Origin of the sequence: uncultured Sphingomonas sp., from assembly GCF_936927845.1 — a bacterium.
In the GTDB taxonomy this organism is placed as follows: Bacteria; Pseudomonadota; Alphaproteobacteria; order Sphingomonadales; family Sphingomonadaceae; genus Sphingomonas.
The window spans coordinates 221,902-269,662 of record NZ_CAKZHV010000060.1 but is presented as its reverse complement, the minus strand read 5'-3'; the positions used below and the strand labels follow the sequence as shown (position 1 = coordinate 269,662).

Annotated in this window: 65 protein-coding genes (1 of these 65 cut by a window edge); 29 read left to right on the top strand and 36 right to left on the bottom strand. The window is 66.7% G+C overall.

Translation table 11 applies throughout. From position 1 onward, the window contains the following. A partial coding sequence (locus Q0579_RS13270) for a transposase domain-containing protein (RefSeq protein WP_298813188.1) occupies window positions 1-160 on the top strand: 160 nt, incomplete at its 5' end. A gap of 77 nt (window positions 161-237) precedes the next feature. Here Q0579_RS13270 and Q0579_RS13265 read toward each other — a convergent pair. After that, window positions 238-582: a glycine zipper 2TM domain-containing protein gene (locus tag Q0579_RS13265; RefSeq protein WP_298813147.1), complete on the bottom strand. Its 345-nt coding sequence runs from the start codon at window positions 580-582 to the stop codon at window positions 238-240. A gap of 173 nt (window positions 583-755) precedes the next feature. On the opposite strand from Q0579_RS13265, the gene Q0579_RS13260 reads away from it, so the two are divergent. Further along, window positions 756-1,718, top strand: a complete 963-nt coding sequence (locus Q0579_RS13260; RefSeq protein ID WP_298813145.1) for an esterase-like activity of phytase family protein — start codon at window positions 756-758, stop codon at window positions 1,716-1,718. Window positions 1,719-1,822: 104 nt separating this feature from the next. On the opposite strand, the gene rpmB is transcribed toward Q0579_RS13260, so the two are convergent. Next, window positions 1,823-2,122 (bottom strand): 50S ribosomal protein L28, encoded by a 300-nt coding sequence (gene rpmB, locus Q0579_RS13255; protein WP_093005311.1) that lies wholly within the window; start codon window positions 2,120-2,122, stop codon window positions 1,823-1,825. Further along, a complete protein-coding gene (locus Q0579_RS13250) occupies window positions 2,101-2,301 on the bottom strand; it encodes a hypothetical protein (RefSeq protein ID WP_298813141.1) in 201 nt (66 codons plus the stop codon). The genes rpmB and Q0579_RS13250 overlap by 22 nt, the downstream gene beginning before the upstream one ends. Between Q0579_RS13250 and Q0579_RS13245 the strand changes: the two genes are divergently transcribed. Both Q0579_RS13245 and Q0579_RS13240 read left to right on the top strand, forming a co-directional pair. Beyond that, complete coding sequence (locus tag Q0579_RS13245) at window positions 2,300-2,536, top strand: hypothetical protein (RefSeq protein WP_298813139.1); 237 nt, start codon at window positions 2,300-2,302, stop codon at window positions 2,534-2,536. The genes Q0579_RS13250 and Q0579_RS13245 overlap by 2 nt on opposite strands. 64 nt (window positions 2,537-2,600) lie before the next feature. After that, window positions 2,601-3,029: a nucleoside deaminase gene (locus Q0579_RS13240; RefSeq protein ID WP_298813186.1), complete on the top strand. Its 429-nt coding sequence runs from the start codon at window positions 2,601-2,603 to the stop codon at window positions 3,027-3,029. Window positions 3,030-3,179: 150 nt separating this feature from the next. On the opposite strand, the gene Q0579_RS13235 is transcribed toward Q0579_RS13240, so the two are convergent. After that, window positions 3,180-3,863: an OmpA family protein gene (locus Q0579_RS13235; RefSeq protein WP_298813137.1), complete on the bottom strand. Its 684-nt coding sequence runs from the start codon at window positions 3,861-3,863 to the stop codon at window positions 3,180-3,182. 210 nt (window positions 3,864-4,073) lie between these two features. Between Q0579_RS13235 and Q0579_RS13230 the strand changes: the two genes are divergently transcribed. The 5 genes from Q0579_RS13230 (at window position 4,074) to gmk (ending at window position 8,566) form a co-directional block, all read left to right on the top strand. Continuing rightward, entirely contained in the window at window positions 4,074-5,369 is a 1,296-nt protein-coding gene (locus tag Q0579_RS13230; protein WP_298813135.1) for a hemolysin family protein, read from the top strand. 31 nt (window positions 5,370-5,400) lie between these two features. Further along, the gene (locus tag Q0579_RS13225) at window positions 5,401-6,507 is read left to right on the top strand and encodes an S-(hydroxymethyl)glutathione dehydrogenase/class III alcohol dehydrogenase (RefSeq protein WP_298813132.1); all 1,107 of its coding nucleotides are present in this window, start codon (window positions 5,401-5,403) and stop codon (window positions 6,505-6,507) included. A gap of 39 nt (window positions 6,508-6,546) precedes the next feature. After that, window positions 6,547-6,951: a VOC family protein gene (locus Q0579_RS13220; RefSeq protein ID WP_298813130.1), complete on the top strand. Its 405-nt coding sequence runs from the start codon at window positions 6,547-6,549 to the stop codon at window positions 6,949-6,951. Continuing rightward, window positions 6,948-7,805, top strand: a complete 858-nt coding sequence (gene fghA, locus Q0579_RS13215; RefSeq protein WP_298813128.1) for an S-formylglutathione hydrolase — start codon at window positions 6,948-6,950, stop codon at window positions 7,803-7,805. The genes Q0579_RS13220 and fghA overlap by 4 nt, the downstream gene beginning before the upstream one ends. 104 nt (window positions 7,806-7,909) lie before the next feature. After that, window positions 7,910-8,566, top strand: coding sequence for a guanylate kinase (gene gmk, locus Q0579_RS13210; RefSeq protein ID WP_298813126.1), 657 nt, complete (start codon window positions 7,910-7,912; stop codon window positions 8,564-8,566). A gap of 10 nt (window positions 8,567-8,576) precedes the next feature. Here the strand turns inward: gmk and Q0579_RS13205 are convergent, their stop codons facing one another. From Q0579_RS13205 to Q0579_RS13195, 3 genes are read right to left on the bottom strand one after another with little or no spacing between them, the layout of a single operon-like run. Continuing rightward, on the bottom strand, window positions 8,577-9,257 hold the full coding sequence (locus Q0579_RS13205; protein ID WP_298813124.1) for an ATP12 family protein: 681 nt from the start codon (window positions 9,255-9,257) through the stop codon (window positions 8,577-8,579). Continuing rightward, entirely contained in the window at window positions 9,254-9,460 is a 207-nt protein-coding gene (locus tag Q0579_RS13200; RefSeq protein ID WP_298813122.1) for a hypothetical protein, read from the bottom strand. Before Q0579_RS13200 ends, Q0579_RS13205 begins: the two co-directional genes overlap by 4 nt. After that, window positions 9,457-10,137: an HAD-IA family hydrolase gene (locus Q0579_RS13195; protein ID WP_298813184.1), complete on the bottom strand. Its 681-nt coding sequence runs from the start codon at window positions 10,135-10,137 to the stop codon at window positions 9,457-9,459. The genes Q0579_RS13200 and Q0579_RS13195 overlap by 4 nt, the downstream gene beginning before the upstream one ends. Window positions 10,138-10,342: 205 nt before the next feature. Between Q0579_RS13195 and Q0579_RS13190 the strand changes: the two genes are divergently transcribed. Continuing rightward, window positions 10,343-10,543 carry a hypothetical protein gene (locus Q0579_RS13190; protein WP_298813120.1) on the top strand — a complete coding sequence of 67 codons (201 nt, stop codon included), beginning with the start codon at window positions 10,343-10,345 and terminating at the stop codon, window positions 10,541-10,543. A gap of 54 nt (window positions 10,544-10,597) precedes the next feature. Here the strand turns inward: Q0579_RS13190 and Q0579_RS13185 are convergent, their stop codons facing one another. From Q0579_RS13185 to Q0579_RS13175, 3 genes are all read right to left on the bottom strand, one after another. Next, the gene (locus Q0579_RS13185) at window positions 10,598-11,698 is read right to left on the bottom strand and encodes an RluA family pseudouridine synthase (protein ID WP_298813118.1); all 1,101 of its coding nucleotides are present in this window, start codon (window positions 11,696-11,698) and stop codon (window positions 10,598-10,600) included. Further along, the gene (gene crcB / locus Q0579_RS13180) at window positions 11,695-12,069 is read right to left on the bottom strand and encodes a fluoride efflux transporter CrcB (protein WP_298813116.1); all 375 of its coding nucleotides are present in this window, start codon (window positions 12,067-12,069) and stop codon (window positions 11,695-11,697) included. Before crcB ends, Q0579_RS13185 begins: the two co-directional genes overlap by 4 nt. Before the next feature lie 128 nt (window positions 12,070-12,197). Next, window positions 12,198-12,989: a hypothetical protein gene (locus Q0579_RS13175; protein ID WP_298813114.1), complete on the bottom strand. Its 792-nt coding sequence runs from the start codon at window positions 12,987-12,989 to the stop codon at window positions 12,198-12,200. Window positions 12,990-13,070: 81 nt separating this feature from the next. Here Q0579_RS13175 and Q0579_RS13170 point away from each other — a divergent pair, with 81 nt between their 5' ends. Further along, window positions 13,071-13,292 carry a hypothetical protein gene (locus Q0579_RS13170; protein ID WP_298813182.1) on the top strand — a complete coding sequence of 74 codons (222 nt, stop codon included), beginning with the start codon at window positions 13,071-13,073 and terminating at the stop codon, window positions 13,290-13,292. A gap of 56 nt (window positions 13,293-13,348) precedes the next feature. Here Q0579_RS13170 and Q0579_RS13165 read toward each other — a convergent pair whose 3' ends face one another. The 3 genes from Q0579_RS13165 to Q0579_RS13155 form a co-directional block, all read right to left on the bottom strand. Then, window positions 13,349-13,909, bottom strand: a complete 561-nt coding sequence (locus Q0579_RS13165) for a glycine zipper 2TM domain-containing protein (RefSeq protein WP_298813112.1) — start codon at window positions 13,907-13,909, stop codon at window positions 13,349-13,351. A gap of 79 nt (window positions 13,910-13,988) precedes the next feature. Then, window positions 13,989-14,420, bottom strand: coding sequence for an OsmC family protein (locus tag Q0579_RS13160; RefSeq protein WP_298813110.1), 432 nt, complete (start codon window positions 14,418-14,420; stop codon window positions 13,989-13,991). A 107-nt stretch (window positions 14,421-14,527) separates the two neighbouring features. Continuing rightward, window positions 14,528-14,833, bottom strand: a complete 306-nt coding sequence (locus tag Q0579_RS13155) for a glycine zipper 2TM domain-containing protein (protein WP_219767998.1) — start codon at window positions 14,831-14,833, stop codon at window positions 14,528-14,530. Window positions 14,834-14,993: 160 nt separating this feature from the next. On the opposite strand from Q0579_RS13155, the gene Q0579_RS13150 reads away from it, so the two are divergent. Further along, the gene (locus Q0579_RS13150; RefSeq protein WP_298813107.1) at window positions 14,994-15,704 is read left to right on the top strand and encodes an NAD-dependent deacylase; all 711 of its coding nucleotides are present in this window, start codon (window positions 14,994-14,996) and stop codon (window positions 15,702-15,704) included. Beyond that, window positions 15,701-16,120: a PaaI family thioesterase gene (locus Q0579_RS13145; protein WP_298813105.1), complete on the top strand. Its 420-nt coding sequence runs from the start codon at window positions 15,701-15,703 to the stop codon at window positions 16,118-16,120. Before Q0579_RS13150 ends, Q0579_RS13145 begins: the two co-directional genes overlap by 4 nt. 1 nt (window position 16,121) lies before the next feature. On the opposite strand, the gene era is transcribed toward Q0579_RS13145, so the two are convergent. The 3 genes from era to dnaK all read right to left on the bottom strand — a co-directional run bounded on the left by era (window position 16,122) and on the right by dnaK (window position 20,176). After that, complete coding sequence (gene era / locus Q0579_RS13140; RefSeq protein WP_298813103.1) at window positions 16,122-17,042, bottom strand: GTPase Era; 921 nt, start codon at window positions 17,040-17,042, stop codon at window positions 16,122-16,124. After that, window positions 17,039-18,157, bottom strand: coding sequence for a molecular chaperone DnaJ (gene dnaJ, locus Q0579_RS13135; protein WP_298813101.1), 1,119 nt, complete (start codon window positions 18,155-18,157; stop codon window positions 17,039-17,041). Before dnaJ ends, era begins: the two co-directional genes overlap by 4 nt. A 111-nt stretch (window positions 18,158-18,268) precedes the next feature. Next, window positions 18,269-20,176 carry a molecular chaperone DnaK gene (dnaK, locus tag Q0579_RS13130; RefSeq protein WP_298813099.1) on the bottom strand — a complete coding sequence of 636 codons (1,908 nt, stop codon included), beginning with the start codon at window positions 20,174-20,176 and terminating at the stop codon, window positions 18,269-18,271. Window positions 20,177-20,340: 164 nt separating this feature from the next. Here dnaK and Q0579_RS13125 point away from each other — a divergent pair, with 164 nt between their 5' ends. From Q0579_RS13125 to Q0579_RS13115, 3 genes are read left to right on the top strand one after another with little or no spacing between them, the layout of a single operon-like run. Continuing rightward, on the top strand, window positions 20,341-20,784 hold the full coding sequence (locus Q0579_RS13125) for a copper chaperone PCu(A)C (RefSeq protein ID WP_298813097.1): 444 nt from the start codon (window positions 20,341-20,343) through the stop codon (window positions 20,782-20,784). After that, entirely contained in the window at window positions 20,784-21,266 is a 483-nt protein-coding gene (locus Q0579_RS13120) for a vgr related protein (protein WP_298813095.1), read from the top strand. Before Q0579_RS13125 ends, Q0579_RS13120 begins: the two co-directional genes overlap by 1 nt. Next, complete coding sequence (locus Q0579_RS13115; RefSeq protein ID WP_298813093.1) at window positions 21,263-21,706, top strand: hotdog fold thioesterase; 444 nt, start codon at window positions 21,263-21,265, stop codon at window positions 21,704-21,706. Before Q0579_RS13120 ends, Q0579_RS13115 begins: the two co-directional genes overlap by 4 nt. A 42-nt stretch (window positions 21,707-21,748) precedes the next feature. Here Q0579_RS13115 and Q0579_RS13110 read toward each other — a convergent pair whose 3' ends face one another. The 4 genes from Q0579_RS13110 to pgi form a co-directional block, all read right to left on the bottom strand. Beyond that, entirely contained in the window at window positions 21,749-22,300 is a 552-nt protein-coding gene (locus Q0579_RS13110; RefSeq protein WP_298813091.1) for a fasciclin domain-containing protein, read from the bottom strand. A gap of 282 nt (window positions 22,301-22,582) precedes the next feature. Then, window positions 22,583-23,932: a glutathione-disulfide reductase gene (gorA, locus tag Q0579_RS13105; protein WP_298813089.1), complete on the bottom strand. Its 1,350-nt coding sequence runs from the start codon at window positions 23,930-23,932 to the stop codon at window positions 22,583-22,585. A gap of 64 nt (window positions 23,933-23,996) precedes the next feature. After that, entirely contained in the window at window positions 23,997-24,377 is a 381-nt protein-coding gene (locus tag Q0579_RS13100) for a DUF4174 domain-containing protein (RefSeq protein ID WP_298813087.1), read from the bottom strand. Further along, on the bottom strand, window positions 24,374-25,885 hold the full coding sequence (pgi, locus tag Q0579_RS13095; RefSeq protein ID WP_298813085.1) for a glucose-6-phosphate isomerase: 1,512 nt from the start codon (window positions 25,883-25,885) through the stop codon (window positions 24,374-24,376). The genes Q0579_RS13100 and pgi overlap by 4 nt, the downstream gene beginning before the upstream one ends. Before the next feature lie 129 nt (window positions 25,886-26,014). Between pgi and lepB the strand changes: the two genes are divergently transcribed. From lepB to Q0579_RS13075, 4 genes are all read left to right on the top strand, one after another. Beyond that, complete coding sequence (gene lepB / locus Q0579_RS13090; protein WP_298813083.1) at window positions 26,015-26,830, top strand: signal peptidase I; 816 nt, start codon at window positions 26,015-26,017, stop codon at window positions 26,828-26,830. Beyond that, complete coding sequence (gene rnc / locus Q0579_RS13085) at window positions 26,779-27,522, top strand: ribonuclease III (RefSeq protein ID WP_298813082.1); 744 nt, start codon at window positions 26,779-26,781, stop codon at window positions 27,520-27,522. The genes lepB and rnc overlap by 52 nt, the downstream gene beginning before the upstream one ends. Before the next feature lie 238 nt (window positions 27,523-27,760). Then, window positions 27,761-28,057 (top strand): EthD family reductase, encoded by a 297-nt coding sequence (locus Q0579_RS13080; RefSeq protein ID WP_298813180.1) that lies wholly within the window; start codon window positions 27,761-27,763, stop codon window positions 28,055-28,057. Beyond that, window positions 28,054-28,947, top strand: coding sequence for an alpha/beta hydrolase (locus Q0579_RS13075; RefSeq protein WP_298813080.1), 894 nt, complete (start codon window positions 28,054-28,056; stop codon window positions 28,945-28,947). Before Q0579_RS13080 ends, Q0579_RS13075 begins: the two co-directional genes overlap by 4 nt. 189 nt (window positions 28,948-29,136) lie before the next feature. On the opposite strand, the gene Q0579_RS13070 is transcribed toward Q0579_RS13075, so the two are convergent. The 4 genes from Q0579_RS13070 to Q0579_RS13055 all read right to left on the bottom strand — a co-directional run bounded on the left by Q0579_RS13070 (window position 29,137) and on the right by Q0579_RS13055 (window position 31,163). Beyond that, entirely contained in the window at window positions 29,137-29,778 is a 642-nt protein-coding gene (locus tag Q0579_RS13070) for an opacity protein (RefSeq protein ID WP_298813078.1), read from the bottom strand. 306 nt (window positions 29,779-30,084) lie between these two features. Further along, window positions 30,085-30,366 (bottom strand): HNH endonuclease signature motif containing protein, encoded by a 282-nt coding sequence (locus Q0579_RS13065; RefSeq protein ID WP_298813178.1) that lies wholly within the window; start codon window positions 30,364-30,366, stop codon window positions 30,085-30,087. A gap of 188 nt (window positions 30,367-30,554) precedes the next feature. Beyond that, window positions 30,555-30,878, bottom strand: coding sequence for a hypothetical protein (locus Q0579_RS13060; RefSeq protein WP_298813076.1), 324 nt, complete (start codon window positions 30,876-30,878; stop codon window positions 30,555-30,557). Between the two features lie 24 nt (window positions 30,879-30,902). Continuing rightward, on the bottom strand, window positions 30,903-31,163 hold the full coding sequence (locus Q0579_RS13055; protein WP_298813075.1) for a hypothetical protein: 261 nt from the start codon (window positions 31,161-31,163) through the stop codon (window positions 30,903-30,905). Between the two features lie 97 nt (window positions 31,164-31,260). Between Q0579_RS13055 and Q0579_RS13050 the strand changes: the two genes are divergently transcribed. Next, entirely contained in the window at window positions 31,261-31,458 is a 198-nt protein-coding gene (locus tag Q0579_RS13050) for a hypothetical protein (RefSeq protein ID WP_298813074.1), read from the top strand. A gap of 638 nt (window positions 31,459-32,096) precedes the next feature. Here Q0579_RS13050 and Q0579_RS13045 read toward each other — a convergent pair. Genes Q0579_RS13045 through Q0579_RS13035 form a run of 3 tightly spaced genes read right to left on the bottom strand, consistent with a single transcriptional unit; the run spans window position 32,097 to window position 33,591 of the window. After that, window positions 32,097-33,146: a ribonucleotide-diphosphate reductase subunit beta gene (locus Q0579_RS13045; protein WP_093005379.1), complete on the bottom strand. Its 1,050-nt coding sequence runs from the start codon at window positions 33,144-33,146 to the stop codon at window positions 32,097-32,099. 5 nt (window positions 33,147-33,151) lie between these two features. Further along, complete coding sequence (locus tag Q0579_RS13040) at window positions 33,152-33,361, bottom strand: hypothetical protein (RefSeq protein WP_298813071.1); 210 nt, start codon at window positions 33,359-33,361, stop codon at window positions 33,152-33,154. Continuing rightward, window positions 33,358-33,591: a hypothetical protein gene (locus Q0579_RS13035; RefSeq protein WP_298813069.1), complete on the bottom strand. Its 234-nt coding sequence runs from the start codon at window positions 33,589-33,591 to the stop codon at window positions 33,358-33,360. Before Q0579_RS13035 ends, Q0579_RS13040 begins: the two co-directional genes overlap by 4 nt. An 89-nt stretch (window positions 33,592-33,680) precedes the next feature. On the opposite strand from Q0579_RS13035, the gene Q0579_RS13030 reads away from it, so the two are divergent. Beyond that, window positions 33,681-33,929 carry a DUF2171 domain-containing protein gene (locus Q0579_RS13030; protein WP_019515814.1) on the top strand — a complete coding sequence of 83 codons (249 nt, stop codon included), beginning with the start codon at window positions 33,681-33,683 and terminating at the stop codon, window positions 33,927-33,929. A gap of 696 nt (window positions 33,930-34,625) precedes the next feature. On the opposite strand, the gene Q0579_RS13025 is transcribed toward Q0579_RS13030, so the two are convergent. From Q0579_RS13025 to lipB, 3 genes are all read right to left on the bottom strand, one after another. Next, the gene (locus Q0579_RS13025) at window positions 34,626-35,309 is read right to left on the bottom strand and encodes a hypothetical protein (RefSeq protein ID WP_298813066.1); all 684 of its coding nucleotides are present in this window, start codon (window positions 35,307-35,309) and stop codon (window positions 34,626-34,628) included. A gap of 305 nt (window positions 35,310-35,614) precedes the next feature. Next, window positions 35,615-35,899, bottom strand: a complete 285-nt coding sequence (locus tag Q0579_RS13020; protein ID WP_298813063.1) for a hypothetical protein — start codon at window positions 35,897-35,899, stop codon at window positions 35,615-35,617. Window positions 35,900-35,988: 89 nt separating this feature from the next. Beyond that, window positions 35,989-36,654 (bottom strand): lipoyl(octanoyl) transferase LipB, encoded by a 666-nt coding sequence (lipB, locus tag Q0579_RS13015; RefSeq protein ID WP_298813061.1) that lies wholly within the window; start codon window positions 36,652-36,654, stop codon window positions 35,989-35,991. A gap of 220 nt (window positions 36,655-36,874) precedes the next feature. Between lipB and Q0579_RS13010 the strand changes: the two genes are divergently transcribed. Together Q0579_RS13010 and Q0579_RS13005 are read left to right on the top strand one after the other, a co-directional pair. Beyond that, window positions 36,875-37,699, top strand: coding sequence for a hypothetical protein (locus Q0579_RS13010; protein WP_298813058.1), 825 nt, complete (start codon window positions 36,875-36,877; stop codon window positions 37,697-37,699). Then, window positions 37,696-38,442 (top strand): hypothetical protein, encoded by a 747-nt coding sequence (locus tag Q0579_RS13005; protein ID WP_298813056.1) that lies wholly within the window; start codon window positions 37,696-37,698, stop codon window positions 38,440-38,442. The genes Q0579_RS13010 and Q0579_RS13005 overlap by 4 nt, the downstream gene beginning before the upstream one ends. Here Q0579_RS13005 and Q0579_RS13000 read toward each other — a convergent pair. From Q0579_RS13000 to Q0579_RS12990, 3 genes are read right to left on the bottom strand one after another with little or no spacing between them, the layout of a single operon-like run. Continuing rightward, a complete protein-coding gene (locus Q0579_RS13000) occupies window positions 38,412-39,005 on the bottom strand; it encodes a GNAT family N-acetyltransferase (RefSeq protein ID WP_298813054.1) in 594 nt (197 codons plus the stop codon). The two genes, Q0579_RS13005 and Q0579_RS13000, sit on opposite strands and share 31 nt — an antisense overlap. Before the next feature lie 6 nt (window positions 39,006-39,011). Next, window positions 39,012-39,854 carry an oxygen-dependent coproporphyrinogen oxidase gene (hemF, locus tag Q0579_RS12995; RefSeq protein WP_298813052.1) on the bottom strand — a complete coding sequence of 281 codons (843 nt, stop codon included), beginning with the start codon at window positions 39,852-39,854 and terminating at the stop codon, window positions 39,012-39,014. A gap of 52 nt (window positions 39,855-39,906) precedes the next feature. Further along, window positions 39,907-40,356, bottom strand: a complete 450-nt coding sequence (locus tag Q0579_RS12990; protein ID WP_298813049.1) for a tRNA (cytidine(34)-2'-O)-methyltransferase — start codon at window positions 40,354-40,356, stop codon at window positions 39,907-39,909. Between the two features lie 175 nt (window positions 40,357-40,531). On the opposite strand from Q0579_RS12990, the gene petA reads away from it, so the two are divergent. The 5 genes from petA to Q0579_RS12965 all read left to right on the top strand — a co-directional run bounded on the left by petA (window position 40,532) and on the right by Q0579_RS12965 (window position 45,032). Beyond that, window positions 40,532-41,119: a ubiquinol-cytochrome c reductase iron-sulfur subunit gene (petA, locus tag Q0579_RS12985; RefSeq protein WP_298813047.1), complete on the top strand. Its 588-nt coding sequence runs from the start codon at window positions 40,532-40,534 to the stop codon at window positions 41,117-41,119. 11 nt (window positions 41,120-41,130) lie between these two features. After that, on the top strand, window positions 41,131-42,417 hold the full coding sequence (locus Q0579_RS12980; RefSeq protein WP_298813045.1) for a cytochrome b N-terminal domain-containing protein: 1,287 nt from the start codon (window positions 41,131-41,133) through the stop codon (window positions 42,415-42,417). Window positions 42,418-42,451: 34 nt separating this feature from the next. Continuing rightward, a complete protein-coding gene (locus tag Q0579_RS12975) occupies window positions 42,452-43,294 on the top strand; it encodes a cytochrome c1 (RefSeq protein WP_298813043.1) in 843 nt (280 codons plus the stop codon). A 476-nt stretch (window positions 43,295-43,770) separates the two neighbouring features. After that, complete coding sequence (locus Q0579_RS12970) at window positions 43,771-44,304, top strand: adenine phosphoribosyltransferase (protein ID WP_298813041.1); 534 nt, start codon at window positions 43,771-43,773, stop codon at window positions 44,302-44,304. An 80-nt stretch (window positions 44,305-44,384) separates the two neighbouring features. Beyond that, the gene (locus tag Q0579_RS12965; protein WP_298813039.1) at window positions 44,385-45,032 is read left to right on the top strand and encodes a hypothetical protein; all 648 of its coding nucleotides are present in this window, start codon (window positions 44,385-44,387) and stop codon (window positions 45,030-45,032) included. 213 nt (window positions 45,033-45,245) lie between these two features. Here Q0579_RS12965 and Q0579_RS12960 read toward each other — a convergent pair whose 3' ends face one another. The 3 genes from Q0579_RS12960 to Q0579_RS12950 form a co-directional block, all read right to left on the bottom strand. Next, the gene (locus Q0579_RS12960) at window positions 45,246-45,698 is read right to left on the bottom strand and encodes a MaoC family dehydratase (protein ID WP_298813036.1); all 453 of its coding nucleotides are present in this window, start codon (window positions 45,696-45,698) and stop codon (window positions 45,246-45,248) included. Between the two features lie 25 nt (window positions 45,699-45,723). Continuing rightward, window positions 45,724-47,103: an ectonucleotide pyrophosphatase/phosphodiesterase gene (locus tag Q0579_RS12955; protein ID WP_298813034.1), complete on the bottom strand. Its 1,380-nt coding sequence runs from the start codon at window positions 47,101-47,103 to the stop codon at window positions 45,724-45,726. Window positions 47,104-47,251: 148 nt separating this feature from the next. Beyond that, window positions 47,252-47,761, bottom strand: the 3' end of a protein-coding gene (locus Q0579_RS12950; protein WP_298813032.1) for a hypothetical protein. Its footprint extends 861 nt past the window's final position; only the last 510 of its 1,371 coding nucleotides appear in the window; its start codon lies off the right edge, out of view — the gene reads right to left on this strand; it ends in the stop codon at window positions 47,252-47,254.

Below are 47,761 nucleotides of genomic sequence, written 5' to 3'. Positions count from 1 at the left end.
GGGCGGGCACCGCGCCGCCAGCATCTACAGCCTAGTGGAAACCGCCAGGCTCAACGGCGTCGACCCCGAGGCCTGGCTGGCCGACACCATCAGCCGCATCGCAGACCATCCGGCCCGACGCGTCGCTGAACTGCTGCCGTGGAACTACCGGCCCGTTTGAGGTGACGCCGTCACCGGACGCTTACGGAGAGGGCGGCGCGGGAGAGCTTCAGCCCATCACCGCGCCGACCAAAGACGTTAGCGGCAGTACCGCGGATTGTTCGACTTCTCGATCGCATTGCCCGCAACCGCGCCACCGACGCCGCCGAGCACCGTGCCGAGCGTGCGGTCACCGCGACTGTCGATCGTGCGGCCCAGCAGACCACCCGCGATCGCGCCGACGATCGTACCCGTCGTGCCGCCCGAGCAGCGACGGTTATAGTTGTAGCGACGATTGTCGTAGCGACGATCATAGTCGCGGTAGCCGTCACGATAGTTGCGCTCGTAGCGGTGGCCGTAGCGCTGCGCTTCAGCAGCCATCGGGGTCAGCGCGGCGCTGCCCATCGCGAGGGCGGAGACGGCGAGGGTCAGGTTCTTGAACATGGTACGAACTCCCGTTCTTCGTGAAACTTGCCGACGGGATCACCCCGTCGTTGAGGTGCTTATGGGTGATTCGCATTGAGCCGAGCCTGAATGCGCTCGTTATCGCTCGTTCATGCTGGCGGGTGCGCGGGTGCGGGTAGGCGGCCCAATCGCACGCCCCTAAGAGCGAGCGGGTGAAATGGCCCTTGTCGATCGCATTGGTGCTTGCGCTGGTCCCCGGATGGACCGGCCTCGACAGACTGCCGCTGATCGCACCAGACGCGGTTGTCCATGCCGCTGCCTACGTGCCGGAAGGCGGCTGGCCGCGCCGGATCGGTGCGTTGACGCCGGTCGGCGCGCTGCGTTTGTGGTCGCGCGATCCCGCCTTTGGTGGCTTCTCGGCCCTATCAATCCAAGACGGCGTGGCGACGGCGCTGAGCGACGGCGGCAATTACGTGCGTTTCACGATCGCGGACAGGCGGCTCACCACGCGGGCCGCGGGCTCGCTACCGGCGGGACCGGATACCGGCTGGGCGAAGGAGAGCCGCGACACCGAGTCGCTGGCGATCGATCGCGCGGAAGGGCGCGCCTGGATCGGGTATGAACGCGCCAACGCGATCTGGCGCTATTCCGCCGACCTTTCCCGCGTACAGGCGCATGTGGCGCCGCGCGCGATGCGCAAATGGCCCGTCAATGGCGGACCCGAGTCGATGGTGCGGCTGCACGACGGTCGCTTCGTCGTCATCAGCGAGCAGTCGCGTGCAAACGGCAGGCGCAGCGTGCGCGAAGCGCTGATCTTCGGCGGTGATCCGACTGCGCGCGCAGTGACGATCGACCGGTTCCGCTATCGCCCGCCGACCGGCTACAATCCCAGCGACGCCGCGGTGCTGCCGAACGGCGATCTGCTGGTGCTTAATCGGCGTTTCAGCCGGTTGCGCTTCTATGCCGTGCTGGTGCGTATCACGGTTGCCGACATCAGACCCGATGTCACGATCGCGGGTCGGGAGATCGCGCGCTGGGATCCGCCGCTGCTCGGCGAAAATCCTGAAGGTTTGGCAGTTACGCAAGAGCGCGGGCGCACGATGCTGTGGATCGTCACCGACAATGATCTCGCCTGGTATCGCCCGACGCTGCTGATCAAATTCCGTCTGGATTAATTGCCGACGCGAGGGATAAACATCTTACGTAGGTGAGCGCTAACGCGAAGCGGCCCGCCATTCGCTGAATGGCAGGCCGTTCGAACACCGTGCAATCGGAGGCGTTAAGCGGCGACCGGCTCCGCGGCGCGCTTCTTGACGATCTCGCGCTTCAGGCGACGCGCCTTCAGCGACAGCTTCTCGTCGTTGGTCTTGACCAGCCAGTTGTCGAGACCGCCGTTGTGCTCAACCGAGCGCAGGCCGTTGGTCGACACGCGCAGACGGACCGAGCGATCGAGCGCGTCGGAGATCAGCGTGACGTTCTGCAGGTTCGGCAGGAACGTGCGCTTGGTCTTGTTGTTGGCGTGGGAAACGTTGTTACCCACCTGCCGGCCCTTGCCGGTCAGCTCGCAGATGCGCGACATGGTTGAAATCCTGAAATACGGTTGCCCGGAAAGCCGGTCTCGATAGTGGCGAAGTCGCGCGCGGTCAAGTCGTGGGCTATCAGGTCGCACGCGCCCTTCGCTCGCCAAATCAGGTGATCTGCAACCCGCGCGAGCATGTCGCGTTGTTGCGGCAGCGAATCGACGGGGAGAATGATCATGCGCTCGTTTCTGGTGATGCTGGGCATCGTTGCGCTGGCGGTCCTCGCCGCGATGCTGACAGGATTCCTTCGTTTCGACCAGACGCAGCCGGCACAATTGCCGCGGCTCGAAGGTGGGCAGGCGCCCAAGTTCAACGCCGACGTAGGCCGCATTTCGATCGGCACGGAGAACAAGACGGTCGCCGTGCCCGACGTCAAGGTGCAGAAGCCCGGTGAAGCCGCACCGCAGCAGTAAGCGCTGACTTCCGCGACACGCCTGATTGCGGCAGGGCGGTGCGATGTTTCCGCTACCCCCTGCGATGCGTGCCGCGCTCGACGCTGCCGGCGACGCCGCGCGCGCGGGTGAGGTGCCGGTCGGGGCGGTCGTCGTTCACGCCGGCAAGATCGTCGCGATCGCCGCCAACGCGCCGCGCGCGCTGCTCGATCCGACCGCCCATGCCGAGATGCTCGTCATCCGTCGCGCCGCGCAGGTGCTGCAACGCGATCGGCTGGGCGACTGCGATTTGTGGGTGACACTGGAGCCGTGCACTATGTGTGCCGGTGCGATCTCGCACGCGCGGATCGCGCGACTTTATTTCGGGGCAGACGACGAGAAGGGCGGCGCGGTCGCGCATGGTGCGCGCTTCTTCGCGCAACCCACCTGTCACCATCGTCCCGAGGTGTTCGCCGGTATTGGTGAGCGGGAAGCCTCGGCGCTGCTGCGCGACTTCTTTGCCGCGAGGCGGTGAGCGCAGACCACGGACGAGGGGGCGCTCCGCCAGTCGCGGAGGTGGCGGTCGCATTGCCCTGTTCGACTCACCAACAGTCCAAAACGAGAAGGAGCGGCGTGGCACATGCGCCACGCCGCTCCATTTAGTCCGACCGTGGAAGCATTCGCCTCAGCGCGGTGGCAGATCGTTCTGCGAGATCGGTACGACCTTGATCTCGACGCGGCGGTTGGCGGCGCGGCCCTGCTCGGTCTCATTCGACTCGATCGGCTGCGTCTCGCCGAAACCCTTGGTGGCGATGCGCGCCGACTGAACACCGTGGCTCGACAGGTAATCCGCGACCGACACGGCGCGGCGTTCCGACAGATCCTGGTTGTACGCGTCGCTGCCGGTCGAATCGGTATGTCCGTACACGTCGATATAGGTGTTGGGATAATCGGCCAGCACCGAGGCGACCTTGTCGAGCGTGGTACGGAACTGCGGCTGCACGTTGGCCGAATTATACGCGAAGTTGATGCCCGACGGGATGTTCAGCAGCAGGTCGTCGCCCTGGCGCACGACCTCGACATCGGTGCCTGCGGTGCGCGCGCGCATCTCGCGCTCCTGCTTGTCCATGTACGCGCCGATCCCCGCGCCCGCGATGCCGCCGATGCCCGCGCCAAGGATCTTCTCGGTCCGGTCGCGGCGACCACCGACCAGGTCGCCGAGCAGATAACCGCCCAGCGCACCGCCGATGCCACCGATCGCAGTCTTGCTGATGCGGCGCTCGCCGGTTTCCGGATCGGTGGTGCAGGCGGCGGTGGTGACGAGCGACAGCGTCGCGGCGGCGGCGAGGAACTTGGACGGCAGCTTCATTCTTCTCCCTTTCATCAAGATCATTCGCCCGAAACGGGACGATGCCGGTGATTGTTCCGGTTGTGCACTGATGCCGCCGGGCTGAACGCGGGCTGACGGAGCAGGCGCGGGCACGTCGTCGGTGGCGTGGGTCGATCGCGTGGATCGATCGCGCGGTAAGAGAAAGCGGATTGTTCGCGAGGCACTTTGCCGCCAATGGTCACGGCAGCCATGTTACCGCCGTTCCCCTGGTTCGACGTCCTGATCATTCTCGCGCTGGTCGCGCTGAATGGCGTCTTCGCGATGAGCGAGCTCGCGATCGTGTCCGCGCGCAAGGCGCGGCTGGAGGCGATGGCGCGCAGCGGCCGGCGCGGTGCCGCGGCGGCGATCAAGCTCGCGTCCGATCCCGGCAAGTTCCTGTCGACCGTGCAGATCGGCATCACGCTGATCGGCATCCTGGCGGGCGCCTATTCGGGTGCGAGTCTCGGCACGCCGACCGCGGCGCGACTGGAGCTGCTGGGGCTGTCGCACCATACCGCGGAGACGGTCGGCTTTGCGCTGGTGATCGGGCTGACCACCTACGCGTCGCTGATCATCGGCGAGCTGGTGCCCAAGCAGATCGCCCTGCGCTCGCCCGAGACGATCGCGTCGATCGTCGCGCTGCCGATGACCTATATCGCGACCGCGACCAAGCCGCTTGGCTGGCTGCTCGACCAGAGCAGCGCGCTGATCTTTCGCCTGTTGCGGCTGAACCGCGAGAACGAGGATCAGGTGACGGCCGAGGAGCTGCACCTGATGGTCGCTGAGGCGAGCAAGTCGGGCGTGATCGAGGAGCATGAGCGTTCGATCATCTCGGGCGTGGTGCGGCTCGCCGACCGCCCGGTGCGCGAGGTGATGACGCCGCGCACCGAGGTCGACTGGATCGACATGACGCTGGGCGAGGCGGAACTGCGCGCCAAGCTGCTTGCCTCGCCGCACAGCCGCCTGCCGGTGTGTGACGGGTCGATCGACGCGGTGGTTGGCGTCGTGCAGGCGCGCGACGTGGCGGCGGCGCTGTTCCGCGGCGAGGCGCTCGACCTCGCCCGGCTGGTGCGCAAGGCGCCGGTGGTGGTCGATCAGATCGATGCGATGGATGCGCTCGACGCGCTGCGCCGCGCCGACGTGCCGATGGCGCTGATCCATGACGAATACGGCCATTTCGAAGGCGTGGTGACGCCGGCCAACCTGCTGGCGGCGATCGCGGGCGAGTTCGCCTCGGATGCCGACCCGGACGAAGCGCCCAATGTGGTCGAGCGCGAGGATGGATCGTTGCTGGTCGCAGGCACAATGGCGGCGGACGCGCTGGCCGATCGGCTGGGAATCGAGCTGCCCGACGATCGCGATTACGCGACGGTCGCGGGGCTGGCGTTGGCCGCATTCCGCAAGCTGCCGGGGGAGGGCGAGCATTTCGAGGAACAGGGCTGGCGGTTCGAGGTGGTCGACCTCGACGGCCGGCGCATCGACAAGTTGCTGGTGAGCGCGGCCTGAGGTCGCGCGGCGAGAAATTGAAGGAACGCTCATGAAAACTCGTGCAGCCGTCGCATTCGAGGCGAAGAAGCCGCTGGAGATCGTCGAGCTCGACCTGGAAGGGCCGAAGGCCGGCGAGGTGCTGGTCGAGATCATGGCGACCGGCATCTGCCACACCGACGCCTATACGCTCGACGGATTGGACAGCGAGGGGCTGTTCCCCAGCGTGCTCGGGCATGAGGGGGCGGGCATCGTGCGCGAGGCGGGCGCGGGGGTGACGAGCGTCGCAGTCGGCGACCACGTGATCCCGCTCTACACGCCCGAGTGCCGTCAGTGTAAGTCGTGCCTGAGCCAGAAGACCAACCTGTGCACCGCGATCCGCGCCACGCAAGGCAAGGGGCTAATGCCCGACGGGACGACGCGGTTCAGCTACAAGGGCCAGCCGATTTTTCATTACATGGGCTGTTCGACCTTCTCGAACTTCACCGTGCTGCCTGAGATCGCGGTCGCCAAGATCCGCCCCGATGCACCGTTCGACACGAGCTGCTACGTCGGTTGCGGCGTCACCACCGGCGTTGGCGCGGTGGTTAACACCGCCAAGGTGGAGCCCGGCTCGACCGTGATCGTGTTCGGGCTCGGCGGGATCGGATTGAACGTCATCCAGGGCGCGAAGCTCGCCGGCGCGCTCAACATCATTGGCGTCGACATCAATCCTGATCGCGAGGAATGGGGTCGCCGCTTCGGCATGACCGCGTTCGTCAACCCCAAGAACGTCGGCGACGTGGTGCAGCATCTGATCGCGATGACCGATGGCGGCGGCGACTACACCTTCGATTGCACAGGCAACACGGTGGTGATGCGGCAGGCGCTGGAAAGCGCCCATCGTGGCTGGGGCGAGTCGATCGTGATCGGCGTAGCGGAAGCGGGCAAGGAGATCGCCACGCGCCCGTTCCAGCTCGTCACCGGGCGCGTGTGGCGCGGCACCGCGTTCGGCGGCGCACGCGGGCGCACCGACACGCCGAAGATCGTCGACTGGTACATGAACGGCTTAATCGAGATCGACCCGATGATCACGCACCGGTTGACGCTGGACGAGATCAACAAGGGGTTCGACCTGATGCACGCGGGCGAGTCGATTCGCAGCGTGGTGATCTACTAACGCCGCCGATCCGAGCGGCCATAAAAAGGGAGAGTGACGATGTTCAGCCACATGATGGTCGGGTCGAACGACCTGGATCGTTCCAAGAAGTTCTACGATCACCTGTTCGCGTCGATCGGCGGCAAGCCCGGGTTCCAGGACCCGAAGGGCCGGCTGATCTACAGCCACAACGGCAGCCTGTTCCTGGTGACCAAGCCGATCGACGGCGAGGCCGCGACCCACGGCAACGGCAGCACGATCGGCTTCACGGTTGACGGTCCCGAACAGGCGGATGCGTGGCACAAGGCGGGGGTCAAGGCGGGCGGCACCGCGATCGAGGACGCGCCAGGCGTGCGCAGCGGCAGTGGCATGAGCCTGTACCTCGCCTATCTGCGCGACCCCGACGGCAACAAATTGTGCGCGCTGCACCGGATGCCGGCGGCCCAGACGCCCGCTGCGGCGTGAGCGAGGAGCAGGCAGCCGTGGCGGGGCTGGAGACGGTAACTCAGGTACGGTCGCACGGCGGGGTGCAGGGCGTGTACCGCCACGCCTCCGCCGCGACGGGCACGGACATGACCTTCTCGGTCTTCGTGCCCGAGCACGCGGCCGGCGAGCGACTGCCGGTGCTCTGGTATCTGTCGGGGCTGACCTGCACCCACGCTAACGTCACCGACAAGGGCGAGTTTCGCCGCGCCTGCGCCGAGCAGCGCGTGATCTTCGTCGCGCCCGATACCAGCCCGCGCGGGGACGACGTGCCCGACGAGGATGCGTGGGATTTTGCGCAGGGCGCGGGCTTCTACGTCGACGCGACCGAGGCGCCGTGGTCGGCCAATTTCAACATGTGGCGCTACGTGACCGAAGAACTGCCCACGCTCGTCGGCCAAGCGTTCCCGGTCGACATGGCGCGGCAGGGGATCACCGGTCATTCGATGGGCGGGCACGGCGCGCTCACGGTGGCGCTGCGCCATCCCGATCGGTTCCGCTCGGTGTCCGCCTTCGCGCCGATCGTCGCGCCGACCCAGGTGCCATGGGGCAGCGCGCTCGACCGCTACCTGGGTGACGATCAGGCGATGAAGCGGCGGCACGACGCGGTGGCGCTGATCGAGGATGGTGCGCGCGTTTCCGAGTTGCTGGTCGATCAGGGTAACGCGGACAATTTCCTGTACGAGCAATTGCGCCCCGAGCTGCTCGCCCGCGCCTGCGCTGACGCCGGCATCGCGCTCGAGCTCAGGATGCAGCCGGGCTACGATCACAGTTACCTGTTCGTGTCGACCTTCATGGCCGATCACGTCGCCTGGCACGCCGCGCGGCTGCGCTGAAGTCGCAAGCGGGGCGTGTCCGCTGCGCTACGCCGACCGCGCAACCGTGCGGTTGCGGGCGCGTGCGACTTGACGCCGCGGCACCGCGCGGGCCAGAGGCGCGCATGGACGGCACCCCCCACCCCGACACCCACAATTTCAAGCGACGCGGCGTGCTGTTCGTGCTGTCCTCGCCGTCGGGCGCGGGCAAATCGACGATCGCGCGCAAATTGCTGGCGAGCGAACCCGAATTGTCGCTGTCGGTGTCGGCGACGACGCGCGCGATCCGGCCGGGTGAGGAGGACGGGCGCGACTATCACTTCGTCTCGCTCGAACGCTTCCGCGAGATGGTGTCCGCCCACGAGTTTCTCGAATGGGCGCACGTGTTCGACCAGCGCTACGGCACGCCGCGCGCACCGGTCGAGGAGATGCTGGCCGCGGGCAAGGACGTGCTGTTCGACATCGACTGGCAGGGCGCGCAACAGCTCCATCAGATCGCGGGCGGCGACGTGGTGCGCGTATTCATCCTGCCGCCGTCGATGGAGGAGCTGCACAAGCGCCTGCTCAATCGCAACACCGACGCGATCGAGGTGATCGACCGCCGCATGGCGCGTGCGTCGAACGAGATCAGCCACTGGGACGGTTACGATTACGTGCTGGTCAACGACGATGTCGAGCAATGCTACGCGCACGTCCGCACCATTCTGGCCGCAGAGCGCCTCAAGCGCTCGCGTCAGACCGGGCTGATCGGTTTCATCCGCAAGCTGCGGACCCCCGCCTGAGGGGCACGCTTTAGAGCAGTGACAGGAACCGTGCGGCGGCGTCGTATTCGCCGCGGCGATGTGCGCGTGCCTGGGCCGCCAGGCTGTCCTCGCCCCAATGCTCCGCCTGCCAATCCTCATCGACGTGCGCCGCGTCCCATAGGGTGTCCGCGTCGATGGCCCCCTCGGTGAGCGCGAGCGTGCCGACCAGCGTGCCGGTGATCGTCACCAATGGCGACAGCGGCACCAGCGCGAAGGCGTTTCGCGCTGCAACCGCATCGCTCAGCCGCTGCACCGTAGCGGCGGGCTGCGCGTGGTGGACGATGCCCGCGACCGGCTCGAAATGCACGTCGTACCGCTCGCGCGCCCAATGGAGCAGCGGGTCCCATGCGGCGGCCTGCCGCTCCGCGAGCTCCGGTGGTTGATCGGCACGGTAGTAGAACAGGTCGCTATCGGCGTAAGCCGCGATGCCACGCGCGAAACCCACCACGTCGGGCGCGACGCGGTCGATCGCGGCATTGGCGAGCCCGGTCAGCGGCATGGTTCGCGGATCGATCGTGTCGCCGACCGCGCGCCATTCATCCGCCACCGCATCGGCCAGGGCCGCGCTCGGTAGCGCCAGCGGCGCTCGACCAGGCGTGCGCACCGGGCGATCATCCAGGCGCACCACGTGCTCAGCGTCGATCGCGACCTCGCGCCAGAACCGCTTCATTGCGGGCTCCGCCAGCGCGCGGCGAGCGCGCGGGGCACCGTTGCGAGCATCCACAGCGCCGCCAGCACGATCACAATCCCGAGCACCTTTGGTCCGGTCGTCTCCGCGCGCCCGACCAGAAGTACGCCCAACACCGCACCGAAGCTGCCGATGATGCGCACCGCCGACAAGGCCGCCCAACGCGGCAGCGCGGGATCGCTCATGCCGTAGCCTCAGGCACCATTGCAGCCGCTAGATCACAATAGCGGTGCACAACCGCGTGCGCCCCGCTCGCGTGCAGTACCGCTTCGTCGTGATAGCCCCAGGTGACCCCGATCGCGCGCACGCCCGCGGCGCGCGCCATCTCCATGTCGTAACTCGTGTCGCCGATCATGACCGCCAGATTGGGATCAGCGCCGGCCTCCGCCAGCGCGGCGTGGATCATCGAGGGATGCGGTTTCGACGGGTGACGATCGGCGGTCTGAAGCGTGACGAAGCGCGTCGACAACCCGTGATGTGCGAGCACGTGGGCGAGCCCGCGGTCTGACTTGCCGGTCGCCACCCCGAAGATCCATCCTTCGTCGGCCAGCTCGTCGAGCGCGTCGACCAACCCGTCGTACAGCGGCTCCGCGTCGAGCAGACCCTCGGCGCGCATATGTTGGAACGCGGTCTTGTAATCGTCCGCAACCGCTGCGTGGAAGCCCGCGTCGGCATCGGGGGCGAGCGCGGCGACGGCTTCGACCAGGCTCAGCCCGACGATGCCGCGGATCGCCTCACGCGAGGGCGCGTCGACGCGCACGCCCGCGAACGCCGCCTCCATCGCGCGGCAGATGTTGGCATGGCTGTCGACGAGCGTGCCGTCGCAGTCGAAGATTGCGAGGCGGGCAGGAGCGTGCGGCATGCCACGCCGTAGCAGCCACGCACCCGCTTTGTCATCGCCGACGCGGCGTCCACAATCGTCAACCATCACGAACGATCCGCGTGCAGGCGGCAAGGCGTTGGGATGACGCGATGAATGTAACGAAGGGTGCTAGGTTCGCTAACCTGGATATGATTAACGGTCGCGCGACCGCGGGGAGATGGGCGGTCTGAGCGGGTGATGTTCGATGTTCGGTGCGGTTGCCTTTACCTACGGCTTGTTGATGACCTTCGTCATGTCGGGTGCGTCGCGCAATGCGAAGCAGCGCCGCCCGAACCCCGCGATGCTGACCGCGATCGGTTACGTACTGGTCGGCATCACCAGCGCGGCGTCGCTGCTGTTGTTCGGCTATGCGGGCTGGACCTATCTGGGCAGCGGCGCGGTCTGACGCGGGCAGGTCGAGGCGAAGGAATATCCGTTAGCCTCGACCTGCATCAACCGATCAGCCGTCGCGACTGCCGCGTCCGCGTCGTTCGCCACGCCGCGCCTTGCGCACGCCCTTGGCATGCGCGCGCGCCTTAGCCTTCTGCTCCTCGCGCGTAGGCGGCACGAAGTCGTTGATCGGCATGGAATTGCCCGCCATTTCCTCGAAGCCCAGGCTCGCCAGGCTCTCGGCGAAATGCTGCGGCAGCTCCGCGGTCACGTCGATCTCGCCGCCGTCGGGATGATCGACACGGATGCGGCGCGCGTGGAGGTGCATCTTGCGGCTGATCCCGCCGGTCAGGAACGCCGCGGGGCCGCCGTATTTGCCGTCGCCGACGATCGGGTGGCCGATCGCCGCCATGTGGACGCGCAACTGATGCGTGCGCCCGGTCAGTGGTTGCAGCTCGACCCAGCAGGTGCGATTGCCCGCGCGTTCGATCACGCGGTAGCGGCTTCGCGCGGCCTGACCCTCGGCCTCATCGACGTGCATCTTCTCGCCGCCGGTGCCGGGCTGCTTGGCGATCGGCAGCTCGATCATGCCGTCGTCGATCGAGGGAACGCCGACGACCAGCGCCCAATAGATCTTCTTGGCGGTGCGGCCCGAGAACGCCTTGGCGAAGGAGGCCGCAGCACGCGAGGTGCGCGCTACCAGCAATGCGCCCGAGGTGTCCTTGTCGAGCCGGTGGACCAACTTGGGGCGACCGTCAGCGTCGTCCTGCAATGCGTCGAGCAGGCCGTCAACGTGCGTGGTGGTCTTGGTACCGCCCTGCGTCGCGAGGCCCGGCGGCTTGTTGAGCACCAGCGCCTGCGCGTCGCGGTGAATCACCATTTCCTGCGCGAACGCCTGCTCGTCCGCGGTGAGGGGCGTGCGCTCGCGCTGCGGTCGCGCGGCCGTGCGCGCCGCCTCGACCGGCGGGATGCGCAACGTTTGCCCGGCCTGGACGCGGTCGCCTGGCCCAACACGCGCGCCATCGAGGCGAAGCTGTCCGGTGCGCGCCCATTTGGCGACCGTGGTGAAGCTTGTCGCGTCGAGGTGACGCTTGAACCAGCGGTCGACGCGGATGCCGTCGTCGTCGGGCGCGATGACGAACTGACGGACGTTCTCGACGACCTTGTTCATGCCGCCACCCGCACGATCGAGAGGCCGGCGAACAATGCCGCGATCGACCCGATCACGGAGACGAGCACGTAGCCGAGTGCCGGCGCCACCGCGCCGCGCTCGATCATCGCGACGGTGTCGAGCGAGAAGGACGAGAACGTGGTGAACCCGCCGAGCACCCCGATCGCCAGGAACAGCCGCCATCCCTCTGGCGCGGACACGCGCGCGAGCAGGCCGGTGAGCAGCCCCATCAGCAGACCGCCCAGCAGATTGACGGTCATCGTGCCCCACGGCCAATCAGGACCGAACAAAGATAACGTGAAACGTCCGGTCAGGTAGCGCCCGGCCGAGCCGAGCGCGCCGCCTGCCATGACGGGAATAAGCGCGTTCATCACCGCGCCCTATCGCGAAACGTCCGCGAAAGAAATGCGCGTCACTGGGCCGCGCCGTCTAGCTGCGTACTGACAGGCACTCAGACGAGGACAGAGTCGGCGGCCGTCCGCGCCGCGATCATGCGCGTTCAGCCACCGTCAGCCATCAGGTCGACATCGGTGCCACCGTCCGCACGCGCGCGCATCGTCGCCATGAACGTGCCACCGCCGCGACGATTGCCCGCGAGTACGTGTTCGGCCCCGTCGGCGTGGTGCTCGGCGCTATACCCCGCGCCCGATGCCTTGGTGTAATACCAGTCGAGCAGGCGCTGCATCGGCGCCGCGCTCGAGAAGCTGACGACGCGCAGCGCGCAGCCTTGCCCGTCCGCGCCCGCGGCCTCGGCGACGCGAGCATCGGGGTAGAGCGGAAGCCCACGCGGCAGTCGATTGGCCCAGCCGGCCGAATAGTCGACGTTGGCGGCGCATTGCCCGACGCGGCCGCCCTGCGCCTCGGCGAGAGCGCCGAGCGTCAGCGACTGGCGCGCGATCGCGCACTGCCGGCAGTTACCGGTCGGGGCGGGTGCGCTGCGCAGCGTTTCGCCAGGTGAGGTGGTCAGCGCGGCAGGCTGCGCGTGCGCCGCGGCGGCGATGTCGACCGGCGGTACCGCGCCGCTTCGCGGTTGCGTCGGCGGACGGATGGTGTCGGCGTTCGCCTGTTGCACCAGGGCCGGGTCGACCATGATCTGGTCGCGCAAAGCGGCCGTCAGCGCCGGATCGGCCGCGGGTACCGACGCTGCGGTGCTCGTTGCGAGTGCCGCGGGCGCGGGTGAAGCCGCCTCATCGGGCGTGTCGCCGCAACCGGCGAGCGCGAGCATGGAGAAGAGAGGCAGGAGGAAGCGGGTCATCGGGTCCATCGCGGTGCGAATGATCCACGGCTTCATGCAACACCGCCGATTAAGGAACAGTGTGACGAAATGTGTGTCACTCTTGCAAGACACCGACTGGCGGGCCACATCGGCGTCATGTTCAACATCCTCTCGATCCTGATCGGCCTTGTCGCGCTGGTGCTCGGCATCGTGCCGTTCCTGCCGTTTTTCGCCTGGGGCTACTGGTTCGTCATTCCAATCGCGATTGTTGGAGCGGCGGTCGGCGCGCTCTCATCGTCGAACTCGGGCCGTAACCTGAACCTCATCCTGATCGTGATCTTCGCCGCGCGATTGATGCTGGGCGGCGGTATCATCTGAGACGCGCAAAAGGGCCCGGCGTTACACCGGACCCTTTCTGAAACGCATAGGTCAAATCAGCGGCAGCGGACGTTGCCGCGATCGACCGACTGGCCGAGCAACGCACCGCCACCCGCACCGATAAGGGTGCCGAGCAGGCGCGAGCCGCCGCCCGCGATCACGTTGCCGAGCGCGCCGCCTGCAAGACCGCCGACGACCAGCCCGGTCGTGCCATCGTTACGGCGGCAATAATAGCGGTTGTCGCGGCCGCGATAGATTCGGTCGTTACGGCCGAGCGCTCGCTCCTGATAGTAGCGGCCATCGCGGTAGTAGCGGTCGGCATAATAGCCGCGCTGACCCGGCTCGAACCGATTGTAGTCGTAGCGGTTGCTCTGCCGCCAATCGCGTACGTCGTTGCGATAATCGCGGCGCGCGTCGCGCACGTTCTCGCGATATTCTCGGCGGGCGTTGCGCACATCGCGGCGGCTGTCAGCGTCGCGCAGATCCTCACGATATTCCTGACGCGCATCGCGCACGTCGCGGTTGTACTCGCGCCCGGCCTGATACGGGTTCTGGGCGAGGGCGGGCGTGGTGCCGAGCGCGGTAGCGGCAATGGCCGCGGCAAGCATGATACGCATCAAACAACTCCGTCGTCAGTGATGAAACAAGAACCCCCGCTCTCGTCGTCGGTTGCGTGAACCGAAAACTACAACACGTTCACGCAGTCTTCAGCGTGTGAGTGAGGGTAATCTCGGCATTCAACAACTTGGACACGGGGCAATTGGCCTTGGCTTCATTGGCAATCCGCTCGAACTCGTCCTGCTCGATGCCGGGTACCTCGGCAGTCAGCTCAAGGGCCCACTCGCTGATCTTTAAGCCGTCCCCGTCCTTGTCGAGCGTGATCATGGCGTTCGTCTCGAGTGTACCATCGCTGTGCCCTGCCTGCGCCAGTGCAAAGCTCAACGCCATGGTGAAGCAGCTCGCGTGCGCGGCGGCGATCAGTTCCTCGGGATTGGTGCCCGGCTCGTTTTCGAATCGGGTGTTGAAGCCGTAGGCGTTGTCGGACAGCACGCCCGACTGCGTCGACACGTGACCCTTGCCGTCCTTGCCCAGACCTTCGTAGCGGGCGGATGCGCTTCTGACCGACATGATTGCTCCTTGATTAATGTTAAAACGGGTGCGGTTCGCCTGAGAGAACCACACCCGTCCGTTTCGGTTGCAATCAATCGTCGACCTCGGTGGTCGTCATCGGCCGATCAACGGCAGCGGCGATCCCCGCTGCGCTCGATCTCGCGACCCGCCAGCGCGCCACCGGCACCACCCAGCAGCGTGCCGAGCGTCCGGTCGCCCCTCGTGTCGATGGTGCGGCCCACCAGCGCCCCGGCGACGCCGCCAACGACCAGTCCGGTCGTGCCGTTCGGCTTGCGGCAGCGCAGCCGTCCGTCGTTGCCGCGCCACTCGCGGTACGAATGACGCTTGCGCGCATCGGCGTCGTGCGTCGTCGCGATCAGCGTCGGCAGGACCATCGTGGTCGCGCCCAAGGCAAGCATGAAATTACGCATATACAGTCTCCCGGTGTCGTTGTTGCTAGGGGTGTAACGACATCAAAATGGCACGGGTTGCATGAACCAGAAACAACGACGCGTTCATCAAGGCCGTCCAATTTCCGCAGCTTACGCTGCCGCGCTGGCGAGGCCGAAGGGCGTGCGTTAGGCTGTCATGATGAGCCATATACGCAATCTCGTCGTCCAGACCGGTGCGGGCATTTCGGCCGAGAGCGGGATCGCGACCTTCCGCGGCCCAGGCGGCTTGTGGGAAGGGCACCGGGTCGAGGACGTGTGCACGCCCGAGGCGCTGGTGGCTGACGCGGCGCTCGTTCACCGGTTCTACGACGCGCGCCGCGCTGCCCTCGACGACGTCGCGCCAAACGCCGCGCATGTCGCGCTCGCCCGGCTCGATGCCGCGTGGACGGGCGAGTTGCTCGTCGTCACGCAGAACGTTGACGATCTGCACGAACGCGCAGGGACGACGCGGATGCTCCACATGCATGGTGCGTTGCGGTCGTCCTTATGTGCGCTGTGCGGTATCCACCGCGAGTGGACGGGCTCGCTGCCGCCCGGCGCGTCCTGTCCGGATTGCGGCGAGGACTCCCTGCGTCCCGACATCGTGTTCTTCGGCGAGATGCCGTACGGCATGGACCGGATCGAGACTGCGATCGCGAGGTGCGATCTGTTCGTCTCGATCGGCACCTCGGGCGCGGTCTATCCCGCGGCCGGGTTCGTCCAACTGGCGGCGCATCATGGTGCGCGCACGCTGGAGCTCAATCTGGAACGATCGGCGGGGAGCAACTGGTTCAACGAAACGAGGCTCGGACCCGCCGGCGTGCTAGTCCCCGCCTGGGTCGAGGAGATGATCGGCGAGGGCGCGAGATGAGCGAGAATATCGGCGAATTAAGCCAAACGCTCGGGCTGATCCGCGTCGTTGACATGGACCCCGCCGGGCGTGCGCGGATCGAGTATTTGGCGAGTGCACACATGTGCCACTCGGGTGGGGTGGTGCAGGGCGGGTTCGTCACCGGCTGGATCGACGCCGCGATGGCGCATGCCGCGATCGCGATGGCACGCGACGGAGTCACGCCGATGTCGCTGGAGTTGAAGGTCAGCTTCTTCGCACCGGCGCGGCCCGGCGTGGTGGTCGCGGAGGGCTGGGTCGAGCGGCGCGGGCGCTCGACCTGTTTCGTCGAAGGACGGTTGAGCGACGAGCATGGCAAGGCCCTCGCGAAGGCATCGTCGACCGTGATGCTCGCCGACCGCGCGCGCGTGGAAGCGAGCGCGGCGGCGGCGCGCTAGCTTAATCGACCCAGTCGAGCCCGAGATCGCGGTAAACGCTGCGGTCCTCGTCCCAGTCGGGCTTGACCTTGACGTGGAGGTAGAGGTGCACCGGGCGGTCGAGCAGTACTGCCAGCTCGGCTCGCGCGCGCGCGCCGATCTCGCGGATGCGCGCGCCGCCCTTGCCGAGCACGATCGCGCGCTGCGTCACGCGCTCGACGAGGATCTGCTGGTGGATCTCGGCCGATCCGTCCTCGCGTTCCTCGAACTTCTCGGTCTCGACCACGCTCGCATAGGGCAGTTCTGCGTGGAGCTGCAGGTAGAGCTGCTCGCGCGTCACCTCGGCGGCGAGCGCGCGCTCGCTGGCGTCGGATACCTGATCCTCGGGATAATGCCACGGACCCGCGGGCATCGCGGCGGCGAACGCGTCCTTTAGCTCCTTCACACCGTCGCCGGTTTGCGCGGAGATGAAGAAGGTTTCGGCGAACGGCAGCATCGCGTTCAGCCGCTCGGCGTGGAGCAGCAGCTTGGGCTTGTCGGCGAGGTCGACCTTGTTGAGCACGAGGTAGATCGGCTCGGAACGGCCTTTCAGCGCCTCGGCGATCTCCGTTACCTTGGGGCCGAGCCCACCCTTGGCATCGACCACCAAAGCGATCACGTCCGCGCCCTCCGCGCCGCCCCAGGCGGCCGCGACCATCGCGCGGTCGAAGCGGCGCTTGGGCTCGAAGATACCGGGCGTGTCGACCAGCAGCAATTGCGTCTCGTCACGGATCGCGACGCCCATCAGCTTGGTGCGCGTCGTCTGCGCCTTGGGGCTAACGATCGCGACCTTCTGCCCGACGAGCGCGTTGACGAGCGTCGACTTGCCCGCGTTGGGCGCGCCGACGACCGCGACGAGGCCGCAGCGCTGCGCGGCCGTCTTCACTTCCGAAATCTCGCTCATTCCCCGGCGAACGCGTTCTTGAGCCGCGAGAAGAAGCCCTGGCTCTGCGGGCATTCTTCGCCCGTCTCAGTTTCGCGGAACAGTTCCAGCAGCTCGCGCTGACGGGTCGAGAGCTTGGTCGGTGTCTCGACGTCGATCTGGATCACCAGGTCGCCATGACCGCGGCCTTGCAACACCGGCATGCCCGCGCCGCGCTGGCGTAGCTGCTTGCCCGATTGGATGCCCGCGGGGATGCGAATCTCGTGCGTGCGACCGTCGAGGCCGGGAATCGACATCGTGCCGCCGAGTGACGCGGTCGTGAAGCTGATCGGGGCGTGGGCGAACAGCGTCGTGCCCTCGCGCTCGAACAGATTGTGCCGTTTGACGTGGAGGAAGATGTACAGGTCGCCCGGAGGCGCGCCGCGTGCACCCGCCTCACCCTCGCCAGACAAGCGCACGCGCGTGCCCTCGTCGACGCCGGGGGGCACGTTGACGTTCAAGGTCTTGGTCTGTTCGACCCGGCCCTCGCCGCGGCAGTCGCTGCACGGCGTGTCGATCACCTCGCCCGAACCGTGGCAGGCAGGGCAGGCGCGCTCGACGACGAAGAAGCCCTGCTGCGCGCGGACCTTGCCGTGACCGGCGCAGGTTTTGCACTGGTGCGCGTGGGTGCCGGGCTTCGCGCCCGAGCCGTGGCAGGTGTCGCACGCGACCGAGATGTCGACGGTGATGTCGGTCTGCTTGCCGTGGTACGCTTCTTCGAGCGTGATCTCCATGTCGTAGCGCAAATCGGCACCACGGCGCTGCTGCCGCCCGCCCTGCTGCCGACCGCCCATGAACTCGCCGAAGACGCTCTCGAAAATGTCGGAAAAGCCGCCGAAATCCTGAGGACCGCCGCCTGCGCCGCCATTCTGAAACGCAGCGTGACCGTAGCGGTCATAGGCGGCGCGCTTCTGCGGGTCCTTCAGGCAGTCGTACGCTTCGCTGACGGCCTTGAACTTGGCCTCGGAATCCTTGCAGCCGGCATTCTTGTCGGGATGGTACTTCATCGCGAGCTTGCGATACGCGGACTTGATCGTGCCTGCGTCCGCGGTGCGCTCGCATTCGAGCAGTTCGTAATAGTCGATCGTGGTGCTCATGCCGGCCTCTTATGGCCCTCTCGCATCTGAGAGGAGGGGAGAGGGAAGCGCTCTCGGAGACGCCAACCCCTCACCCCGACCCCCTCCCCAGCGGGGAGAGGGGTACACTACTTACTTGTCGTCGACTTCCGAGAATTCGGCGTCGACCACGTCGTCGCCGTCCTTCTTGGCCGACGCGCCGTCGGTGTCGCCGCCCGGGCTCGCCTCGGACTGCGCCGGCTTCTCGTAGATCGCCTGCCCGAGCTTCATCGCGACCTGCGCGAGCGCCTGCGCCTTCTCGTTCATCTGGTCGGGATCGCCACCCTCGACCGCGGTCTTCGCCTCGGCGATCGCGGCCTCGATCTCACCCTTCAGCGACGCGTCGACCTTGTCGCCATTGTCGGCCAACTGGCGCTCGGTGGTGTGGATCAGGCTCTCGGCGTTGTTCTTCGCCTCGGCCGCCGCGCGACGCTTCTTGTCCTCTTCGGCGAAGCTTTCCGCGTCGCGCACCATCTGGTCGATGTCGGCGTCTGACAGGCCGCCCGATGCCTGGATGCGGATTTGCTGCTCCTTGCCGGTGCCCTTGTCCTTCGCCGACACATTGACGATGCCGTTGGCGTCGATGTCGAACGTGACCTCGATCTGCGGCACGCCGCGCGGTGCCGACGGGATACCGACCAGGTCGAACTGACCCAGCAGCTTGTTGTCGGCCGCCATCTCGCGCTCGCCCTGGAACACGCGGATCGTCACCGCCTGCTGGTTGTCGTCCGCGGTCGAGTAGGTCTGCGACTTCTTGGTCGGGATCGTCGTGTTGCGGTCGATCATGCGCGTGAATACGCCGCCGAGCGTCTCGATGCCGAGCGACAAGGGCGTTACGTCGAGCAGCAGCACGTCCTTCACGTCACCCTGCAGCACGCCCGCCTGGATCGCGGCGCCCATGGCGACGACCTCGTCCGGGTTGACGCCGGTGTGCGGGTCCTTGCCGAAGAAGTTCTTCACCACTTCGCGAACGCGCGGCATGCGGGTCATGCCGCCGACTAGCACCACTTCGCTGATGTCGTCCGCCTTGACGCCCGCGTCGGCCAGCGCCTTCTTGCACGGCTCCAGCGTACGCTTGATCAAATCCTCGACCAGCCGCTCCAGGTCGGCGCGCGTGATCGTCTTGACCAAATGCTTCGGGCCGTTCTGATCCGCGGTGATGAAGGGCAGGTTGACCTCGGTCGACGCGGCCGAGCTGAGCTCGATCTTTGCCTTTTCCGCGGCTTCCTTCAGGCGCTGGAGCGCCAGCTTGTCCTTGGTGAGGTCGATGCCCTCGTCCTTCTGGAACCCTTGCGCCAGATAATCGACGATCTTGTTGTCGAAATCCTCGCCGCCCAGGAAGGTGTCGCCGTTGGTCGCCTTCACCTCGAACACGCCGTCGCCGATCTCGAGGATCGAGACGTCGAACGTACCGCCGCCTAGGTCATAGACCGCGATCGTCTTGCCATCCTGCTTCTCGAGGCCATAGGCGAGCGCCGCCGCGGTCGGCTCGTTGATGATGCGCAGCACTTCGAGGCCCGCGATCTGGCCCGCGTCCTTGGTCGCCTGGCGCTGCGCGTCGTTGAAGTAGGCGGGAACGGTGATGACCGCCTGGGTCACCGTCTCACCGAGGTAGCTCTCAGCGGTTTCCTTCATCTTCTGGAGCGTGAAGGCGCTGATCTGCGAGGGCGAATAATCCTTGCCGCCCGCGTTGACCCACGCGTCACCGTTCTGGCCGCGCACGATCTTATACGGAACCAGCTCGGTGTCCTTCTTAGTGACGGGATCGTCGAACCGGCGACCGATCAGGCGCTTCACCGCGAAGATGGTGTTGTCGCCGTTGGTGACCGCCTGACGCTTCGCCGGCTGGCCGACCAGTCGCTCGCCGTCCTTGGCGAAGGCGACGATCGACGGCGTGGTGCGCGCGCCCTCGGCGTTCTCGATCACCTTGGGCTTGCCGCCCTCCATCACCGACACGCACGAGTTGGTCGTGCCCAGATCGATACCGATAACTTTTGCCATGAGTGCTTTGCCTAGCCCCTACAACGATGAAAAAACATGCGAGTTACGCCCCGTTACGGCAACGCAACCCTCCGTGTCTGGCCGCGATATAGGTGGCGCACTCCTTGCCGCAAGATTTCCTGCCGACTAGGCCGGCTGCGTTGTTCCACGCGGGGAGAAATTTCTTGAGCAAGGGCTGGTGGGCGGTTGTGGCGGTCGCAGCGACGACGGTGGCTTGCGCGAAAGTCGAGGCACCCGCGGCGAGCGACGCATGGATACGCCTGGCCGCGGTGCCCGGACGTCCGGCAGCGGGATATTTCACGCTCCACGGCGGCAAGGCGGACACGAAGCTGGTGGGCGTCACTGTCGCAGGCGTGCCGCGGGTCGAGCTCCACCTGTCGCGCATGACCGCGGGCGACATGATGACGATGGATGCGACGCCGGCGGTCGACCTGCCCGCGCGTGCGACGCTGCCGTTCGAGCCGGGTGGGCGCCACGCAATGCTGTTCGACGTGCCTCCTGCACTGACGCCAGGCAAGACCGCGACAATGACGTTCCGCTTCGCCGACGGAGACACTGCGGTTGCCGAGGCCAAGGTGGAGAGCGCGGGGGCGAGCGGGCCAGAATAATGGTCGGCGACCCCGCCGCACGTGCGCTGACCGAGAGCGAGATCAATCTCGCGCGCTCGGTCTACGGCGACGCGATCGACTATGCGCAGGTGCGGGTGTCGAACCGCAAATGGATCTTCTTCCAGCCGCGCGACACCGTAATGGCCCCCGCCGGGACAATCCATTTCCATCCCAAGGGTGACCTGTGGCGCGAGGATTTCGCGCACGCCGCGCTCGGGCTGCAGGGGCTGTTCGTTCACGAGATGTGCCACGTCTGGCAGCACCAGCGCGGCGTCTACCTGCCGCTCACCCGCCATCCCTTCTGCCGCTACGACTACACCGTGCGACCTGGCTGGCCGCTCGCGCGCTACGGGCTGGAGCAGCAGGCGGAGATCGTGCGCCACGCCTTTCTGCTGCGGCGCGGCGCGCGGGTGGCGGGGGCGCCGCCCTTGGTGCAATATGAAACGATCCTGCCGTTCGGGACCGGGGAGAAGACGCGATGATCTGGCATAACGGGCTTCCCGACCTCGCGCAGCTGACCGCACTCGGTGAGGGCAGCATGCCGGGCTTTCTCGGCATCGAGTTCGTCGCGGTCGGCGACGACTGGATCCGCGCGCGGATGCCGGTCAACGATCGCACCAAACAGCCCTACGGCCGATTGCACGGCGGCGCGTCTGTGGTGCTGGCGGAAACGCTCGGCTCGGTCGCGGGGGCAATGACGGTTGATCCGGCGCAGTTCGGCGCAGTCGGGCTGGAGATCAACGCGAACCATGTCCGTCCCGCGGGCGACGGCTATGTCTACGCGACGGCCCGTCCAGAAGCGCGCGGGCGCACGACGCAGGTCTGGTCGATCCGGATCGAGGACGAAGCGGGCAAACTCGTCTGCATATCGCGCTTCACCCTGGCGGTGATCGCGCCCGATCGCGGTAGCGTCGCCCTATAACGGGTGCGGGCAGGGGAAAGGTGTCACCCCGCCCGCTCGTCCTCAGGGCATCAACACCGTGTCGATGACGTGGACGACGCCGTTCGACTGCATCACGTCCTTGGTCGACACCATCGACGTGCCGCCCTTCGCATCGGTCAGGATCAGGCGACCGCCGGTCATCTTCGCGGTCAGCGGCTCACCCTGCACCGTGGTCAGTGTCGCCGTGCCGCCACCGGCCCTGATCGCCGCTGCAATGTCTTTGGCGGTCATGCGGCCGGACACGACATGATAGGTCAGGATGTTGGTCAGCTGCGCCTTGTTCTCGGGCCGCGTCAGCGTGTCGAGCGTGCCCGCCGGCAGCTTCTTGAACGCAGCGTCGGTCGGCGCGAAGACGGTGAACGGACCGGGGCCGCTCAACGTGTCGACCAGCCCGGCGGCCTTCACCGCGGTAACCAGCGTGGTCAGGTTGTTGGTGGTCGAGGCATTCTCGACGATCGTCTTGTTCGGGTACATCGCCGCGCCGCCGACGCGCGGGTTGGTCTTGGCAATCGCGGGCGCTCCAACGATCAGGGTGGCGGCGGCCATCGCGCCGAGCATCTTGTTGCGTAGCATGATCCATCTCCGGCTCGACCATCGAGCCGGCGCAGATACGCTCGGACCGGCCGCATTGATGCAGATCAACGTGATTTTTGATTGCTGATATGCGTGTCGCGTGACGGCAAGTGACGTGCTGGTGGGGGGGTGATCGGGCAGCTGATTGCTCGCATCGGCAGGTGCGGCAGGCTGCTCCGGGAGTGCCTGCTCGCCACGCCGTCAGACGGACGAGCTGCGCTCGCCCGCTGTCCGCCGCGGCGTGTGGGCGGATTGCTGGCGCAATCCGCCTCCGCCCGCGCGTTACTTCAACAACACCAATTCCTCCGCCATCGTCGGATGGAGGGCGACCGTCGCATCGAACTGCGCCTTGGTCAGCCCGGCCTTCACCGCCACCGCTGCCGCCTGGATGATCTCGGGGCAGTCGGGGCCGATCATGTGGATGCCGACGACGCGGTCGGTCTCCCCGTCGCACACCATCTTGTAGAGCGCGCGCTCGTCACGGTTGGCGAGCACGTTCTTCATCGGGCGGAAGTCGGAGGAATAGACCCGCACCGAGCCGAGCTTCTGCCGCGCCTCCGCCTCGGTCATCCCGACCGCGCCGATCGGCGGGTGGCTGAACACGGCCGAGGGTACGCAGTCGTAATCGACTCGCGTCGCCTTGCCGCCGTACAGATTGTCCGCGAACGCCTGCCCCTCGCGGATCGCGATTGGGGTCAGCTGGATGCGGTTGGTCACGTCGCCCACCGCGTAGATCGAGGGGCAGGTGGAGCGATTGTCGGCGTCGACCTTGATCGCACCGAGTTCGTCGACCTCGACCCCGGCTGTCTCAAGCCCGAGCCCGCGCGTGTTGGGCAACCGCCCGGTCGCGAACATCACCGCGTCGACCGTGACGGGCTCATGGTTCGACATGCTGACGGTCAGGCAACCGTCCGCGCCGCGCTCGATCCTCTGGAACGTCGCGTCGAAGCGGAATTCCAATCCCTTCATCATGCTGATCTGCAACAACCGGTCGCGGATCTGCAGGTCGTAGCCGCGCAGGATTTCCTTGCTGCGGTTCATCAGAATGACGTGCGCGCCAAGCTGATGGAAGATACCCGCGAACTCGTTGGCGATATATCCCGCGCCTGCGATCAGGATGCGCTTGGGCACTGCGTCCAAATGAAACGCCTCGTTCGAGGTGATGCCATATTCGTGTCCCGGGCATTCGGGCACCATCGGGTGTGCGCCGACCGCGATCAGGATCGTCCTGGCGGTCTTCTTGGTCCCGTCGGCGAGCGTCACCTCGTTCGGGCCGGACACGACCGCGCGCTGGTGGATGATCTCGCCGCCGCTGTTTTCGATCGTCGTCGTGTAGGCGCGGTTGATCCGGTCGACCTCGGCGAACACGTTGGTGGTGAGACACTTCCAATCGAATTCGGGCGCATCGGGCACCTTCCATCCAAAGCGCTGCGCGTCTTTCAGATCCTCGGCGAAATGTGCACCGTAGACGAGCAGCTTCTTAGGTACGCAGCCGCGGATCACGCAGGTGCCACCGACGCGATATTCCTCGGCGACCGCGACCTTTGCCCCATGCGCCGCCGAGACGCGCGCCGCGCGCGTGCCGCCCGAGCCCGCGCCAATGACGAACAGGTCGTAATCATAGTCGGGCATGTCACTCGTCCTGGTCTATGGAGCGCTGGATGTGGTCACCCGTACCGCTGCCGGGCCGATCGCGCTAGCGTTGCCCCGCGCGACGCATCGGCATCGCGTCGATCCGCCCTTGCAATGCTTCGGCGGTGACCTGCTCGCTTGAGCGCAGCGCGACATGGCCATCCTTGCCGATCAGTACCAAGCCGAAATGCGCGATTGGCATGCGCAGCCGGGCGCGTAGGGCAACCGCGGTGTCGCGCGCTCCCGTCACGCGGTCGCCGATCACCTCGACCACCTGCACGTCGCGATCCTCCGCGCCGCGCAGCCATCCCCGCAGCACGTTGCGCTGCGCGGTCAACGCGGGGTCGTTCGCACCCGGCGCGGCGACCACGAGCACCCGGCGCTGCCACCGCATCTCGGCAACGCTCGGCACGCTCGCGGCCGCCACGGCGAGCGCGACGATCACGCCTCCTCGTCGCCGTCGCCGCCGAACGCGCGCGCGATCAGGTCGTTGGTGGAAGGGTCGAAGTCGCCGCCGCCGTTTGCAGCTGCCTTGGCCATCTCCTTGCCGAGTTCGACGCCGAACTGGTCGAACGAGTTGATGCCGAGCAGCACGCCGTTCACGAACACGCGGTGCTCGTAGAAAGCGATAAGCGCGCCGAGCGTGCGTGCGTCCAGCCGGTCGAGCAGCAAGGTCGATGACGGCCGGTCGCCCGGATAGGCGCGCGCGGGATCGTCGGGGTTGGCGCGGCCCTTCATCAGCGCGGCTCCCTGCGCGAAGGCGTTGAGCAGCAGGTTCTTGTGGTGATCCTCCGACAGCGTGTCGCCCGCTTCGATCACGGCCAGGAACTCGACCGGCACCAGATGTGTGCCCTGATGGAGCAGCTGGAACACCGCGTGCTGCGCGTCGGTGCCAACGCCGCCCCAGGTGATCGGCGAGGTCGGTCGCCCGACCGGCGTGCCGTCGACCGTCACGCCCTTGCCGTTCGATTCCATCTCGAGTTGCTGCAAGTAGCTCGGCAGCAGCCGCAGCCGCTCGTCATAGGCGAACGGCGCGCGTGTCTCGGCGTGGCGCACCTGCGTGTAATAAAGGTCGGCAAAGGCGGCGAGCGCGGGCGCGTTCTCGTGCAGCGCGGACAGGCGGAAGTGGCGGTCCATCTCGGCCGCGCCTTCCAGCAATTCCTCGAACTGGTCCCATCCGAGCTTGATCGCCGCGGGAAAACCGATCGACGACCAGAGCGAGTAGCGCCCGCCGACGCCTTCGCTGAACGGCACGACGCGCGTCTCGTCTACGCCCCATTCAATCGCCTTGTCAGGCGACGCGGTGACCGCAACGACGCGGCCATAGGGGTCCTGCACGCCCGCACCTTCCATCCAGGCGATGACGCTTTCCGCATTCATCATCGTCTCGGTGGTGGTGAAGGTCTTGGATGCGACAACCAGCAATGTGGTGGCGGGATCGAAGCGGTCGAACACGTCCTCCAGCGCCATGCCGTCGACGTTGGAGACGATCGCGACATCGTAGCGGTCGCTGTCGCGCCCGAGCGCGTCGACCAGGAGGTGCGGACCCAGCGCCGACCCGCCGATGCCGACATGGAGGATGTGGTTGACCGGACCGAACGCTTCCGCCTCGATCGCGTCGATCAGCGCGCGCATCCGCGCGTGATAGGCGCCGGCGCGCGCGACCGAATTCGGGTTGCCCTCGCCGCGCTCGGCGGTGTGCTCGACCGGGCGATCCTCGGTCACGTTGACGTGCTCGCCTGCAAACATCGCCTCGCGCTTGCCCGCCAGGTCGCTTTCCTTGGCGAGCTGCTCGAACGCCGCGATCATGTCTGGCGTCAGATGCGTCTTCGCCCAGTCGAAGTGGATGCCCGCAACGTCGAGCGTCAGCTTGGCGAGCCGATCGGGATCGGCGGCGAACAGCGCCTCCAGCCGTTCCTGCGGCAGCGCCTCGATTGTCGACCAGTCAGCCATTGTCTCTCGTCCTGCTAGCAAATCCGTCCGCCGCCCGAACGGGCGAGGCGCATCAAGGGTCCGGCGCCCGGAACAGTCGTCCTGAAACCGCCGCTTGACGCGCACCGCCGCTTGCGCGACCGGGCAGTCATGGCCACCAGCACCCCCGCGGGCAAGACCGCAGCGTCCGAGACCAAGGAAACGCTCCGCTTCCTGCTGAAGCTCGCGTTGTTCGTCTTCATCCTGCGCTCCTTCATCTTCGCGCCGTTCTCGATCCCGTCGGAATCGATGCTGCCACGCCTGCTGATCGGCGACTATCTGTTCGTCTCGAAGTGGAATTACGGTTATTCGCGCTGGTCGCTGCCGTTCGGTATTCCGCTGATCCGGGGTCGCATCTTCGCCTCCGACCCGACGCGCGGCGACACGGTGGTATTTCGCAGCATGGAACCCGACGACCACGACGTGATCAAGCGCGTCATCGGTCTGCCCGGAGACACGGTGCAGATGCGCCGTGGCCAGTTGTTCCTGAACGGCAAGGCCATTCCGAAGCAGCGCGTCGCCGACTTCGTGGTGCCGATCTCGCCCAACTTCCCTGAGGACAAGTGCGGCACGCAGTTCCAGGACGTCGATGCGAACAACCGACCGATCTGCCGATATCCGCAATTCCGTGAAACACTACCCAACGGCCGCAGCTACATGGTCATCGACCAGGAATATATTCCGATCGCCGACGACACGCCGGTCTACCGCGTGCCCGCGGGCGACGTGTTCCTGATGGGCGACAACCGCGACGACAGCGCCGACAGCCGCTTCGCCCCGCCCGAGGGAATGGGCTACATTCCGATGGAGCGGATCGAGGGCAAGGCGATCGTCAACTTCTGGTCAACCGACGGCTCGGCCGAATGGATCAAGCCGTGGACCTGGCTCTCGGCAGCGCGGCTGTCCCGCGTCGGGGAGGGCTTTTGAGCGGGCTCGCCGACTGGATCGAGGCGCGGCTCGGTTATCGTCCGCTCGAGATCGCGCCCTATGAGCGTGCACTGACGCACTCGAGCCATGCTGGCGAGAGCTACGAGCGGCAGGAGTTTCTCGGCGACCGCGTCCTGGGCCTGATCATGGCCGAGTGGTTGTTTGAAACGTTTCCTGAGGAGCCCGAGGGCAATTTGTCCAAACGCTTCAACGCGCTTGTAACCGGATCGGTCTGCGCCGCGGTGGTGCGTGATCTGGGCGTCGCACCGTATCTGCGGCTCGGCAAACAGGCGCGCGACGATGGTGCGGCGGCGAGCGACAATGTGCTGGGCGACGTGATGGAGGCGCTGCTCGGTGCGCTCTATCGTGAGCGCGGGCTGGACGCCGCGCGTGACGTCGTACGGCGGCTATGGGCCGATCGCATCCACGCCGGCGGAGCAGCGCCGCAGCACCCCAAGTCCGCGCTGCAGGAATGGGCCGCCGCCAACCGCCGCGCGACCCCGGCATACGAGGTGACCGACCGATCCGGTCCCGGGCACGCGCCGCGCTTCACCGTTCGTGTCGCCGTCGGCAAGGACGAGACCAGCGCGACGGGCACCAGCAAGCAGGAGGCCGAGACGGCCGCCGCCGCCGCCCTGCTCGCCGCGTTGCAGGAGCAAGCGCCGCCGGCCAAGCGCCGCCGCCGCGGGTAAGACGACCCGTATTTTCCACGTTAGCCCGGACTTGATCCGGCGTCCCGTTTCCTTGTCTCGGGGGAGGTGAAAAGCGGGATCCTGGATCAAGTCCGGGATGACGTAAGGGGCCGACCTCATGGCCCGTTCGCGCTCCCTTGCCGCTCGCGTCCCACAAAGGGTACGACATCGCCCGGACCCATCACGGCGCAACCTGCGCAGATGATTGGCCAACCAGAGGAGCGCGCCCGTGGTGACCATGACCGTCGTCTACCCTTATGACGCCGACAAGCCGTTCGACGAGGCCTATTACGCCAGTCACCACATGCCGCTGGTGAAGGAGATTTGGGGTGACGCGGTGACGGGTACGACCGTCTATCACGCGCTCGCCGGGCTGTCGGGTGAGCCGGCGTTCTCGACCATTGCGCAGGTCGAATTCGCGTCGATGGAAGCGTTCCAACAGGCAATGGCAAATCCGCGGTCGGCCGAGGTGAATGCCGACATCCCCAAGTTCAGTGGCGTGACTCCGACCTTCCAGCTCAGCCGACGGGCGTGACCCCCGCCTGGTCGCCGCCCGCCGACAGCGGGATCACGGTGCGTAAGGTCGCGGCGAACGGCCTGACGTTCGAGGTGGCAGAGGCAGGTGAGGGCGATCACCTCGCGCTCTGTCTTCACGGCTTTCCCGAGCTCAACTTCTCGTGGCGCTACCAGCTGCCGCTGCTGGCCGAGCTCGGCTACCGCGTCTGGGCACCCAACCAGCGTGGCTACGGCGGCTCGTCGCGGCCCGAAGGCGTCGAGCAGTACAGCGCCGACCGCATCGTCGCCGATGCCGCCGCGTTGTTCGACGCGAGCGGGGCGACCAAGCTGACGCTGGTGGCGCACGACTGGGGCGGGGCGATTGCGTGGATGTTTGCGATCAACGTGGCGCGGCCGGTGGATCGGCTGGTGGTGATGAACCTGCCGCACCCGATCTGTTTCGCCGAAGCGTTGAAGCATTGGCCGCAGCGGCGGCGGAGCTGGTATATGGCCGCGTTCCAGCTGCCGTGGCTGCCCGAAGCCGCGCTGACCGCGAGGGACGCCGCCGCGATCCGCCACGCGTTTCGCGGCATGGCGGTCGACAAGTCGCGTTTCCCCGACGAGGTGCTCGACGTCTACGCCGCCGCGGCGCAGGCGCCCGGCGCGGCGACCGCGATGATCAACTGGTACCGCGCCGCCGCACGCCACCGCGACCGCATGGCGCTGTCGAACGGTGGTCGGGTCGAGGTGCCGACGCTGATCGTCTGGGGCGAGGAGGACAGCGCGCTGGGGCTGGAGACGCTCAACGGCACCGAGCGGTTCGTGTCCGACCTGACGATCCGGCGGTTGCCGGGTGTGTCGCACTGGGTGCAGCAGGAAGCGCCCGAGGCGGTCAACGCGATCCTGGCCGAGTGGCTGCCGCGCGCCTGATCCTGCCGCCCGTCATCTCCAGTGGTGCTGCCTTTTTCGGCCGAGCGGAGGAGCGAACCCCGGATCACGTCGGGGTCGATGGTGGAGGACGCGCTACCTTGAACGCGAACAGGGGAGCGGAACCGTTCGGCCCCGCTCCCCTGCGATCCCCGCGCGCTACGCGACCGGCGCGAGGCGTTGATCGAGCGATCAGAAGTGGGTGACAATACCCAGCGTCGGACGGAAGCTGTGGACCCAGCCGAACGACGACACTTCGCCGCGCAGGCGGAAGCCCGCGTTGCCGGTCACGCCGCCCAGACCGATGTCCTTCGGGCCGACCTCGAAGCCGACGCCGTAGGTGACGTCGTCATAATCGCGGTTGGTGTTCACGCGCTTGTCGAAATTGACCCACTGGTAGCCGACCTTGCCGTAGAACAGGCCGCTCTCACCCGCGCGGAAGCCGAAGCGGCCCGCGGCGCCATATTCCCAGTCGATGTCGCCCGACACGCCCTTGGCGACGTTGCCCTCGGCACCGACGAAGAAGGCGTTCAGCGGCACGTTGAAGCCGACCAGACCCTCGACCAGCGAACCGTTCAGCTTGTTGCGACGGTCGACCGGGGGGATGCCTGCCTTGTTCGGCTCGCTGTCGAACTGCTCCCAACCGCCGCGGATCGCGAAATACGGGTCGAAGCCGAACGCCTTGGTGCCGTCGGGCGCGGTCGCCGTGTCGGTCGCGGTCGTCTGACCATAAGCGGTGTCGGTGGTCGACGGATAGGACGCGTCCTGCGCAAAGGCAGGGGCAGCGGCGAGAGCGGACACGGCAACGGCCGTCGCAAGAACGAGCTTACGCATGATGAACCTCGGTATAGTTTTATCTGTTTATCGGGGGTGACTGCGTTTCGAAGCAGCGTACCCGAGGCCCACGTAACCGGCAGATGCTAACAGGGTTGCGCAAATCGACGCCGCCACCCCGAGTAAATCGCAACTGTGGCCGGAACGACACGCTTTCTTGCGTGCGGATGAACGAGGCTGCCACAAAGCTGCCGCACGCGCGCGCGCCCGCCACAAAGCCGCCGCACCCCGCCTTGTTCCGCCTTGCTCGCGCGTGATGGGCGGCGACGCCGAATCGACGTGACGGCGGCGCGGAGCCGGCGCGCGTCAGCGCGCGCGTCTGGTCGGCGCGTGGAAGTCGGGCGGCTTATCCGCGATCCAGCGCAGGAACCGCGCCATCACCGGCATGTCGCGCAACGCGTCGAGCGTGCCCGCGACGGCCAACGCGCGATTGTCGGCGGCGGCGTGGATCGCGCGGTGACAGATCGGATGCACCGGTTCGGTATGCGTGCCGCCCTCGCTCTTGGGGACGACGTGGTGCCACTCGACCTTTACGCCGAGCGGGCGGCCGCACAGCGCACAGACGGGCGGGGGCGCGGCGCGGGCGATGAGCGCCTCTGCCTCCGCCAGTCCAGCCTTGCGTTTGATCCGTCCCGCCACCGATCCTCCCTGCCTTTGCGGGAAGCAGACGCGCAGCGCGGCGCGCGAGTTGCATCGCGGGATCGACAAGGTGCGAGGCGGCGCGGAAAGTCACTAAAGTCACAACCCTACGCAGCTGCGCGCGCGAGCCGGCAGCATCAGGTGTCCTCCTCCAGATCGCCCGGCACCTCGGGGAAGAAATCGCGCGATACCACCGGCACCATCTCGCACGCGTGGTCACCGAGTGCGCCGGGCGAGCGTTGGGAACTGTTGCGGGCGGCATCGGTCATCGCCTCGAACCCGTCCCAGCGGTCGCCCAAGATGAGGAGGAGGAGGCTTGCCCGCGGGAGCAGATGCTGGAGCAGGAACATGAGCAGGCGGTCGCTCGGCTCGCGCATCTGCTGGACGAGCTGGCCTTCCTTCCAGATCTCGCAAACGGTGCCGCGCGTCGCGCGCTCGAACGCGAGCGTCGTCAGCCGCACCGTCGCGATCTTGAGCGCCTGATCTCAGGTGCGCGCGAAATCCTCCGCATCGGGCCGCGCACGCAAGCGATAAGCGGAGCGCGACGAGACCCCCGCCTCCTGACACGCCGCGCTGACCGACCCCGTTTCCGCCAGCACGACGAGAAAGGTACGCTGCCGCTCCGCGGTCCACCCATCGGCGCGCACACGGACGGGAACGGGCGGAGGCGGCGGCAGGTCGGTGACGTTGTCGTGGGCCGGTTCATGCTCGGGCGAGCGAGCGGCGGCGGATCGGCGAGCGGCCATGTTTGTGCTCCAGGTGAGAGGAGCGTGGCGAGGTATGCGGGGAGGGGGCGTGTAGGACAGCGTTGGAGATGCCGCACGCAAACGCTATGTATCCGGTATGGCAAATGCGAACGACTTTGCAGTCGATTTCGACGCGACCGATCCCGGCCACGATGCTTGGCTGCGTGCCAAGGTAGTGCGCGGCTTGGCTGAAAGCCGCGATCGTGCTGCGATGATCTCGGTTGATCAGGTGCTTAACAAGGACGAGTTGGACTTCAGCGTCTCGGATTCGTCGGCGGGGCGGGAGGCGGAGTAGGTGGAACTGATCTGCCGGGAGAGTCGTGATAAGGACGCGGTGGCGACGGAGCAGGCGTTGGCGTAGGACGCGGTGTTGGTGTTTGTGCCAAGTTTGTTCTCCAAGGGCCCAGAAGAAGCGCTGAGCTTAGAAGTAGCGTTCCGATTAGAAATGAGACAAACGTGGCAATGATTGTCAAGCGTACAATTTTCGACAGCGTTGGGCTTGATACATCACTGATCTCTCGTCTGTAGTAAGCGTCCGTTTTTGCGAGCTGCTTTTCATAGGCTAAGGAGCTTAAAAACTGCTCTGACAACGCAAGAGTGAGAGAGAGGGCAAGTATAACGATAGCAGCCACAACAGGTGCAGTTGGTGAACTATGGTTATCGTCGGTTAGCTTTAAAGCTGCTGGTACTGCTAACACGATGGCGGAGCAAAGCTGCACGATCGTCTTTATGAATCCATCTTCAGCATCGCGTTTTGCAGCGATCAGCTTGTTTCGCTCGGCAATATGCTGATCATGACACTCCCAGGGGTCGACGCCATCAAGAGGATGTGTCGGGATTGTGTCCTTAGTTTCGATGTTCCAACCAAGAGCTTCGGACAGCTAAATTGCACGCTCGCTGTTATTTAGCTGTCCTTTCAAGCGTTGAGAGTGGCTATTCAGCCGCAACCCCACCGAACATATCCGCCTCGGCCACCACGTCCTCGTTCGCGGGCTTGGCGTCCTTTGCCTTCTTGCGCTTGTCGAACGCGTCCCAGACGTCGTTCCACTGGCCCTTGGTCGCGGCCTTCGAGTACTCGGTCGCGCGGGTTTCGAAGAAGTTGGCGTGCTCGACGCCGTTCAGCAGCGGGGTGAGCCAGGGGATCGGGTGCTCGTCGATCATGTAGATCGGCTTCAGGCCCAATTGGCCCATGCGCCAGTCGGCGATGTAGCGGATGTACTTCTTGATATCCTTGGGCTTCATCCCCTCGACCGGGCCCATCTCGAACGCCAGGTCGATGAAATTGTCCTCGAGCCGGATCGTCGTCTGGCACACGTCGGCGATGTCGTCCTTGACCGCCTTGGTCAGGCACTGGCGCTCGGCGCAGAAGGCGTGGAACATGCGGATAATGCCCTCGCAGTGGAGGCTCTCGTCGCGCACCGACCAGGACACGATCTGCCCCATGCCCTTCATCTTGTTGAAGCGCGGGAAGTTCATCAGCATTGCGAAGGAGGCGAAGAGCTGCACGCCCTCGGTGAAGCCGCCGAACATCGCGAGCGTGCGTGCGATATCCTCGTCGCTGTCGACCCCGAAGTTCTGCATGTAATCATGCTTGTCCTTCATCTCGGCATATTCGAGGAAGGCGCCATACTCGCTCTCGGGCATGCCGATCGTGTCGAGCAGGTGCGAGTAGGCCGCGATGTGGACCGTTTCCATGTTGCTGAACGCGGTCAGCATCATCTTGATCTCGGTCGGCTTGAACACGCGGCCGTATTTCTCGTGGTAGCAATCCTGCACCTCGACGTCGGCCTGGGTGAAGAAGCGGAAGATCTGCGTCAGCAGGTTGCGCTCGTGATCGGTCAGCTTCTGCGCCCAGTCGCGGCAATCCTCACCCAAGGGCACTTCCTCGGGCAGCCAGTGGAGCTGTTGCTGGCGCTTCCAGAATTCGAACGCCCAGGGGTATTCGAACGGCTTGTACTGCTTGGATGCGTGGAGGAGGGACATGGGGGTTACTCCGACAGGATGGTGTTGAGGTGATGGCCGGCGACGCCAAGCGTCAGCGCGCCGAGGAAACAGTCGCGCGCACCCGCGAGCGCGGCGCGGGTGGGGGTGCGCCGCGGCAGGTGGCGGCGGCGCAACTGCACGAGGCCGAGCGCGAACAGCAACGCGCCCGCGACCAGCAGCGCGACCGTCGCGAACAGGGCGAGCGGGTGCCTCATAGGCCCACGCTCTGCGCGTTCGCGGTTAACGAGTCTTCCGCGCTCCACTCGCGCATCGCGGTCGCGCTCATCGCCAGCACGACGCCGCCCGCGAGCAGCATGATGCCCGCCATGCGGAAGACGTAGACTTTGGCCGGGCCGCTCGGCCGCGTGAGTGCGAGCAGCAGCCCCGCGCCGACGAGCGCGAGGACGGCGGCGACCGCGTACATGATGACGATCGACCAACTCATGCCGCGCGCGCCGATGAGATTAACGGCGATGCGACCAACCGCGCGATCGTGCGTTCCGCCCCCGACCCCATCAACGAAGGAGTGACACGATGGTCGACGCCAGCCAGATCCAGGAACATGCCGAAGTCATCGGCGCCGACGGCACCCATGTCGGCACCGTCGACCATGTCGAGGGCGACCGTATCAAGCTGACCAAGAACGATTCGCCGCAGACCGAGGACGGCCAGGGCGCGAAGCACCATTACATCTCGCTCGGCCTCGTCGCCGATGTCGAGGACGGCAAGGTCCGTCTGTCGGCGAACGGTGCCGAAGCGGTGCAGTTCGAAGAATCGGAGTAAGCGCGCGCCGCTCAAGCGGTGACGAACGGCCCCGGTTCGCGTGTCCCTGGCGGATACGCGGGCCGGGGTTTTTCCTGCGCGGCAGACGGTGAGGCGACGATCGCGCGCGCGCGTGCACGATGTCGCGGCGCGCGCAGGCGGCGCGGCGGCGATCGTGTGGCGGCTCGATTCGACCAAGGTCTGCTCCCGGTGCGACGCGGCGAGACAGTCGCCGGCATGCACGCAGATGATACGGGAAGCGCGCTCCTGCCGCCACCCCGGACGCGTGGCAGGCAGGTGGTTTTTCTGTGAACAAATTCGATATGTAGGTGTGAGTGCCTGATCGACGCGCTAGATGTTGTGAGCGCTCTTTGTGTGGGCAACGGCGGCGCACGGCTTTCCAGCGCGGTGGCGTACCTGGTTTGTTCGTGTATCCGGACGACTCGCCGGATGGCTTACTGGCAGGCGGGAGGGCGAGGTGCTGAGCGGGGCTTCGCGTGGAGGCGACCCTAGCTAAGGTGTCGCGTCCGCGGGACACTGCCTGTGCGCGCGAAAACCTTATTGCGGAGCCGCCCGGTCAACGTTGGAAGAACCGGGCTCTCATCCGGTCCGATGATGGGAACTGAGTCGCGGCCGTGCGCTGAGGCAGGTTGCCGTCACCCGCGCGAACGAGCGACCGCGGCGTTGGTCGCAGGAACGCCGCGGCCGTGGTGTTGGTCAACGCGCCGCGTACACGACCGGGACGAGCGGGTCGCCGCAGCGCTTGACGTTATACTCGCTGCCCTTCCAGCAGATCTTCTCGAACCGCGGCAGCGTGGCGGGCATGGGGCGGCCGACGCGGACGATCGCCTGGTCGCCCCACGGCGTCAGGCTGTTGCGCAGTTCGCGCATGCGACCCAGCGACAATTGCGTGAACTGTCCGCGCGGGCTGAACAATGCCTCACGCCCGATGTCGCCGGCGGTGCGGCAGAAGTTGAACTGCGAGTTGACGGTCGCGAAGCTGGAATAAGTGCGCGTGCCGAACTGGTCGAGCGCCTGCTGGCCTTCCTTCTTCGTCTTGTTGACCCGCATGAAATATTTGGTGAGCGTGTCGTACGACGACTTCAGCTCGCTTTCATGATCGGTTAACAGCGCATTGTACTTGTCGACGGTGAACAAGGTCGGTTCGAACTGGCATTGCAGCGCGGCGACGTTGAGCGCGGCGCGCATGTTCCACGCGATCCCCGCGCGCTGTTCGGCCTCGGTCGCACCGGGGAGGACCATGCCGACGTCCGCCTCGCTGCCCGTGATCGCGGGCGCGCTCAGATCCTTGTGCTGCAGATAGAATTGCGCAGACGCCGATACGCTCGACAACGCCAACACGGTTGCGGCGCCCACGCCGACGAACCGAACCAACCCCATGTTCGACACTCCTCACCCGCGCGCCCCGATCGCGCCCCATGGGTCGAGCTTTTACCAACGTTGGTTAACGGCCCCAAGCATTTTCTGCCATGATTCCGCTGCGTTCCATCGCAAAACGGAGACGCGATCGAAACGATCTGACCAGGGCGTGTTCGGTGAAACGGCAGGGAGCGGCGAACCGCGAGGGGCCGAATTCCGCTGTGTCGCGACGGCCGATCACGAACAGGCGAGTGGCGTCGCGCAAAAGAAAAGGCCGCCCGGTCGCCCGGACGGCCTTTCGCATCGTAAGTGCCTGAAGCGGCAGATTACATCGCGTTGGTGGTCGTGGTCGACGACATGGTGTTCGACATCATCATGTCGTTGCCGCCCATGCCGGCGCCCATCGTGTCGTTCGCCATCATGCCGCCGTTCATGCTGCCGTCGACGGCAGTCATGTTGTCCGACATGGTGTCCATGCCCTCGGTGGCGTTCATGTCGGTGATCATGGTGTTGTCGGTGGTGGTCTCGGTCTTCGAACCGCACGCCGAAACCGCGAGTGCGGCTGCTGCGAGTGCCGAGCCGGTCAGAACCTTGGTGATGATGGCACGCATGAATTTGCTCCCTAGACTGTAGATTTGGAGACCGTTGGGGTCGTGAATACCCAAATCAGCATTGATGGTAATCGGTACGCGACCACCCCTCAAGCCTCGATTTCACCGTGACAAGAAAGGCTTTGGAGAAAAGGTCTGGCGGTGAACGCCAGCGCGGCGTCGAAGGTTGCACCGTCGACCGCTTTTTCAAGTGCTTGCGCGCTGGTCACCGGATAGTCCGCGATCCCGCACGGCACGATCCCGCCAAAATGCGACAGATCGGGGTGCAAATTGACCGCAAAGCCGTGCAACGTGACCCAGCGGCGCACGCGAATCCCGATCGCACCGATCTTCGCCTCCTGCCCCGAACGATCATGCGTCCAGATGCCGATCCGTCCGGGCGCGCGGAAACTCTCGATCCCGACATGCGCCAGCGCGGCGATCACCCAACCCTCGACCGCGTGGACGAAGCAGCGCACGTCGCGCCCGCGCTTGTTCAGGTCGAGCACCAGATAGCCGACGCGCTGCCCGGGTCCGTGATAGGTGTAGCGCCCGCCGCGTCCCGCCGGCATCACCGGAAAGCGCGCGTCGACCAGCTCGGCGGGGTCCGCGCTCGTGCCCGCGGTATAGACCGGCGGATGCTCGAGCAGCCAGATCAGTTCGCGTGCCTCGCCCGCTGCCACCCCGGCGGCGCGCGCCTCCATCTCGGCCAGCGACTGGTCGTACGGCGTCAGCCCCGGCGTCACGCGCCATTCGATATCGTCAAGTCCGTTCACGCGACCTCAGATGCGATGCGGCGGCAACCTTGGCAACGGGTGGTCGGTTTCGGGAAGGGGGATGCCCTGGGCCGGCGGGTGCCGGCACTCGCGCAAATGCCACGTACGGGCAATTGGCGACGCGCGGTGGATCGGCTAGGCCGCAGCGCATCGCGCCTGCGCCGTGTCCCGCGCGGACGGGGTGACAGGCATCGGGCGAACAGGGGGAACGATGATGCGGATGGGGCTGGTCTGGGATCGCACGGTTGATGTGCTGCAGGGGCGCAGCGGCATCCTGGCGCGATTGGCGCTGCTGTTCTTTTTCCTGCCCGGCGTCGTGAGCGCGGGGGTGAGTGCATTCGCCCCGCCCGCCACGCCGCTCGCCTTTGTCGCCTCGCTGGTGTCGCTCGCCGCGAGCGTGCTGCTGATCGCCGGGGTGCTCGCGATCACCGCGGTGGCGAGCGACCCCGACGTCAACGCGGCGCGCGCGACGAACATCGGGTTTCAGCGGCTGCTGCCCGCGCTCGGGGCGATCGCGCTGATCGTCGTCGCGGTGCTCGCGATCGGGCTGCCGATCTCGCTGCTGATCCTCCAGTCGGGCGCGACCTTCGATCCGGTGACTGGTCGGTTCGACCTGGCGCGCGCGAGCGGCAGTGCGCTGAACCTCGCCGGGCTCGTCACGCTGGTCGCGCTCGTCGTCGGGCTGTGGCTGACCGCCAAGATCGTCCCGCTGTTCGCGGTGATCGTCAATGAGCGCCGCGGCCTCGGCGCATTCGCGCGCAGTTTCCGGCTGACGCGCGGCTCGACGCTGCGGCTGCTCGGCGTCGTGATCCTGTACGGCATCGTCGTGATCGTTGCGATGATCGCGGCGACGACGGTGTCGGGCGTGGTCGCGCGGCTGCTGCTCGGTGCGGACGCGACCGGCGGCGTCGGGTTGGCGGTGGGCGTCGTGTCCTCCGCGCTGACGGCGCTGATGACCGTCGTGCAGACGGTGTTCTACGCACGCTTCTACGTCGCCGCGCGCGAGCGTGAGGCGACGCAGGCGGACGCGCTGCCGCTGTCATGACGCTGACCTTCTCGCGGCTGCTCGCCGATGCCTGGTCGCTGTTCCGGCGCCAGGCCGACCTGATCCTGCGCATCGCGCTGCCTTTGGTGGTGTTCCCCGCGTTCGCGGTGCAATTGCTGTGCGATCCCTTGCCCCCGCTGCCGCCAGCGCCCCGCGATCAGGCGATGCTGGAAGCGTGGATCGGGCAGGTCGGCCTTTGGGGTCAGGCAAACGGCATCTGGTACCTGCTCGCCGACGCGGTCGGGGTGTTCGGGCTGGCGACGATCGCGGTGCTGCTGCTCGATCCCGATCGCCCGGTCGTTGCGGGCGCGCTGCGCACCGCGGGCCGGCGTTTCGTTCCATTCGCGCTCGCGAGCGTCGCGGTGGCGGTTCCGGTCGGGCTCGGGATGTGGTTTTTCGTGCTGCCCGGATTGTGGGTGCAGGGTCGGTTGTCGGCGACGATCCCGCTGCTCGCGCGCGCGCCGCGCCAGCGCGTCCTGCCAGCGATCCGCACCTCGTGGCGTGCGACGCGCGGGCAGGGCTTCGCGCTGGCGGGCGCGGTCGTGTCGGTGTTTCTGCTGCAATGGCTCGCGATCGTGCCGCTCCTGTCCGCCGACGAATGGCTGCGCGCGCCGGGCAACGACAATCTGCTGGTGCTGAGCCTGGTGGACGGCGGCATCGCGCTGTTGGGCGGGGCCTATCATCTTGCCGTGCTGATGATCGGCATGGCGGCCTATGTTCGGCTGGCGAACAGAGGCACTTGAGGCGCGGCGTCGGCGGGCAACAGGCCCGTCAGGCGCGGATCGGGGAACGTCTCGATCGTCCGCCGGACCGCGACAAAGCCTTGCGCACGGTAGAAGCCCAGCGCCGATGGATGGTCGAGCGTGCAGGTGTTGAGCGCGACGCGGGTGACCCCGGGCAACCACGCGCGCGCGAGCGTTTCGGCCATCAGCCAGCGCCCCAGCTGCCGCCCCGCGAGTTCGGGCACCAGCGCGAAATAACCGATCGTGCAGGTGCCGGTGTGGCGGAAATCGAGCTCGACCATCCCGACCTCGATGCCGCCCGCGTCCACTGCGGCGAACACCTGCACGCGCGGGTCGCCGATGATCGCGACGAGCGCGGCGTCATCCATCACCAGCCGCGAATACCACAGCCAGCGCGCGCCGACGCGGCGGAACAATGCGCGGTATTTTGCAGGGTCGGGCTCGGCCCAGCGCACCAGCCTGAGCGGCGCAGGCGGCATTGGGCGCAGCGGCGGGCGGCGCGTCATCTCCAGCGTGGTGACGATCGTCGCCAGCTCGCCCTCGGGTACCGGGATCAGCGCCACTTGGCCTTAGTCCCAGTTCGCGACCGGGGGAAGGCTCATCAGAATCGCGTCGATGTTGCCGCCGGTCTTCAACCCGAACAAGGTGCCGCGGTCGTAGACGAGGTTGAACTCGGCGTAGCGCCCGCGCCAGCGGCGCTGCTCGGCGACGTCGTCGGGGGTGAAGGCGTCATTCATGCGCCGTCTGACGATCCGTGGATATGTGTCGAGGAACGCGCGGCCGACGTCCTTGGTGAAGGCGAGATCGCGCGCGAAGTCGTTTTCCAGGTGATCGTAGAAGATGCCGCCGACGCCGCGGTGGACCTTGCGATGTGGAATGTAGAAATACTCGTCCGCCCATTCCTTGAAGCGGGGGTAGTAACCCGGGTCGTGTGCGTCGCACGCCGCCTTGAGCGTCGCGTGGAAGTCGGCGGTATCCTCCGCCACCGGCAGCGGCGGATTGAGGTCGGCGCCGCCGCCGAACCACTGTTTGGTGGTGCGCAGGAAGCGCGTGTTCATGTGCACCGCGGGCACGTGCGGGTTGGCCATGTGCGCGACCAGGCTGATGCCCGTCGCGAAGAAACGCGGGTCCTCGCCCGCGCCGTGGATCGTGCGGCCGAACTCGCCCTCGAACGTGCCGCCGACCGTGGAGACGTTGACGCCGACCTTCTCGAACACGCGGCCCTTCATCACGCCGCGCACGCCCCCGCCACCGGGCTCGCCCGACGGGTCGGCGCGGTCCCAGGGCATGTAATCGAACGTGGCGTCCGACCCCGCCTCGCGCTCGATCGCCTCGAACTCGGCGCAGATCAGGTCGCGCAGATGCTCGAACCAGGTGCGGGCTTGGGTCTGTTGGTCGTCGAGCTGGAACATGGCGCTAGCGCTTAGCGGGCGAGGGGGCCCCGCGTCGAGGCGGCAGAATGTCTCAGGCCGGCCACGCGTCCGTCTGCCGCAGCGCCTCGCCCAGGATCATCGCGCACGACACCGCCACGTTCAACGAACGCATCCCCTCGCGCATCGGCACGCGCACGCGCAGGTCGGCGCGCGCGTGGACGTTGGCGGGAACGCCCGCGCTTTCCGAGCCGAACAGCAGCACGTCGTCCCCGGCATAATGCGCGTCGGTGTACGGCACCGCGCCGCTCGTCGTCGCCAGTACGAGGCGGCCGCTCGCGGTCGCGACAAAGGCGTCCCAGTCGACGTGGCGCGTCACGCTCGCCGCCGCGGCATAGTCCATCCCGGCGCGTGCGAGCGCGCGGTCGCTCCACGGAAAGCCCATCGGCTCGATCAGGTCGACGCCCGCACCCATGCACGCCGCGAGCCTCAGGATCGTGCCGACGTTGCCCGCGATATCGGGTTGAAACAGCGCAATACGCATGACGCCGGCCTTACCGGCTCGTTACGCATCTGCAAAATGGGATTGGCAAAGCAGCGGCGGCTTGGCTATCAGGCGATCAAGGGACCGGCCGGGGGATCGCCGGCCACACAAGGGGGGTACGCGGGCGTGTCAGGCTCGCCACGTGCCCCACAGGGCAATGCAAGGGCGCGTGTGAATGGCGACTGTCGACGATCGGCTTCCTCCGGGTGAGGACCCCGCGCTGCTCGCGGACGATACCTTCCACGACCCGCGCCGTCGCGACTTCATCAACATCGCCGCCGTGTCGTTCGCGGGCGTCGGCGCGCTCGCGATCGTACTGCCGCTGATCAACCAGATGAACCCCTCGGCCGACGTGCTCGCGCTGTCGACCACCGAGCTCGACATCTCGAAGATCGAGCCGGGGCAGGCGATCAAGGCGTCATTCCGCAAGCAACCGCTGTTCGTGCGCAACCTGACGCCCGCGGAGATCGCCGCCGCCGACGCGGTCGCGGTGTCGTCCTTGCGCGATCCGCAGACGCTGGAAGAGCGCACCAAGGCGGGCAAGAAGAACTGGCTCATCACGCTGGGCGTCTGCACCCATCTGGGCTGCGTGCCGCTGGGCGCGGGCGAGGGCGAGAACAAGGGCCCGTTCGGCGGCTATTTCTGCCCGTGCCACGGTTCGGCCTATGACACCGCGGGCCGCATCCGACAGGGTCCGGCGCCGAAGAACCTGGTCGTTCCCGATTACGCATTCAATTCCGACACCGTCGTGACGGTGGGTTGAGGTAGCCGCAGATGAGCTTTCCCTGGGCCAAGCATTATGAGCCGAAGCAGCCGCTGATGCGGTGGGTGGACGAGAAGCTGCCGCTGCCGCGCCTCGTCTACAACGCGATCGGTGCGGGTTATCCCGTGCCGCGCAACCTCAACTATTTCTGGAACTTCGGCGTGCTCGCGGGCGCGGCGCTGGTCTGCCAGATCGTGACGGGCGTGGTGCTCGCCATGCATTATGCCGCCAACGGCGCGGTCGCGTTCGGCTCGGTCGAGAGCATCATGCGCGACGTCAACGCCGGCTGGTTCCTGCGCTACGCGCACGCCAACGGCGCGTCGATGTTCCTGGCGGTGGTCTATATCCACATCGGGCGCGGGCTCTATTACGGCTCGTACAAGGCGCCGCGCGAGATGGTGTGGCTCTTGGGCGTCGTCATCTTCCTCTTGATGATGGCGACCGCGTTCATGGGCTACGTGCTGCCCTGGGGGCAGATGAGCTTCTGGGGTGCGCAGGTCATCACCGGCTTCTTCTCGGCGATCCCGCTCGTGGGTGAGACGATCCGCGTGTGGCTGCTCGGCGGGTTCGCGCCCGACAATGCGGCATTGAACCGCTTCTTCTCGCTCCACTATCTGCTGCCGTTCGTGACCGCGGGCGTCATTATCCTCCACATCTGGGCGCTGCACATTCCGGGGTCGAACAACCCGACCGGCGTCGACGTGAAGGGCGAGCAGGACACGGTGCCGTTCCACCCCTATTACACCGCCAAGGACGGCGTCGGCGTCGCGGTGTTCTTCCTGATCTTTGCAGCACTCATCTTCTTCTCGCCCAATTTGCTCGGCCACCCGGACAATTACATCGAGGCGAACCCGCTCTCGACGCCAGCGCATATCGTGCCCGAATGGTACTTCCTGCCGTTCTACGCGATCCTGAAGAGCTTCACCGCCGACTTCATCCTGCCGGCGAAGCTGTGGGGCGTGCTCGCGATGTTCGGCTCGATCCTGCTGCTGTTCTTCCTGCCGTGGATCGACTCCTCGCCGGTGCGTTCGGCCAACTATCGCCCGACCTATCGCTGGTTCCTCGTCGTGCTGCTCGTCGACATCCTCGTGCTCGGCTACGTTGGCGGGGCGGAGGCGACCGCGCGCAACGTCATCATGGGGCAGATCGCGGCGGGTTATTATTTCGCGCACTTCCTCATCATCCTGCCGCTGGTCTCGGCATCGGAGCGTCCGCGCCCGCTGCCGAACTCAATCACCGAGGCGGTGCTGGCGAAGCACGCCGGCACCTCGCCCGCCAAGACCGCGATGGCGAGCTGAGCCGAGCAGCGACGAAAAGGGGATAAAGAACACAATGGCTCGTCTCATTTCGATCGTGATCGGCGCGGCGTTCGTCTTCGTGCTGGCGCTGGCGCTGTTCGGTACCGCCAAGACCGCGATCACCGACCCCGCGAAGGAAAGCGCGGAACACGTCTTCCACCTGCATCCCGAGAGCATTGGGCTGCCCTCGGCCGGGCTGTTCGGGAAGTTCGATCGCCAGCAGGTCCAGCGCGGTTTCGCGGTGTACAAGGAAGTGTGCGCTGCCTGCCACTCGCTCAAGTACGTTGCGTTCCGCGATCTGACCAAGATCGGCTATTCCGACGCCGAGGTGAAGGCGATCGCCAACCAGTGGGCGATCGAGCAGCCGAGCGTGAACCCGGAGACGGGCGAGCCCGCGACGCGCAAGAATTTGCCGTCGGACCATTTCCCGTCGCCGTTCGCGAACGAGGTCGCTGCGCGCGCCGCCAACAACAACGCGCTGCCGCCCGATCTGTCGCTGATCACCAAGGCGCGCGAGGATGGCCCGAACTACGTCCACGCGTTGATCACTGGTTATCGCAACCAGCCGGCGGAACTGCTCAAGGACTTCCCGGGCGCGAAGACCCCGCCGGGGCTGCACTACAATCCGTACTTCGCCAACCTCAACATCGCGATGCCGCCGCCGCTTACCTCGGACGGGCAGGTAACCTATTCGGACGGCACCAAGGCGACCCGCGACCAGATGGCGCGCGACGTGTCGGCGTTCCTGACCTGGACCGCCGAGCCGAATCTGGAGGCACGCCACGCCGCCGGTCTGGCCGCGGTCATCTTCCTGGTGATCTTCGTGTTCCTGACTTGGGGCGCGTACCAGAATGTGTGGCGCGGGGTGGAGCATTGATCGAGCGCGGCGCACAGGCAGCGTAGCTGCCGCGCGCCATTCGCGCTCGATCGGCCGGCGGCGCTCAAGCGCCGACCGACGACGCGGGCTTCGCCCGCGGCGCTCCCCGACAAAAGCGACAAACGACGGCCGGGGCTTACGCTCCGGCCGTTGTCACATGCGCGCCTGCCACCAGCGCGCGACCACTCGGGACCAACCCGCCACGCTCCGCAAACGCCATCCCGGGGTTGACCTGGGAATGCCCTGACCTCGGCCGTCGCGAGAAGAAGCGCGACCCCGGATCAAGGCCGGGGTGACGTTCAGGACAGGCAGGCCGATCTACAGCCGGAGCTTACCCGAACGCCTAACCGCTCTCCTCCTTGAACAGGGGGGGCGGGGGGAGGGGCTTGGGGTAGCTTGGCTGGCTACGAAGCGCTTCGTGTCGGCCAATCCACACCCACTTGCACCAACCCGCTGCACCGCCGACAAGCACGCGCATGGAAAACGACGACCTCAAGGCGCTGATCCGCACCATTCCGGACTTCCCCAAGCCCGATATCCAGTTCCGCGACATCACGACCCTGCTGCTGTCACCCACCGGCCTTTCCACCGCGGTCGAGCGGATGGTCGCCGCCGCGCACGGGCCGGTCGATCTGGTCGCAGGAATCGAGGCGCGCGGGTTCCTGTTCGCCGCAGCACTCGCGGTGCCGCTCGGCGCCGGCGTGCTGCTGATCCGCAAGGACGGCAAGCTGCCGGGCGCGACGATCGCGGAGGATTACGCGCTCGAATACGGGCGGGACCGGATCGCGATCCACGCCGACGCATGTGCGCCGGGTGCGCGTGTGCTGTTGATCGACGACCTGATCGCAACGGGCGGCACGGCGCGCGCCGCGGTCCGACTGCTGCGCAAAGCGGGCGCCACGGTGACGCAGGCGCAATTCCTGGTCGATCTGCCCGACCTGGGCGGCGCGGACGCACTCAGGCGTGACGACATCCGTGTCGACGCGCTGGTTTCGTTCCCGGGCCACTGACGGAACCTCGACGTAGCGCCCCCGTTCTACGGTGAACCGCGGCGCGTACCCGCCGCGTTCCTGCGTACGGGAGAGTGATGATGAACCTGAAGCGTATCGGCCTCGTCGCCCTGCTCGGCAGCCTTGGGCTCGGCCTGGGTGCCTGCACCGATGGTTATGGCTATAGCGGCGTCAACGTCGGCGTGGGCAGCGGTTACTATGGCGACGGCTATTACGGCGGCGCGGGCTATTACGGCGATCCTTATTACGCCGGCGGCTTCGGGGGTTACACGCCGGGTTATTACGGCTGGTACAACAACTTCTATTATCCCGGCACCGGCGTGTACGTGTACGATCGCTACCGCCGGCCTAACCGTTGGAACGACGGGCAGCGCCGCTATTGGGAAGGCCGGCGCGGCAACGCACAGGTGCGACAGAACTGGGGCGACTTCCGCCGCGACGTTCGCAACGAACGGCGCGACTATCGCGGCGATATCCGCGACAATCGCCAAGCCTATCGCAACGGGCAGATCACGCGCGAGCAATTCCAGCAGGGTCGGCAGGATGCGCGGCGCGAGTACCGCGGCGACGTGCGGCAGGATTATCGCGACCTGCGCCAGCAGAACCGGGCAGAAGGTGTCCGCACTCCGCGTCCGCAGGGCGCATTCCGTCCCGGCGGTCGTGGCGGTGATGGCTTCCGCGGTCGCGGCGGCGGTTTCCGCGGCGGACGGGGGCAAGGGCCGCGCTGAGCGGGCCTGACCGTCTTACGTCGCCTCGCTGATTGATGATCGTCGGCAGCCAGACCATCCTGGTTGCCGACGTTGGTTTGGGGGGGGGCGCTTAACGTAGCGGGACGCTTAGCATTGGCTGAGTTAATGTTCGTCGTGGGTGCTTAGCGGAAGCTCGGATGACGGCGCGGGCTTCGAGGACCTAACCCTCGGCACGGCGTTTGATTCGATCGCTCAGCCCGCGGTTGGACTTGTCGCGATCAGGCCGTTCGAGATCATCGACATCACCGCGACGTCGTCCTGGTTGAACACCGTCAGCCGGCTCTTGAAGATCCCCATCTCGGGCCGCGAGGCCGAGCGGCGCTTGTCGATCACCTCGGTGTCGCAGCGCAGCGTGTCACCGGGATAGACCGGCTTCAGCCAGCGAAGCTCGTCGATCCCCGGCGAGCCGAGCCCGGCCTGCCGGTTGCGCTTCAGATTGTCGACCAGCATCGCCATCACCATCGCGCAGGTGTGCCACCCGCTGGCCGACAATCGCCCGAAATGCGTTGCCGCCGCTGCCTCGTCGGACAGGTGGAAGGGCTGCGGGTCGTAGCGCGACGCGAAGTCGATCACCTCCTCGCGCGTCACCTGATAGCTACCGAACGATTGCCGCGCGCCGACCTCCAGATCCTCGAAATACTGCATTGCTTGCCTCCTCAGCGCTCCCTGCTTACCGCCTGAGCACGCCGCGAAACGGCCGATCGTCACCGTCGAGCGCCTGTTCCGGCGGCAACCCGAGCAGATCGCGCAGCAGCGGCGCCACATCGACATTGTCGAAATCGCCGACGCGCTTGCCGCTGGCGAAGGCCGGGCCGTTGGCGATGAACAGCGCGCGCATGTCGGGCGCTTCATTGTCGTAGCCGTGATTACCGCCCTCGCGCGGGCGCGATGGCGCGGTCTTCTCGATCGACCAGGCACCGCCCGGACGATCGTCGGCGAGGCAGAGATAGGGCGGCACGCGCACGTTCGCGCCATAGTGGAAACGCGCCGGAATGTTGCCCTTGGCCCAGCACGTCATGTGCGGATGCGGTGCGAGCAGCGCGGCGCGCACCGCCGCGTCGCGACCCGGCGCGGGATAGAAGCTGGCGTACGGCCCGGCCTCGAACACGCGCGCGTCGGCGGGTGGCAGGATGCGGTCGAGCGCGATCACGCGCGTGCTGCTGGTCGCTGCCATGCCGTGGTCGGCGACGATCACCAGATTGGCGGGCTGACCCAGTTCGGCGAGCGCCTGCGTCAGCGCGCCGATATGGCGGTCGACCTCGGCCACCGCCTGCGTCGTGCGCGCGTCGCCGGGGCCGTAGCTGTGCCCGGCGCTGTCGACCGTGTCGAAATAGAGCGTCACCAGCCGCGGGCGCGTGGCGGCAGGCCGGCGCAGCCAGTCGATCACTGCCGCGACGCGCTGCTCCCCCGTCACCGCCTGGTTGAACTGCTGCCAATCGGACGGGCGCGTGCCGCCGTTCACCTCGCCGTGACCGCCCGTACCGCGCACACCGCCCCAGGCGACGTTCGATCCCGGCCAGAACATCGTCGCGGTGCGGATGCTCGCTTTCTCCGCGGTGACCCAGATCGGCTCGGCCGCATTCCACCAGAACGGATCGTCGCTCGCCATCGTGAAGGTTTCGTCCGGGCGCGCGGGGTCGATGAACGAATTGGCGACGATGCCGTGGCGGTCGGGGCGCAGGCCGGTCACCAGCGTCCAATGATTGGGGAAGGTCTTCGACGGGAAGCTCGGCCGCATGTCCGCCGACACGCCGGTCGCGGCGAGGCGTGACAGATTGGGGGTGACGCCGCGCGCGAGATAATCGGGGCGGAAGCCGTCGATCGACACCAGGATGGTGACCGGCGCGCGCGCCTCCTGCATCGCGGGCGCCGTGGCCGCGCCGGTGTAGCGGGTGCCGGTGGCGGCGGGCGAGGTCGCCGCGGTGGTGTAGCGTGCACCCGTCGCCGGCGGCGCAGGCTGCGTCACCGGCGACAGCGCCGGGGGCGTATAAGGATAAGCGCACGCGCCCAGGGCAGCGAGCGCGGCGAGCGGGAGAGCCGAGCGCAACATCGCCGTTGCTCCTAATCCTCGCCGCTCGCTTTGTCTCGTACCATGCGGATTGTGAGTGCTCCCGACCTACTATCTCCTCTCACTTGTCAGGGAGGGGAGATGACGGTGATGCGGCTCGATCACCGACGCCGTCACCTCGGCTTCTGCCTCACAACCCCACCGCCAGTTTCGCGAACAATGTCCAACTGACCGGATTGTCGCCATACGCCGCGTCGAGCGCGTCGGGCTTGGCGTAGGCGGCCACCGTGCCCCCCAGCGCGACGCCGAGCGCGCCCGCGATCGGCAGGCGATAAGCGTAGCCGCCTTCGGCCTTTGTGACGCGGAAACGCCGGTCGTGCAGGGGCGAGTCATGGTCGGGAAAGAGCTCGTCGTTCACGACATTCTCGACCCGCGCGAAAACGGCGTGACGGCGCGTGATCTCCCACGTCGCCTCGGCGAGATAGGCGTTCAGCACGTCGCCCGGCTGGCGATCCTTGCGCGACCAGGCGAGCGTGGTCGACACGCCGCCGCGCGCCCATTGCACGCTCGCGGTGGTGCGGTTCTCGTTCTCGCCCGGGTGCTGGACCTCCGGTTCCTTCAGATGCCCATGGCTCACCTGCACGGCGAGATAGGGCGAAGGCGTCCAGGTGCCGCGCAGCGACCAAGAGTCGAGCCGGAC

Bases quoted from the DNA above. Each gene is read 5' to 3' on its own strand.
- Q0579_RS13265 (WP_298813147.1), bottom strand. From the start codon at position 582: ATGTTCAAGAACCTGACCCTCGCCGTCTCCGCCCTCGCGATGGGCAGC.
- rpmB (WP_093005311.1), bottom strand. From the start codon at position 2,122: ATGTCGCGCATCTGCGAGCTGACCGGCAAGGGCCGGCAGGTGGGTAAC.
- Q0579_RS13245 (WP_298813139.1), top strand. From the start codon at position 2,300: ATGCGCTCGTTTCTGGTGATGCTGGGCATCGTTGCGCTGGCGGTCCTC.
- Q0579_RS13250 (WP_298813141.1), bottom strand. From the start codon at position 2,301: ATGATCATTCTCCCCGTCGATTCGCTGCCGCAACAACGCGACATGCTC.
- Q0579_RS13240 (WP_298813186.1), top strand. From the start codon at position 2,601: ATGCGTGCCGCGCTCGACGCTGCCGGCGACGCCGCGCGCGCGGGTGAG.
- Q0579_RS13235 (WP_298813137.1), bottom strand. From the start codon at position 3,863: ATGAAGCTGCCGTCCAAGTTCCTCGCCGCCGCCGCGACGCTGTCGCTC.
- Q0579_RS13230 (WP_298813135.1), top strand. From the start codon at position 4,074: ATGTTACCGCCGTTCCCCTGGTTCGACGTCCTGATCATTCTCGCGCTG.
- Q0579_RS13225 (WP_298813132.1), top strand. From the start codon at position 5,401: ATGAAAACTCGTGCAGCCGTCGCATTCGAGGCGAAGAAGCCGCTGGAG.
- Q0579_RS13220 (WP_298813130.1), top strand. From the start codon at position 6,547: ATGTTCAGCCACATGATGGTCGGGTCGAACGACCTGGATCGTTCCAAG.
- gmk (WP_298813126.1), top strand. From the start codon at position 7,910: ATGGACGGCACCCCCCACCCCGACACCCACAATTTCAAGCGACGCGGC.
- Q0579_RS13205 (WP_298813124.1), bottom strand. From the start codon at position 9,257: ATGAAGCGGTTCTGGCGCGAGGTCGCGATCGACGCTGAGCACGTGGTG.
- Q0579_RS13200 (WP_298813122.1), bottom strand. From the start codon at position 9,460: ATGAGCGATCCCGCGCTGCCGCGTTGGGCGGCCTTGTCGGCGGTGCGC.
- Q0579_RS13195 (WP_298813184.1), bottom strand. From the start codon at position 10,137: ATGCCGCACGCTCCTGCCCGCCTCGCAATCTTCGACTGCGACGGCACG.
- Q0579_RS13190 (WP_298813120.1), top strand. From the start codon at position 10,343: ATGTTCGGTGCGGTTGCCTTTACCTACGGCTTGTTGATGACCTTCGTC.
- Q0579_RS13185 (WP_298813118.1), bottom strand. From the start codon at position 11,698: ATGAACAAGGTCGTCGAGAACGTCCGTCAGTTCGTCATCGCGCCCGAC.
- crcB (WP_298813116.1), bottom strand. From the start codon at position 12,069: ATGAACGCGCTTATTCCCGTCATGGCAGGCGGCGCGCTCGGCTCGGCC.
- Q0579_RS13175 (WP_298813114.1), bottom strand. From the start codon at position 12,989: ATGAAGCCGTGGATCATTCGCACCGCGATGGACCCGATGACCCGCTTC.
- Q0579_RS13170 (WP_298813182.1), top strand. From the start codon at position 13,071: ATGTTCAACATCCTCTCGATCCTGATCGGCCTTGTCGCGCTGGTGCTC.
- Q0579_RS13165 (WP_298813112.1), bottom strand. From the start codon at position 13,909: ATGCGTATCATGCTTGCCGCGGCCATTGCCGCTACCGCGCTCGGCACC.
- Q0579_RS13160 (WP_298813110.1), bottom strand. From the start codon at position 14,420: ATGTCGGTCAGAAGCGCATCCGCCCGCTACGAAGGTCTGGGCAAGGAC.
- Q0579_RS13155 (WP_219767998.1), bottom strand. From the start codon at position 14,833: ATGCGTAATTTCATGCTTGCCTTGGGCGCGACCACGATGGTCCTGCCG.
- Q0579_RS13150 (WP_298813107.1), top strand. From the start codon at position 14,994: ATGAGCCATATACGCAATCTCGTCGTCCAGACCGGTGCGGGCATTTCG.
- Q0579_RS13145 (WP_298813105.1), top strand. From the start codon at position 15,701: ATGAGCGAGAATATCGGCGAATTAAGCCAAACGCTCGGGCTGATCCGC.
- era (WP_298813103.1), bottom strand. From the start codon at position 17,042: ATGAGCGAGATTTCGGAAGTGAAGACGGCCGCGCAGCGCTGCGGCCTC.
- dnaJ (WP_298813101.1), bottom strand. From the start codon at position 18,157: ATGAGCACCACGATCGACTATTACGAACTGCTCGAATGCGAGCGCACC.
- dnaK (WP_298813099.1), bottom strand. From the start codon at position 20,176: ATGGCAAAAGTTATCGGTATCGATCTGGGCACGACCAACTCGTGCGTG.
- Q0579_RS13120 (WP_298813095.1), top strand. From the start codon at position 20,784: ATGGTCGGCGACCCCGCCGCACGTGCGCTGACCGAGAGCGAGATCAAT.
- Q0579_RS13115 (WP_298813093.1), top strand. From the start codon at position 21,263: ATGATCTGGCATAACGGGCTTCCCGACCTCGCGCAGCTGACCGCACTC.
- Q0579_RS13110 (WP_298813091.1), bottom strand. From the start codon at position 22,300: ATGCTACGCAACAAGATGCTCGGCGCGATGGCCGCCGCCACCCTGATC.
- gorA (WP_298813089.1), bottom strand. From the start codon at position 23,932: ATGCCCGACTATGATTACGACCTGTTCGTCATTGGCGCGGGCTCGGGC.
- pgi (WP_298813085.1), bottom strand. From the start codon at position 25,885: ATGGCTGACTGGTCGACAATCGAGGCGCTGCCGCAGGAACGGCTGGAG.
- lepB (WP_298813083.1), top strand. From the start codon at position 26,015: ATGGCCACCAGCACCCCCGCGGGCAAGACCGCAGCGTCCGAGACCAAG.
- Q0579_RS13080 (WP_298813180.1), top strand. From the start codon at position 27,761: ATGACCGTCGTCTACCCTTATGACGCCGACAAGCCGTTCGACGAGGCC.
- Q0579_RS13070 (WP_298813078.1), bottom strand. From the start codon at position 29,778: ATGCGTAAGCTCGTTCTTGCGACGGCCGTTGCCGTGTCCGCTCTCGCC.
- Q0579_RS13055 (WP_298813075.1), bottom strand. From the start codon at position 31,163: ATGGCCGCTCGCCGATCCGCCGCCGCTCGCTCGCCCGAGCATGAACCG.
- Q0579_RS13050 (WP_298813074.1), top strand. From the start codon at position 31,261: ATGGCAAATGCGAACGACTTTGCAGTCGATTTCGACGCGACCGATCCC.
- Q0579_RS13045 (WP_093005379.1), bottom strand. From the start codon at position 33,146: ATGTCCCTCCTCCACGCATCCAAGCAGTACAAGCCGTTCGAATACCCC.
- Q0579_RS13040 (WP_298813071.1), bottom strand. From the start codon at position 33,361: ATGAGGCACCCGCTCGCCCTGTTCGCGACGGTCGCGCTGCTGGTCGCG.
- Q0579_RS13035 (WP_298813069.1), bottom strand. From the start codon at position 33,591: ATGAGTTGGTCGATCGTCATCATGTACGCGGTCGCCGCCGTCCTCGCG.
- Q0579_RS13030 (WP_019515814.1), top strand. From the start codon at position 33,681: ATGGTCGACGCCAGCCAGATCCAGGAACATGCCGAAGTCATCGGCGCC.
- Q0579_RS13025 (WP_298813066.1), bottom strand. From the start codon at position 35,309: ATGGGGTTGGTTCGGTTCGTCGGCGTGGGCGCCGCAACCGTGTTGGCG.
- Q0579_RS13020 (WP_298813063.1), bottom strand. From the start codon at position 35,899: ATGCGTGCCATCATCACCAAGGTTCTGACCGGCTCGGCACTCGCAGCA.
- Q0579_RS13010 (WP_298813058.1), top strand. From the start codon at position 36,875: ATGGGGCTGGTCTGGGATCGCACGGTTGATGTGCTGCAGGGGCGCAGC.
- Q0579_RS13005 (WP_298813056.1), top strand. From the start codon at position 37,696: ATGACGCTGACCTTCTCGCGGCTGCTCGCCGATGCCTGGTCGCTGTTC.
- hemF (WP_298813052.1), bottom strand. From the start codon at position 39,854: ATGTTCCAGCTCGACGACCAACAGACCCAAGCCCGCACCTGGTTCGAG.
- Q0579_RS12990 (WP_298813049.1), bottom strand. From the start codon at position 40,356: ATGCGTATTGCGCTGTTTCAACCCGATATCGCGGGCAACGTCGGCACG.
- petA (WP_298813047.1), top strand. From the start codon at position 40,532: ATGGCGACTGTCGACGATCGGCTTCCTCCGGGTGAGGACCCCGCGCTG.
- Q0579_RS12980 (WP_298813045.1), top strand. From the start codon at position 41,131: ATGAGCTTTCCCTGGGCCAAGCATTATGAGCCGAAGCAGCCGCTGATG.
- Q0579_RS12975 (WP_298813043.1), top strand. From the start codon at position 42,452: ATGGCTCGTCTCATTTCGATCGTGATCGGCGCGGCGTTCGTCTTCGTG.
- Q0579_RS12970 (WP_298813041.1), top strand. From the start codon at position 43,771: ATGGAAAACGACGACCTCAAGGCGCTGATCCGCACCATTCCGGACTTC.
- Q0579_RS12965 (WP_298813039.1), top strand. From the start codon at position 44,385: ATGAACCTGAAGCGTATCGGCCTCGTCGCCCTGCTCGGCAGCCTTGGG.
- Q0579_RS12960 (WP_298813036.1), bottom strand. From the start codon at position 45,698: ATGCAGTATTTCGAGGATCTGGAGGTCGGCGCGCGGCAATCGTTCGGT.
- Q0579_RS12955 (WP_298813034.1), bottom strand. From the start codon at position 47,103: ATGTTGCGCTCGGCTCTCCCGCTCGCCGCGCTCGCTGCCCTGGGCGCG.